This window comes from Micromonospora sp. NPDC006766, from assembly GCF_040636055.1.
GTDB lineage: Bacteria > Actinomycetota > Actinomycetes > Mycobacteriales > Micromonosporaceae > Micromonospora.
In genome coordinates this window covers 1-47,788 of sequence record NZ_JBEYIX010000046.1, presented here as the reverse complement: position 1 = coordinate 47,788, position 47,788 = coordinate 1, and the positions used below count along the sequence as shown (strand labels likewise).

The 47,788-nt window shown below is 74.0% G+C and carries 49 protein-coding genes and 1 pseudogene; 10 read left to right on the top strand and 40 right to left on the bottom strand.

From position 1 onward, the window contains the following. Positions 1-26: 26 nt before the first annotated feature. The 5 genes from ABZ671_RS26350 to trpC all read right to left on the bottom strand — a co-directional run bounded on the left by ABZ671_RS26350 (position 27) and on the right by trpC (position 5,705). Positions 27-1,214: an NAD(P)/FAD-dependent oxidoreductase gene (locus tag ABZ671_RS26350; RefSeq protein WP_357862927.1), complete on the bottom strand. Its 1,188-nt coding sequence runs from the start codon at positions 1,212-1,214 to the stop codon at positions 27-29. Positions 1,215-1,225: 11 nt separating this feature from the next. Then, positions 1,226-2,329 carry a prolipoprotein diacylglyceryl transferase gene (gene lgt / locus ABZ671_RS26345; RefSeq protein WP_357862925.1) on the bottom strand — a complete coding sequence of 368 codons (1,104 nt, stop codon included), beginning with the start codon at positions 2,327-2,329 and terminating at the stop codon, positions 1,226-1,228. A gap of 438 nt (positions 2,330-2,767) precedes the next feature. Further along, positions 2,768-3,571 (bottom strand): tryptophan synthase subunit alpha, encoded by an 804-nt coding sequence (trpA, locus tag ABZ671_RS26340; protein WP_357862923.1) that lies wholly within the window; start codon positions 3,569-3,571, stop codon positions 2,768-2,770. Positions 3,572-3,576: 5 nt separating this feature from the next. Further along, positions 3,577-4,803 carry a tryptophan synthase subunit beta gene (gene trpB / locus ABZ671_RS26335; protein WP_357862921.1) on the bottom strand — a complete coding sequence of 409 codons (1,227 nt, stop codon included), beginning with the start codon at positions 4,801-4,803 and terminating at the stop codon, positions 3,577-3,579. A gap of 38 nt (positions 4,804-4,841) precedes the next feature. After that, positions 4,842-5,705, bottom strand: coding sequence for an indole-3-glycerol phosphate synthase TrpC (gene trpC / locus ABZ671_RS26330; protein ID WP_357862919.1), 864 nt, complete (start codon positions 5,703-5,705; stop codon positions 4,842-4,844). 255 nt (positions 5,706-5,960) lie between these two features. Between trpC and ABZ671_RS26325 the strand changes: the two genes are divergently transcribed. Further along, positions 5,961-6,233: a hypothetical protein gene (locus ABZ671_RS26325; protein ID WP_357862917.1), complete on the top strand. Its 273-nt coding sequence runs from the start codon at positions 5,961-5,963 to the stop codon at positions 6,231-6,233. Here ABZ671_RS26325 and ABZ671_RS26320 read toward each other — a convergent pair. The 4 genes and pseudogenes from ABZ671_RS26320 to ABZ671_RS26305 all read right to left on the bottom strand — a co-directional run. After that, a complete protein-coding gene (locus ABZ671_RS26320; protein WP_357862915.1) occupies positions 6,226-6,783 on the bottom strand; it encodes a Trp biosynthesis-associated membrane protein in 558 nt (185 codons plus the stop codon). The genes ABZ671_RS26325 and ABZ671_RS26320 overlap by 8 nt on opposite strands. Continuing rightward, a complete protein-coding gene (locus ABZ671_RS26315) occupies positions 6,780-8,333 on the bottom strand; it encodes an anthranilate synthase component I (protein WP_357862913.1) in 1,554 nt (517 codons plus the stop codon). Before ABZ671_RS26315 ends, ABZ671_RS26320 begins: the two co-directional genes overlap by 4 nt. Continuing rightward, positions 8,330-8,764 (bottom strand): phosphoribosyl-AMP cyclohydrolase, encoded by a 435-nt coding sequence (gene hisI, locus ABZ671_RS26310; RefSeq protein WP_357862931.1) that lies wholly within the window; start codon positions 8,762-8,764, stop codon positions 8,330-8,332. Before hisI ends, ABZ671_RS26315 begins: the two co-directional genes overlap by 4 nt. Positions 8,765-8,947: 183 nt before the next feature. Further along, positions 8,948-9,589: pseudogene (locus ABZ671_RS26305) on the bottom strand (phosphoribosyl-AMP cyclohydrolase); the annotation flags it as partial. 248 nt (positions 9,590-9,837) lie between these two features. Here ABZ671_RS26305 and ABZ671_RS26300 point away from each other — a divergent pair. From ABZ671_RS26300 to ABZ671_RS26290, 3 genes are read left to right on the top strand one after another with little or no spacing between them, the layout of a single operon-like run. Continuing rightward, positions 9,838-10,581 (top strand): ABC transporter ATP-binding protein, encoded by a 744-nt coding sequence (locus ABZ671_RS26300; protein WP_357862911.1) that lies wholly within the window; start codon positions 9,838-9,840, stop codon positions 10,579-10,581. Next, positions 10,578-11,333: an ABC transporter permease gene (locus ABZ671_RS26295; RefSeq protein WP_357862909.1), complete on the top strand. Its 756-nt coding sequence runs from the start codon at positions 10,578-10,580 to the stop codon at positions 11,331-11,333. Before ABZ671_RS26300 ends, ABZ671_RS26295 begins: the two co-directional genes overlap by 4 nt. Continuing rightward, positions 11,333-11,929 carry a TetR family transcriptional regulator gene (locus tag ABZ671_RS26290; RefSeq protein ID WP_357862907.1) on the top strand — a complete coding sequence of 199 codons (597 nt, stop codon included), beginning with the start codon at positions 11,333-11,335 and terminating at the stop codon, positions 11,927-11,929. Before ABZ671_RS26295 ends, ABZ671_RS26290 begins: the two co-directional genes overlap by 1 nt. A gap of 52 nt (positions 11,930-11,981) precedes the next feature. Here the strand turns inward: ABZ671_RS26290 and ABZ671_RS26285 are convergent, their stop codons facing one another. Together ABZ671_RS26285 and ABZ671_RS26280 are read right to left on the bottom strand one after the other, a co-directional pair. Further along, positions 11,982-13,778: an ABC transporter ATP-binding protein gene (locus tag ABZ671_RS26285; RefSeq protein ID WP_357862905.1), complete on the bottom strand. Its 1,797-nt coding sequence runs from the start codon at positions 13,776-13,778 to the stop codon at positions 11,982-11,984. Further along, positions 13,775-15,649, bottom strand: coding sequence for an ABC transporter ATP-binding protein (locus ABZ671_RS26280; protein WP_357862903.1), 1,875 nt, complete (start codon positions 15,647-15,649; stop codon positions 13,775-13,777). The genes ABZ671_RS26285 and ABZ671_RS26280 overlap by 4 nt, the downstream gene beginning before the upstream one ends. A 132-nt stretch (positions 15,650-15,781) precedes the next feature. Here ABZ671_RS26280 and ABZ671_RS26275 point away from each other — a divergent pair, with 132 nt between their 5' ends. The 3 genes from ABZ671_RS26275 (at position 15,782) to ABZ671_RS26265 (ending at position 19,428) form a co-directional block, all read left to right on the top strand. After that, positions 15,782-16,411: a TIGR03085 family metal-binding protein gene (locus ABZ671_RS26275; RefSeq protein WP_357862901.1), complete on the top strand. Its 630-nt coding sequence runs from the start codon at positions 15,782-15,784 to the stop codon at positions 16,409-16,411. Between the two features lie 131 nt (positions 16,412-16,542). Continuing rightward, a complete protein-coding gene (locus ABZ671_RS26270; RefSeq protein ID WP_357862899.1) occupies positions 16,543-17,493 on the top strand; it encodes a terpene synthase in 951 nt (316 codons plus the stop codon). A gap of 108 nt (positions 17,494-17,601) precedes the next feature. Continuing rightward, positions 17,602-19,428, top strand: coding sequence for a long-chain fatty acid--CoA ligase (locus tag ABZ671_RS26265; protein WP_357862897.1), 1,827 nt, complete (start codon positions 17,602-17,604; stop codon positions 19,426-19,428). A gap of 69 nt (positions 19,429-19,497) precedes the next feature. Here ABZ671_RS26265 and ABZ671_RS26260 read toward each other — a convergent pair whose 3' ends face one another. Both ABZ671_RS26260 and ABZ671_RS26255 read right to left on the bottom strand, forming a co-directional pair. After that, positions 19,498-20,811, bottom strand: a complete 1,314-nt coding sequence (locus ABZ671_RS26260; RefSeq protein ID WP_357862895.1) for a low temperature requirement protein A — start codon at positions 20,809-20,811, stop codon at positions 19,498-19,500. Between the two features lie 78 nt (positions 20,812-20,889). After that, complete coding sequence (locus ABZ671_RS26255) at positions 20,890-22,347, bottom strand: PLP-dependent aminotransferase family protein (protein WP_357862893.1); 1,458 nt, start codon at positions 22,345-22,347, stop codon at positions 20,890-20,892. 58 nt (positions 22,348-22,405) lie between these two features. On the opposite strand from ABZ671_RS26255, the gene ABZ671_RS26250 reads away from it, so the two are divergent. Continuing rightward, entirely contained in the window at positions 22,406-23,077 is a 672-nt protein-coding gene (locus ABZ671_RS26250) for a hypothetical protein (RefSeq protein ID WP_357862891.1), read from the top strand. 78 nt (positions 23,078-23,155) lie between these two features. Then, positions 23,156-23,623 carry a hypothetical protein gene (locus ABZ671_RS26245; protein WP_357862889.1) on the top strand — a complete coding sequence of 156 codons (468 nt, stop codon included), beginning with the start codon at positions 23,156-23,158 and terminating at the stop codon, positions 23,621-23,623. On the opposite strand, the gene hisF is transcribed toward ABZ671_RS26245, so the two are convergent. From hisF to hisD, 9 genes are read right to left on the bottom strand one after another with little or no spacing between them, the layout of a single operon-like run. Continuing rightward, on the bottom strand, positions 23,608-24,375 hold the full coding sequence (hisF, locus tag ABZ671_RS26240) for an imidazole glycerol phosphate synthase subunit HisF (protein WP_357862887.1): 768 nt from the start codon (positions 24,373-24,375) through the stop codon (positions 23,608-23,610). The genes ABZ671_RS26245 and hisF overlap by 16 nt on opposite strands. Next, positions 24,372-24,788: a RidA family protein gene (locus ABZ671_RS26235; protein WP_357862885.1), complete on the bottom strand. Its 417-nt coding sequence runs from the start codon at positions 24,786-24,788 to the stop codon at positions 24,372-24,374. The genes hisF and ABZ671_RS26235 overlap by 4 nt, the downstream gene beginning before the upstream one ends. After that, positions 24,788-25,516, bottom strand: coding sequence for a bifunctional 1-(5-phosphoribosyl)-5-((5-phosphoribosylamino)methylideneamino)imidazole-4-carboxamide isomerase/phosphoribosylanthranilate isomerase PriA (gene priA / locus ABZ671_RS26230; RefSeq protein WP_357862883.1), 729 nt, complete (start codon positions 25,514-25,516; stop codon positions 24,788-24,790). The genes ABZ671_RS26235 and priA overlap by 1 nt, the downstream gene beginning before the upstream one ends. A gap of 16 nt (positions 25,517-25,532) precedes the next feature. After that, a complete protein-coding gene (locus tag ABZ671_RS26225) occupies positions 25,533-25,856 on the bottom strand; it encodes a hypothetical protein (protein ID WP_357862881.1) in 324 nt (107 codons plus the stop codon). Next, positions 25,853-26,485, bottom strand: coding sequence for an imidazole glycerol phosphate synthase subunit HisH (hisH, locus tag ABZ671_RS26220; RefSeq protein ID WP_357862879.1), 633 nt, complete (start codon positions 26,483-26,485; stop codon positions 25,853-25,855). Before hisH ends, ABZ671_RS26225 begins: the two co-directional genes overlap by 4 nt. Then, on the bottom strand, positions 26,485-26,655 hold the full coding sequence (locus ABZ671_RS26215) for a hypothetical protein (protein WP_357862877.1): 171 nt from the start codon (positions 26,653-26,655) through the stop codon (positions 26,485-26,487). Before ABZ671_RS26215 ends, hisH begins: the two co-directional genes overlap by 1 nt. Further along, positions 26,655-27,266 (bottom strand): imidazoleglycerol-phosphate dehydratase HisB, encoded by a 612-nt coding sequence (gene hisB / locus ABZ671_RS26210; protein ID WP_357862875.1) that lies wholly within the window; start codon positions 27,264-27,266, stop codon positions 26,655-26,657. Before hisB ends, ABZ671_RS26215 begins: the two co-directional genes overlap by 1 nt. After that, positions 27,263-28,336, bottom strand: coding sequence for a histidinol-phosphate transaminase (locus ABZ671_RS26205; RefSeq protein ID WP_357862872.1), 1,074 nt, complete (start codon positions 28,334-28,336; stop codon positions 27,263-27,265). Before ABZ671_RS26205 ends, hisB begins: the two co-directional genes overlap by 4 nt. After that, on the bottom strand, positions 28,333-29,655 hold the full coding sequence (gene hisD / locus ABZ671_RS26200) for a histidinol dehydrogenase (RefSeq protein ID WP_357862870.1): 1,323 nt from the start codon (positions 29,653-29,655) through the stop codon (positions 28,333-28,335). Before hisD ends, ABZ671_RS26205 begins: the two co-directional genes overlap by 4 nt. Before the next feature lie 108 nt (positions 29,656-29,763). Here hisD and ABZ671_RS26195 point away from each other — a divergent pair, with 108 nt between their 5' ends. Continuing rightward, the gene (locus tag ABZ671_RS26195; protein ID WP_357862868.1) at positions 29,764-30,453 is read left to right on the top strand and encodes an LON peptidase substrate-binding domain-containing protein; all 690 of its coding nucleotides are present in this window, start codon (positions 29,764-29,766) and stop codon (positions 30,451-30,453) included. Here the strand turns inward: ABZ671_RS26195 and ABZ671_RS26190 are convergent. From ABZ671_RS26190 to ABZ671_RS26105, 18 genes are all read right to left on the bottom strand, one after another. Beyond that, positions 30,419-31,111: a DUF2567 domain-containing protein gene (locus ABZ671_RS26190; protein ID WP_357862866.1), complete on the bottom strand. Its 693-nt coding sequence runs from the start codon at positions 31,109-31,111 to the stop codon at positions 30,419-30,421. The two genes, ABZ671_RS26195 and ABZ671_RS26190, sit on opposite strands and share 35 nt — an antisense overlap. A gap of 41 nt (positions 31,112-31,152) precedes the next feature. Next, a complete protein-coding gene (locus tag ABZ671_RS26185) occupies positions 31,153-32,640 on the bottom strand; it encodes an AAA family ATPase (protein ID WP_357862864.1) in 1,488 nt (495 codons plus the stop codon). Between the two features lie 142 nt (positions 32,641-32,782). Further along, positions 32,783-33,682, bottom strand: coding sequence for a hypothetical protein (locus ABZ671_RS26180; protein WP_357862862.1), 900 nt, complete (start codon positions 33,680-33,682; stop codon positions 32,783-32,785). Positions 33,683-33,691: 9 nt separating this feature from the next. Continuing rightward, the gene (locus ABZ671_RS26175; RefSeq protein ID WP_357862860.1) at positions 33,692-34,636 is read right to left on the bottom strand and encodes an RluA family pseudouridine synthase; all 945 of its coding nucleotides are present in this window, start codon (positions 34,634-34,636) and stop codon (positions 33,692-33,694) included. After that, positions 34,633-35,256, bottom strand: coding sequence for a signal peptidase II (gene lspA, locus ABZ671_RS26170; protein WP_357862858.1), 624 nt, complete (start codon positions 35,254-35,256; stop codon positions 34,633-34,635). Before lspA ends, ABZ671_RS26175 begins: the two co-directional genes overlap by 4 nt. A gap of 67 nt (positions 35,257-35,323) precedes the next feature. Further along, positions 35,324-35,743 (bottom strand): TraR/DksA C4-type zinc finger protein, encoded by a 420-nt coding sequence (locus tag ABZ671_RS26165; protein WP_357862856.1) that lies wholly within the window; start codon positions 35,741-35,743, stop codon positions 35,324-35,326. Between the two features lie 224 nt (positions 35,744-35,967). After that, on the bottom strand, positions 35,968-37,470 hold the full coding sequence (locus ABZ671_RS26160; RefSeq protein ID WP_357862854.1) for a potassium/proton antiporter: 1,503 nt from the start codon (positions 37,468-37,470) through the stop codon (positions 35,968-35,970). A 22-nt stretch (positions 37,471-37,492) separates the two neighbouring features. Continuing rightward, positions 37,493-37,801 carry a DUF167 domain-containing protein gene (locus tag ABZ671_RS26155; RefSeq protein ID WP_357862852.1) on the bottom strand — a complete coding sequence of 103 codons (309 nt, stop codon included), beginning with the start codon at positions 37,799-37,801 and terminating at the stop codon, positions 37,493-37,495. Positions 37,802-37,803: 2 nt separating this feature from the next. Next, positions 37,804-38,394 (bottom strand): hypothetical protein, encoded by a 591-nt coding sequence (locus tag ABZ671_RS26150; protein WP_357862850.1) that lies wholly within the window; start codon positions 38,392-38,394, stop codon positions 37,804-37,806. 72 nt (positions 38,395-38,466) lie between these two features. Further along, on the bottom strand, positions 38,467-39,273 hold the full coding sequence (locus tag ABZ671_RS26145) for a DivIVA domain-containing protein (RefSeq protein ID WP_357862848.1): 807 nt from the start codon (positions 39,271-39,273) through the stop codon (positions 38,467-38,469). A 42-nt stretch (positions 39,274-39,315) separates the two neighbouring features. Next, the gene (locus tag ABZ671_RS26140) at positions 39,316-39,621 is read right to left on the bottom strand and encodes a YggT family protein (protein ID WP_357862846.1); all 306 of its coding nucleotides are present in this window, start codon (positions 39,619-39,621) and stop codon (positions 39,316-39,318) included. A 29-nt stretch (positions 39,622-39,650) separates the two neighbouring features. After that, positions 39,651-40,364 carry a cell division protein SepF gene (sepF, locus tag ABZ671_RS26135; RefSeq protein WP_357862844.1) on the bottom strand — a complete coding sequence of 238 codons (714 nt, stop codon included), beginning with the start codon at positions 40,362-40,364 and terminating at the stop codon, positions 39,651-39,653. Positions 40,365-40,557: 193 nt separating this feature from the next. Beyond that, positions 40,558-41,304 carry a YggS family pyridoxal phosphate-dependent enzyme gene (locus ABZ671_RS26130; protein ID WP_357862841.1) on the bottom strand — a complete coding sequence of 249 codons (747 nt, stop codon included), beginning with the start codon at positions 41,302-41,304 and terminating at the stop codon, positions 40,558-40,560. Between the two features lie 9 nt (positions 41,305-41,313). Further along, the gene (gene ftsZ, locus ABZ671_RS26125) at positions 41,314-42,426 is read right to left on the bottom strand and encodes a cell division protein FtsZ (protein WP_357862840.1); all 1,113 of its coding nucleotides are present in this window, start codon (positions 42,424-42,426) and stop codon (positions 41,314-41,316) included. A 240-nt stretch (positions 42,427-42,666) separates the two neighbouring features. Continuing rightward, a complete protein-coding gene (locus tag ABZ671_RS26120; protein WP_357862838.1) occupies positions 42,667-43,479 on the bottom strand; it encodes an FtsQ-type POTRA domain-containing protein in 813 nt (270 codons plus the stop codon). Further along, on the bottom strand, positions 43,476-44,993 hold the full coding sequence (gene murC / locus ABZ671_RS26115; RefSeq protein ID WP_357862836.1) for a UDP-N-acetylmuramate--L-alanine ligase: 1,518 nt from the start codon (positions 44,991-44,993) through the stop codon (positions 43,476-43,478). The genes ABZ671_RS26120 and murC overlap by 4 nt, the downstream gene beginning before the upstream one ends. A 31-nt stretch (positions 44,994-45,024) precedes the next feature. Beyond that, complete coding sequence (gene murG / locus ABZ671_RS26110) at positions 45,025-46,131, bottom strand: undecaprenyldiphospho-muramoylpentapeptide beta-N-acetylglucosaminyltransferase (protein WP_357862834.1); 1,107 nt, start codon at positions 46,129-46,131, stop codon at positions 45,025-45,027. Continuing rightward, positions 46,131-47,564 (bottom strand): putative peptidoglycan glycosyltransferase FtsW, encoded by a 1,434-nt coding sequence (locus ABZ671_RS26105; RefSeq protein WP_357862929.1) that lies wholly within the window; start codon positions 47,562-47,564, stop codon positions 46,131-46,133. Before ABZ671_RS26105 ends, murG begins: the two co-directional genes overlap by 1 nt. Between the last annotated feature and the right edge of the window lie 224 nt (positions 47,565-47,788).

The following is a 47,788-nucleotide window of genomic DNA, read 5'->3' as shown; positions in this document are numbered from 1 at the left end:
GGGTGGGGGTGGGGTGGGGTGGGGGGTCAGGTTGGGGGGTGCCAGGCGGCTGCGGCGGTGGCGGCGGTGTTGCGTAGGCGGGGGCTGATCGCGCCGAGGGTGGCATCGCGGGCGCGCAGCGCCAGCCGACCCCGCGTCTTCAGCACCGCGGACATCCGGCGGGTTTGGCGGACCATGGTCGCCGCGCGGGGGCGGCGCAGCCGGTCGTACGCGGCCACCGCGTCGGGCAGCCGGGACTCGCGCAGCAGCGAGGCGAGCGTGGCCGCGTCCTCGAAGGCGAGGCAGGCACCCTGCCCGAGGTACGGGGGCATGGCGTGCGCGGCGTCGCCGAGCAGCACCACCCCGCCCGGCCCGGCCGGGAAACCGTACGCCCGGGGCAGCGGCCGCAGTTCGCGGATCTCCTGCTGCACCAGGTCGGCCGGCTCGGTGGCGTCGAGCAGCTCGGTGATCGGCCCCGGCCAGCCCGCGTACCAGCGCTTGAGCAGGGCGAGCTGGGTCTCCGGGGGCTCCGGGCGGGGCGCGCCGGCGGCGGTGGCCACCCAGTAGATGCCACCCCGGCGGGAGGCGCCCGCGGTGCCCCGCTCGCCGAGCGAGGCGGACACGAAGCGGTAGCCCGCGCCCAGCGTCTCTCCGTACACCGGCTGGTCGTCGGGGAGCTTCGGGGCCCGGTACCAGGGGATCACCGCCCGCCACGCGGCGCAGCCGGAGCTGACCACCACCGCCTCCGGGGCCAGTTGCCGACGGATCTCGCTGTCGGCGCCGTCGGCCGCGACCACCAGGTCCGCCGGTACGGTGTGGCGGCCGTCGCCGACCGTCGGGCGCTCCCCGGGGACCGCCCGGACCGTGCGCACGGTCACCCCGGTACGCAGCTCCACCTGGTCGCCCAGGCCGGCGATGAGCGCGTCGTGCAGGTCCTCCCGGTGCACCACCACCGGCATCCGCTCGGCGGGGGTGGGGCGGGGCTGCACCAGCCAGTGCCCGTCGGGGCGGCGTACCCCGCCGTCAGGGAGCGGGGTGGCGATCGCGTCCAACCCGGCCCCGAGGCCGAGGGCGCGCAGCGCGCGTACCCCGTTGGGCCAGAGCACGACGGCGGTCGGGTCCGGGCGGACCCGGTCGGCCCGTTCGAGCAGGGTGACCCGCCACCCGGAGCGGGCCAGCGCGCCGGCCACCGCCAGGCCGCCGAGGCCGGCGCCGACCACCACCGCGGTACGCATGGCCGCTCCGCTCAGCTGTCCCGGTCGCTGACGGTCGCCGGGGCCTGGTCGGTCGCCGGGGCTTCGGCGTCGTCGGTCGCCGGGGCGCCGTTCGCCGCCGGCGGCTCCTCGTCGGGGACCGCGCCGGTCTCCTGGTACGCGTGGAACTGTTCCTCGCTCACCACCCGGTAGCCCTCCGGCGCGACTTGCCGCGGCCCGGCCTCCCCGGCGGCGAGGTCGACCTGCGACACGTCGCCATCGGCGGACGGGAGCGGGGCGGCCGGAACACCGATCGGGACCAGGTACTCGCGGGGCCCGCGGACCCGCACGAAGTAGGCCAGCGCGCCGAGGAAGACCAGCGCCGCGGTCCACACGTTGAGCCGCAGGCCGAGGAAGTGGTTGGCCTCGTCGGTGCGCATCATCTCGATCCAGAACCGGCCCACGGTGTAGCCCATCACGTACAGCGCGAACGCCCGGCCCCGGCCGAGCCGCAGCTTCCGGGCGAGGACGAAGACCAACGCGGCGACGCCGATGTTCCAGATCGCCTCGTAGAGGAACGTCGGGTGGTAGAGCCCCGGCTGGAGGACCGCCTGACCGGCGTCGTCGCGCAACGCGTGCCCTGGATTGTCCGGATCCATCACGTGCACCTGGAGGCCCCAGGGCAGGCTGGTGAGGCCGCCGTAGAGCTCGTTGTTGAACCAGTTGCCGAGCCGGCCGACCGCCTGGGCCAGCGGCAGGCCCGGTGCCAGCGCGTCGGCCACCACCGCGAACGGAATGCCGAGCTGCCGGGCGGCGATCAAGGCGCCGATCGCGCCGCCGGCGACCGCGCCCCAGATGCCGAGCCCGCCCTCCCAGATGGCGAACGCCTTGAGCGGCTGCCCCCCGGCGCCGAAGTATTTCTCCGGCGAGGTGATCACGTGGTAGATCCGCGCGCCGACGATGCCGGTGGGCACCGCCCAGACGGCGATGTCGAGCACCGCGCCGGGGGCGACACCACGCCGACGCAGCCGGTGCTCGGTCACCACGCCGGCCAGCACGATGCCGGCGATGATGCAGAGCGCGTACGCCCGGATCGGAACCGGGCCGAGCTGCCAGACGGCGGTGCTGGGGCTGGGCAGGGCCGCCAGTGAGGTCATCGGGACGAGGGTCACGGGTGAACACGCTACCCGTGCGGACCGCACTTCCGGCACCCCGGTCGCCCGCGTCACGGGTCGGCTGCCCTCCGCTTCGTCGCGCGCGACGCGTGACACAGTGTGATGACCCGCTCCGCTCGGGTAAACGGCCGGCAGACTTTGCTCTGCAGCCACCGACGCATCAGCCACTCAGCGTCACCGAAGGCGCTTCGGGCACCGCATGGCAGCCTGACAGATTCCGCAGCTCAAAAGGGTGCTGCGCCGATGGCTGCAGAGCAAAGGGGGAACGGAGAAGCTTCCTGAATCTGCCGGATCAGCCACGCAACGTCACATCTCGCCCTCGAACACCGAGTGTCACCATCAACTGGAAAATGTCGCGAAAGGGGCCGCCGGCCAACGGCTCCTCTCCTGACGGCGGAGATGGCGGGATGGCGGCGCGGCTCAGCGGACCGGGTTGCGGACGCCCTCGGCGAGTTCGGCGCTCAGGGCCCGCAGCGCGGCCAGCCCGGCGGCCTGGTCCGGCGCGTCGAGCACACAACGGACGAGCGCGCTGCCGACGATGACCGCGTCGGCGTACCCGGCGACGGCGGCGGCCTGCGCGCCGGTGCCCACCCCCAGACCGACGCCGACCGGCAGGTCGGTGACCGCCCGCGTCCGGGAGACCAGGACCGGCGCCGCCTCGGAGGTCTCCGCCCGGGCGCCGGTGACGCCCATGATCGCGGTGGCGTAGACGAAGCCGCGGCAGTGCTCGACCGTCATCTTCAGCCGGGCGTCGGTGGACGACGGGGAGACCAGGAACGTCCGGTCCAGCCCGTACGCCTCGGAGGCGGCCAGCCACTCGCCGGCCTCCTCGGGGATGATGTCCGGGGTGACCAGGCCGGTGCCGCCGGCGGCGGCCAGGTCGCGGGCGAACGCGTCGACGCCGTACTGCTCGACCGGGTTCCAGTAGGTCATGATGAACACGGACGCGCCGGTCGCCGCCACCTCCTCGACAACGCGCAGCGAGTCCCGGGTACGCACCCCGCCGGCCAGGGCGATGTCGCTGGCCCGCTGGATGACCGGGCCGTCCATCACCGGGTCGGTGTAGGGAATCTCCACCTCGATGGCGTCCACGCCCGCCTCGACCATGGCCTTCATCGCCGCGATGCTGCCCTCGACTGTCGGGAACCCGGCCGGCATGCAGCCGACCAGCACGGCCCGACCGTCCGCCTTGGCCTTGTCGAACGCCACCCCGATCCGGCTCATGATCTTTACTCCTTGTCGAGGATGCCGAAGTATTTGCCGGCGGTGTGCACGTCCTTGTCGCCCCGCCCGGAGAGGTTGACCACGATGACCGGCTCCCGACCCAGCTCGGCGGCGAGCTGCGGAGCGATCTTGCAGGCGCCCGCGAGGGCGTGCGAGCTCTCGATCGCCGGGATGATCCCCTCGGTGCGGCAGAGCAGCTCGAACGCGGCCATCGCCTCGTCGTCGTCGACCGGCAGGTACGTCGCCCGGCCGGTGTCGTGCAGCCAGGCGTGCTCCGGCCCGACGCCCGGGTAGTCCAGCCCGGCCGAGATCGAGTGCGACTCGATCGTCTGCCCGTCCTCATCCTGCAGCACGTACGTGCGGGTGCCGTGCAGCACGCCGGCGGTGCCGCCGGTGATGCTGGCCGCGTGCCGGCCGGTCGTCACGCCCGCGCCGCCGGCCTCGAAGCCGTAGAGCCGGACCCCGGCGTCGGGCACGAAGGCGTGGAAGATGCCCAGCGCGTTGGAGCCGCCGCCCACGCAGGCGGCGACCGCGTCCGGCAGGCCGCCGGTCAGGTCGAGGCACTGCTGACGGGCCTCCTCGCCGATGCCGCGGACGAAGTCCCGGACCATCTCGGGGAACGGGTGCGGGCCGGCGGCGGTGCCGATCAGGTAGTGGGTGCGGTCGACGTTGGCGACCCAGTCCCGCATCGCCTCGTTCATCGCGTCCTTGAGCGTCCGCGAGCCGGTGGTGACCGGGATCACGGTAGCGCCGAGCATCCGCATCCGGGCCACGTTGAGCGCCTGCCGCTGGGTGTCCACCTCACCCATGTAGACCACGCACTCGAGATCGAACAGGGCGGCGGCGGTGGCGGTGGCCACCCCGTGCTGCCCGGCGCCGGTCTCGGCGATCACCCGGGTCTTGCCCATCCGCTTGGTGAGCAGGGCCTGGCCGAGCACATTGCGGACCTTGTGCGCGCCGGTGTGGTTGAGGTCCTCCCGCTTGAGCAGGATCCGCGCGCCGGCCTGCTGCGAGAACCGCCGGGCCTCGTAGAGCCGAGAGGGCGTGCCGGCGTAGTCGCGCAGCAGGGCGTCGAACTCGGCGCGGAACTCCTCGTCGGCCATCGCCTTCCGGTACGCCGCGTCCAGCTCGTCGAGCGCCGCGACCAGCGCCTCCGGAACGAAGCGCCCGCCGAACCGGCCGAAATGACCGGCGGCGTCGGGAAGCTGGGCGGCCGGGGCGTCAGCGGTCATCGCGCTGTCCTCTCCAGACGTGTCGGTACCGGCGCGGCTCAGCGCACCGGACGGGGCGTGGCCGGGTGGTTGCCGGCGTTGACCAGCTCGGCGACCGCCTCACGAGGGCTCTTCTGGGTGACCAGGCCCTCGCCCACCAGGACCGCGTCGGCGCCCGCCGAGGCGTACCGGATGAGGTCGTGCGGACCGCGCACCCCGGACTCGGCGATCTTGACGACGCTGCTGGGCAGGCCGGGCGCGATCCGCTCGAACACCGAGCGGTCGACCTCCAGGGTACGCAGGTCACGGGCGTTGACCCCGATCACCTGCGCGCCGGCCTCCAGGGCCCGGTCGGCCTCTTCCTCGGTGTGCACCTCGACCAGCGCGGTCATCCCGAGCGACTCGATCCGTTCCAGCAGCCCGACCAGCGCGTTCTGCTCGAGCGCCGCGACGATCAGCAGCACCAGGTCGGCGCCGTGCGCCCGCGCCTCGTGCACCTGGTAGCTGGAGACCACGAAGTCCTTACGCAGCACCGGGATCTTGACCGCGGCCCGCACGGCCGCCAGGTCGTCCAGCGACCCGCCGAACCAGCGGCCCTCGGTCAGCACGCTGATCGCCCGGGCGCCGCCGGCCGCGTACTCGCCGGCCAGGTCGGCCGGGTCGGCGATCTCGGCCAGCCGCCCCTTGGACGGCGAGGCGCGCTTGACCTCGGCGATCACGGCCACACCGGGCCGGCGCAGGGCCGCGTACGCGTCCAGCGGTGGCGGCGCGGCGGCGGCCAACTCGCGGATCCGCTCCAGCGGCACCTGTTCCTGTCGCCGGGCCACGTCCTCACGCACGCCAGCCAGGATCTCGTCGAGTACGCCTGCGGAAGCCGTCGAACCGGCCTCGTCCCCCTCCGCGTGCGCATGCTCAGCAGTCACCAACGGACTCCCCTCTCCGGGTGTCATGCGCCGATGCTAGGGGTCGCTGCCTCGCGCCGGGTGCCGGGGGGTATGGCGCACCTCACCAGATGGGCTGTGGCATGATGGCCTGCCTCGGTGAACAGAATGTCACGCAGGGCCACCCCGCCTGTGACGTGCGCGTCACGGCGACGAAACGCGAGCCGGGCAGGATGCCGATCGGGCAGACTCGATGAGGCGACCGTTCGGGCGCCAACAATCTCGTGCGGGGTGACCATGAGCGCCAACGAGCCGAATTCCCTCGGGCTCACCACCATCTCCCGGACCGTGGCGTCGCTCGCCGTCGGTGTGGTGCACTCCTTCGAACGCGCCGTGGTCGGCGACAGCCGGATGCGAACCGCCCGCGGCAACGCCTGGGAGGCGGTCTGCGCCGACCGGGCCCGTGCCGCGCAGCGCCGCGAACTGGACCGCCGGGTGGCCGAACTGGTCGCCGCCCGCGACGCGCTGCCGGAGCGCCGCGACGCGCGAAACGACCGGCCGGTCAGCTGACCGTCGGGTCTTCGCCCCGGTCGAGCGCCTCCCAGGCGTCCCGGGTGCCCCGCTCCACCGCCGGTCGGTCGTCCGCCCGGCCCGCCGGGCGGGCCCGCCGCTCGTAGCGGGCGCCCATCGCCGGCCAGCCGTCGCCGCGCAGCCCGGTGAGCGCCCCGCCGGCCGTCGCGATCAGCCCGCCGACCAGCACCAGCGCCGGCCACTGCCGGCCGGCCCCGGCGAGGGCTGCGGCCAGGCCGTAGCCGCCACCGGCCGCCACGGCCAGCCCGACCAGGGTCAGCAGACCGCCCAGCAGACGCCGAACCCGGCCCCGGGTGGCCAGCACCGCGCCGCCGCCGGCCAGCCCGACCAGGGCGAGGGCGGAGACCCAGGGCAGCAGGTCCGTGCCGGTGCGCGCGTGCCGCGCCGCCGGCAGCGGCCCCCGGGCGGTCACCTCGACCGACCAGGTCCGGGTCACCGCCCACAGGGCCAGCCCCGCACCGGCCAGGCAGAGCAGCACCGCGTACGTCAGCTCACGCCGGCTGCGCGCGGTCGGAGTCGGCGTACTCATCGGGCCGGCCTCAGGGTCTCGGCGGCGGCGATCGCGGCGAGCACCGCGGCGGCCTTGTTCCGGGTCTCCTGCTCCTCGGCGGCGGGATCGGAGTCGGCCACCACCCCAGCCCCGGCCTGCACGTAGGCCCGGCCCTCGCGGATCAGCGCGGTACGGATGGCGATGGCCATGTCGAGGTCACCACCGAAGCCGAAGTAGCCGACCGTACCGCCGTAGAGGCCCCGACGGACCGGCTCCAACTCCTCGATGATCTCCATGGCCCGCACCTTCGGCGCCCCGGAGAGGGTGCCGGCGGGGAAGGTGGCGGCGAGCGCGTCGAAGGCGGTGCGGTCCTCGCGCAGCTCCCCCACCACGGTGGAGACGATGTGCATGACGTGGCTGTACCGCTCGACGGTGGCGAACTCCGGCACCTCGACCGTGCCCGGACGGCACACCCGCCCCAGGTCGTTGCGGCCCAGGTCGACCAGCATGACGTGCTCGGCCCGTTCCTTCGGGTCGGCGAGCAGCTCGGCGGCGAGCCGGGCGTCCGCCTGCGGGGAGCCGCCGCGCGGCCGGGTGCCGGCGATCGGATGCAGCAGCGCCCGCCGCCGACCGTCCGCGCCGACGCTGACCTTCAGGTGCGCCTCCGGGGAGGAGCCGACGATGTCGAAGCCGTCGAAACGCAGCAGGTACATGTACGGGCTGGGGTTGGTGGTGCGCAGCACCCGGTATACGTCGAGCGGGTCGGCGTGGGTGTCCCGCTCGAACCGCTGGCTGAGCACGATCTGGAAGCACTCGCCGGCCCGGATCGCCTCCTTGGCCGCCGCCACCGCCTTCGGGTAGCCGCCCTCGGGCGTACGGCTGGCCACCTCGCCGGCCGGGGGCCGGGCGACCGCCGAGATCATGGGCGGGATCGGCCGGGACAGCGCCGCGGTCATCGCGTCCAACCGCCCCACCGCGTGGTGGTACGCCGCCGCAACCAGCTCCGGACGGCCGGGCGCGTCCAGCGGCGGCAGGACCGCGTTGGCGACCAGGATCGCCGAGCCCTCGTAGTGGTCGAGCACCACCAGGTCGGTGGCGAGCATCAGGCCCAGCTCGGGCAGGTCGAGGTCGTCCTCGGTCAGCTCGGGCAGCCGCTCGAAGCGGCGGATCAGGTCGTAGCCGAGGTAGCCGACCATGCCCCCGGTGAGCGGCGGCATGCCGCTGGCCGGGTCCCAGGCCGGGCCGGCCAGGGCGGCGACGGTCTCCCGGAGCACCGCCACCGGGTCGCCGGTGGCCGGCACGCCGGCGGGCGGCTCGCCGGCCCAGACCGCCGCGCCGTCGCGTTCGGTGAGGGTGGCGCCGCTGCGCACGCCGACGAACGAGTAACGGGACCAGGCCGTCCCGGCCGAGCCGACGCCCTGCTCGGCGGACTCCAGCAGGAACGTGCCCGGGCCGCCGGCGAGCTTGCGGTAGACGCCGACCGGGGTCTCCGCGTCGGCCAGCAGCCGCCGGGTGACCGGCACGACCCGCCAGCGGGCTGCCAGGTCGGCGAAGGTGGCCAGCTCCGGGCTGACCGTGCCGTCGGTCATGGCGTCGCCTCCGGTGCGCCGAGGGGCAGCTCGGTGAAGAAGCAGCTCCGGTGCCCGGTGTGGCAGGCCGGGCCGACCTGGTCGACGCTGACCAGCAGGGCGTCACCGTCGCAGTCCAGCGCCACGGCACGGACGTACTGGTGGTGGCCGGAGGTGGCGCCCTTGACCCAGTATTCCTGGCGGCTGCGCGACCAGTAGGTGGCCCGACCGGTGGTCAGGGTGCGGTGCAGCGCCTCGTCGTCCATCCAGGCGACCATCAGCACCTCGCCCGAGTCGTGCTGGCGCACCACCGCGGCCACCAGGCCGTCGGGGGTACGGCGCAGCCGGGCCGCGATGGCCGGGTCGAGCCGGGACGGGCGGGCCGGGCCGGGAGCCACGGCACCGCCGGAGTTGGTGGGGGCGCCGGTCACCGGCGCGTCAGAGGCGGGCACGGTGAGCCATTCTCCCGCACGTGGGGCGGGCACCGACGACGTGTCCCGGGAGGTGTCCACGGGACGGTCGAGCGCGTGGGTCAGTTGGCTCAGGTAGCGGTCCAGCCGGCCGTCGGCCAGAGCGTCCGCCAGGTCGACGCCGGCCACCACGGCGATCTCCTCGGCGTACCGGCGGATGAGCGGGACGATCCCGGTGACCAGCCGGCCAGCGGCGGCGGCGACATCGCCGGTGTCGCCAGGGCGCAGCCCAAGGCAGCGCAGCATGTCGTCGCGGTAGCCGGGCGGGGCGACCGGAAGGTCCAGCGCGGCGGCGAGGGCGTCCCGGCGGGCGGCCACCCGAACCGAGGGGTTCACCAGCCGCAACACGGACGGGCAGAGCCGGGCCAGGTCGGCGGCGGCGAGCCGGACCCCCACCGGGTCGCCGGCCCACCAGGCCCCGGCGATCTTGCCCAGGATGGCGATGATCTCCTCCAGCCGGGGCTCGTCGGCGGGCTGGCAGAGCACCGGCAGGTCGATCCGGCGCCGCCACTCCGGCGCGGCCCAGATCAGCCGGGCGGGCGCGGTGACCGGCAGCCCGAACGCCCAGTCGGCCGGCCGGCCGAGTCGGCGCACCCAGGAGCGGACGTCCCGGGCGGCCACCGAGACGTGCACCAGGCGACCCGCGAACTCGACCAGGTACGCCCGGCGCGCGGCGTACGGGGCGGCGGGCCGGGCCGTCGTGCCGGGAGCCGGGGCGGCCGGCCGTTCCTCGTCGGTGACCAGCACGTCGACGTCGACGTCGCTGTGCTCGGTGGCGGCCTGCCGCGCGTGGCTGCCACGCAGCATGATGCCGACCACGGGACGGTCCGTGCCCTGGCGCAGGCGGGCGGCCCACTCGTCGAGGAATCCGGTGTCGGGCAGCGGAGCGGGACCCACCGCGACATGGTGCCGGAGTCCGATCTTCGGCGCAATGACCGTTGACGGACACGGTGTCCGTTGCGAAGCCTAGTGCCCGACTCGACATTGACCGTTGCGTGTCCGTGCACGATTCGACTAGCGTTGATTTCAACGGTTGATGAGTTCGGAGGCGGCCAATGGATGACGCGGTCGTGGTCCGTGACCTGATGGTCGACCGGGGCCGGCGGCGGGTGCTCCAGGGCATCTCCTGCGCGGTGCCCCGCGGCACGGTCACCGGGCTGCTCGGGCCGAGCGGCAGCGGCAAAACCACCCTGATGCGCGCGATCGTCGGGGTGCAGACGATCGGCTCAGGCACGGTGACCGTGCTCGGCCGGCCGGCCGGCACGGCACAGCTGCGGCACCGGGTGGGCTACCTGACCCAGGCGCCCAGCGTCTACGCCGACCTGACCGTCGGGGAGAACGCGCGCTACTTCGCCGTGCTCCAGGGACGCGGCCGGGCCGAGGCGGACCGCGCGGTGGCCGACGTCGGGCTGGCCGAGGCCGCCGACCAACTGGTCGGCACCCTCTCCGGCGGGCAGCGCAGCCGGGCCTCGCTGGCGTGCGCCCTGGTCGGCGACCCGGAGCTGGTCATCCTCGACGAGCCGACCGTCGGCCAGGACCCCGTGCTACGGGCCGACCTGTGGGCCCGGTTCCACGCCCTGGCCGCCGCCGGGACCACGCTGCTGGTGTCCAGCCACGTGATGGACGAGGCGGCCCGCTGCGACCGGCTGCTGCTCATCCGGGACGGCCGGCTCATCGCCGACGACACCCCGGACGCGATCCGCGCCACCACCGACACCGAGGACCTGGAGGAGGCGTTCCTGCGGCTGATCCGGGCGAGCGAGGCGGGCCGGACGCCCGCCGGAGGGGAAGGGTCGTGAACCCCCGCATCCTGGCCGCCACCACCGGGCGGATCCTGCGCCAGCTCCGGCACGACCGGCGGACCGTCGCGCTGCTCGTCGTGGTGCCCAACGTGCTGCTCGCGCTGGTCTACTACATGTACGTCGACCAGCCCCACCCGCCCGGGCAGCCGAGCGTCTTCGACCGGGTCGCGCTGATCATGCTGGGCTTCTTCCCGTTCACCATCATGTTCCTGGTGACCAGCATCGCCATGCTCCGGGAGCGCACCACCGGGACGCTGGAACGGCTTCTCACCACCCCGCTGGGCAAGCTCGACCTGCTCTTCGGCTACGGCATCGCGTTCGGACTGGCCGGCGTGGTGCAGGCGACCATCGCGTCGCTGGTGGCCTACCGGGTGTTCGGGCTGGACACCGCCGGCAGCCTGTGGCTGGTCGTCATGATCGCCGGGGTCAACGCGGTGCTCGCCGTGGCGCTCGGGCTGTTCTGCTCCGCCTTCGCCCGCACCGAGTTCCAGGCCGTGCAGTTCATGCCGGTGGTGGTGTTGCCGCAGGTGCTGCTCTGCGGACTGTTCGTGCCGCGGGGGCAGATGGCCGGCTGGCTCCACGCCGTCAGCGACGTGCTGCCCCTGTCGTACGCGGTCGAGGCGCTCCAGGAGGTCGGCGCGCATGCCGAGCCGACCGCGACAATGTGGCGGGACGTGGCGATCGTGGCCGGGGCGGCGGTGGCGGCCCTCGTGCTCGCCGCCGCGACGCTGCGCCGGCGCAGCGGTTGATGGCTCGACGCACCGGCCGGCGCCCCGGCAGGCCGGACACCCGGGCGGCCATCCTCGCGGCGGCCCGCGCGGCGTTCGCCGAGCGCGGCTTCGACGCCGCCTCGATCCGGACGATCGCCACCGCCGCGGCGGTGGACCCGGCGCTGGTGCACCACTACTTCGGCACCAAGGAGGAGCTGTTCCGGGCCACCGTGGCGATCCCGATCGACCCGGCCGAGCTGCTTCCGGCCGTGCTCGCCGCCGGCCCGGACGGGGTGGGCGAGCGGCTGGTCCGCACCTTCCTGACGATCTGGGACTCGCCGGTCGGCACGGCGGGGCTGGCCCTGCTGCGCTCCGCCGTGAACAACGAGTGGACCGCCCGGCTGCTGCGCGAGTTCCTGGTCACCCAGGTGCTGCGCCGGGTCGTCGAGCACCTCGACGTCGACCCCGCCGAGCGGGCCCTGCGCGGGGCGCTGGTGGCCAGCCAACTGGCCGGCCTGATCATGACGCGCTACGTCATCCGCATCGACCCGATCGCCACCGCCGATCCGGAACACCTGGTCACCGCGATCGGCCCGACCGTGCAGCGCTACCTCACCGGCGACCTGACGGGCTGAGGAGTTTTTCCGGCGCCCACCCCGCACCGTCGATGGTGGCGGGGCGCTCGGGCTAACGGGTCTGCTCCAGCCAGGAGGCGTAGAGCAGGGCGTAGACCGAGTCGGGATCCTTCACCAGTTCGTCGTGGGGGCCACGCTGGACGATCCGGCCCCGGTCCACCACGATCACCTCGTCGGCGGCCTGCGCGGTGGAGAGCCGGTGGGCGATGGCCAGCGTGGTCCGGCCCCGGGTGACCGCGTCCAGGGTGCGCTGCAGGCGTACCTCGGTGGCCGGGTCGACGGCGCTGGTCGCCTCGTCGAGCACCAGCAGGTCGGGGTCGGCCACGTACGCCCGGGCCAGCGCGACGAGCTGCCGTTCGCCGACGCTGAGCGCCTCGCCGCGCTCGCCGACCGGGGTGTCCAGCCCGGCCGGCAGCCCGTCCAGCCAGTCCGCCAGGCCCAGTTCGGTGAAGGCGGCGATGAGCTGCGCGTCGGTCAGCTCCGGGCGGCCGAAGCGGACGTTCTCCCCGACGGTGGCGTCGAAGAGGAAACCGTCCTGCGGCACCATCACCACCCGGGATCGCAGCGAGCCGAACCGCACCTGGCGCAGCGGTACGCCGGAGAGCAGCACCTCGCCCTCGGTGGGGTCCATCAGCCGGGTGAGCAGCTTGGCGAAGGTGGTCTTGCCGCTACCGGTCTCACCGACCACGGCCACCCGGCTCTTCGCCGGAATGTCCAGGGTCACGCCATGCAGCACCGGCGGCCCGCCCGGGTAGGCGAAGGTGACCCGCGCGAAGCGGATGTCCAGCGGGCCGGGCGGCAGCTCCCGTCCCCGCTCCCCCGGGTCGGCCACGTCCGGCGCGACGTCCAACACGTCGAGCACCCGTCGCCAGCCGGCGATCGCGTTCTGCGCCTCGTTGAGCACCTCGGTGGCGATCTGCACCGGCTGGATGAACAGGGTCACCAGGAACAGGAACGCGGTGAGCTGGCCGATGGACAGGGTCCGGTCGACACCGAGGTTGACCCCGACGACCACCACGCCGGCCAGGGCCAGGCCGGCGGCCAGTTCCCCCACCGAGCTGCCCAGGATGCTGATCCGGATGGCCCCCTGCTGGGCCCGCCGCTGCCCCTCGATCGCCGTGTCCAACCGCCGGGCGGTGCGCCCGGCGATCCCGTACGCCCGGATCACCGGGGCGCCCACCACGCTCTCGCCGATGGTGCCGAGCAGGGCGCCCGTCCGCTGACGGACCAGGCCGTACGCGCCGGCGAGGCGGCGCTGCAGCACCCGGATCACCAGCACCGCCGGCGTGAACGCGCCGACCACCACCAGGGTCAGCTGCCAGGAGTACGCCAGCATGACGGCCGTGGTCACCACGAGCTGGCCCAGGTTGACGATGAGGATCACGCCGCCCCACTGCAGGAACTGGGTGATCTGGTCGACGTCGCTGGTGACCCGGGAGACCAGCGAGCCGCGCCGCTCGGACTGCTGGTGCAGCATCGACAGGTCGTGCACGTGCCGGAAGGCCCGGGTGCGCACCCCGGCCAGGGCGGTCTCGCTGACGGTGAAGAGTCGGCGCATCATCAGATAGCCGCAGGCGGTGGTGACGACCAGCACGGCGGCGGTGGCGATCACGGTCAGCGAGATCACGTCCACGTCGAGCCCGCCCACGATGCCGTGGTCGATGCCGCGCTGGACGGCCACCGGCACGGCGACCCGGCCGATCATGTAGACCAGCGCCAGCCCGAGCGTGCCGGCCAGCCCGGTCTTCAGCTCCGGGGAGAGGGCCAGGCCACGCCGCAGCGTCCGCCAGGTCGACTCGGTCGCCGCCGCCGGCCGCTCGGCCTCCGCCGTCGTCGTACTCGCGCTCACCGGTCAACCTCGACTTCCAGGCCGGAGGTCAGCGGGCTGACCTCGTCGTACGGGCGGGGCTGTTCGCGTTCCTGTTCGGCCTGCTCGTACGCGGTGACCAGGTCGGTGTAGCCGGGCACGGTCGCGAGCAGATCGGCGTGGGTCCCGCGGGCGACCACCCGCCCGTGCTCCACGTAGATGACCTCGTCGGCGAGCGCGATGGTGGCCCGCCGGTAGGCGACCACCAGGATCGACGCGGGCGCCGCACCCTCGGTCGGGGTGCGCAGTCCGGCCAGGATGGCCGCCTCCACCCGCGGGTCGACGGCGCTGGTGGCGTCGTCGAGCACCAACAGCCGGGGGCGGCCGGCGAGCGCCCGAGCCAGGGTGAGCCGCTGCCGCTGGCCGCCGGAGAGCGAGGTGCCCCGCTCGCCGACCATGGTGTCCAGCCCGTCGGGCAGCGCGGCGACGAAGCCGTCCGCCTCGGCCAGCCGCAGCGCCGCCCAGACCTCCTCGTCGCCGATCCCGGGCCGGTCCAGGGTGATGTTGGCCCGGACGGTGTCGTCGAAGACGAACGGCACCTGGGCGACCAGGGCCACGTTCGCGGCGAGCGCGGCGGCGCTCAGCTCGCGGGCGTCGATGCCGTCCAGGGTGATCGTGCCGCTGCGGGGGTCGACCAGCCGGACGGCGAGCGAAGCGATGGTGGACTTGCCGGCGCCGGTCGACCCGACCAGGGCGATCGTCTTCCCGGCCGGCACGGTGAAGCTGACCGCGCCGAGCACCTCGGTGCCGGGCAGGTGCGCCTCGGCCGGTTCGTAACCGAAGTGAACGTCGCGGAAGGCGAGGGTGGCCGGCGTCGACGCGGCCGGGTCGAGGGTCGCCTCCCCGTACGGCATCTCGCCGGTGGCGTCGAGAACGTGCCGCACCCGGTCCCAGCCGGCGACGCTGCGCGGCAGCTCGGCCAGCACCCAGCCGATGGCCCGGACCGGGAAGGCCAGCACCGTGAACAGGAACGCGACGCTGACCAGCTCGGTGACGGTGATCGCGCCCTGCCCCAGGCGCAACGCGCCGACCACCAGCACGGCGAGGGTGCCGAGGCTGGGCAGGGTCTCCAGCATCGGGTCGAAGACACCGCGCAGCCGGCCGACGGAGATCAGCGCGTCGCGCAGCTCGCCGGCCCGGGCGGCGAACCGGGCGGTCTCCTGCGCCTCGCGGCCCATCGTCTTGACCACCAGCGCGCCGTCGAAGCTCTCGTGGGCGATGCCGCTGACCTCGGCCCGGAGCCGCTGGGCGCGGGCCTGGCGGGGGGCCATCCGGCGGGAGTAGACCACGTTGAGCGCGAACAGCGCCGGGAAGACCGCGAGACCGACCAGGGCGAGGGCCCAGTCGGTGAGGAAGAGCGAGACCACCGCGCCGACGAGCATCACCAGGGTGCCGACGGCGAACGGCAGCGGCGCGATCGGGTACCAGGCGGCCTCCACGTCCGAGTTGGCGTTGGAGAGCAGGGTGCCGGTGGCGTTGCGGTGGTGCCAGGACAGCGGCAGGTCGAGGTAGCGGCGGGTGACCCGGCGGCGGTAGTCGGCCTGCAGCGCGTACTGCATGTAGCCGGCGCCGAGGCGGCGGCCGAAGATGCCGACCACCCGCAGCACGCTGATCCCGAACAGGGCGGCCGCGGCGAGCGCGAGCGTGCCGCGGGCCACCGAACCACGGGCGATGGCCGGGGCGGCCACCTCGCCGACCACCCCGCCGACGACGAATGCGCTGCCGATCACCATGAGGCCGAAGAGCACGCTGCCGGTCACCGCGGCCGCGAAGATCCGTGGCTGCTCCCGGATGGCCCGCCCGAGCACCCGCAGCCCTCTGCCGAGGACGTCCCGACTTGTCTTGCTCGCCACGCTGTTCCCCCGCCGTAAGCGACAGTTTTCTCCCACATCCTTACCGGTCGAGGCCAGTTCCGCCGAACCGGATGGGACATGCCCGGCGACCGACCCACGCCACCGGGCCGCCGCGGGCCTACGATCGGGCCCATGCCGCGGTACGCCCGATCGGAGCGCGAGGCGCTCGCCGATCTGCTGCTGGATCTGGGGCCGGACGCCCCGACGGTCAACGAGGGTTGGACCACCCGCGACCTCGCGGCGCACCTGCTGGTGCGGGAGCGCCGGCCGGACGCGGCCGGCGGCATCCTGCTGCCGCCGCTGCGCCGGCACGGCGAGGCGGTGCGTCGGCGGGTGGCCGCCGGCCCGTACGCCGACCTGGTGGCCCGGGTCCGCCGGCCGCCGGTGTGGAGCCCGGTGAGCAACCCGCTCGCCGACGAGCTGACCAACACCATGGAGTTCTTCGTCCACCACGAGGACGTACGCCGGGCGCAGCCGGGTTGGCTGCCCCGGGACCTGCCGGCGGGCTTGGCCGCGGTGTTGTGGAAGCGGGCGGCCTTCCTGGCCCGGGTGGCGTTGCGCCGATTCCCGGCGGACCTGCTGATCCAGGCGCCCGGTCATGGCGAGCGCGCCGCCGGCCGGGGCGGCGCGCGGCTGCGGGTGGTGGGCAGCCCCGGTGAGCTGGTGCTCTTCCTGTCCGGTCGGCAGCGGGTGGCTCGGGTGCAGGTGGACGGCCCGGCCGCGGCGGCGAGCCGGTTGCGGGCGGCCCGCCTGGGCCGCTGAGCTGGGTGGGCGAAAACGGTCAAGACGAAAGATGAAAATTGCACCACCCGAGTGACCACGGCCGATACCCGCTGTCGTAGGCTCCTGTCCCGTCGGTTCACTGCTGAGCGGCGGCACAGGGGGAGACAGGGATGCGCAGCTTCGCGGTCTCGGCACTACGCGAACCTCCCTTCCCCGTGCGGCGGCACGACGGGGTCGAGCGGGTGGCCGCGGAGAGCGCCGGATGGGTACGCGAACTGGGCCTGATCGACACCTCGGCGGGCCTGCACCGGCTAACCGCCGCCAACCCGGCGGACCTGGCGGGCCGGGCCTGCCCGGAGGCGCCGGTGGAGGGGTTGCGCCTGCTCACCGACCTGATCTGCTGGCTGTTCGTGATGGACGACGCCTGCGACGAGGACGGCCTCGCCGCCAGCCCGACCCGGCTCGCCCCGACCGTGGCGGGGCTGCTGGCGGTGCTCGACCGGCACGGCGACCCGGCCTTCCCGGCGCCGGCCGGTCTGGGCCCGCTCGGGGTCGCGCTGGACGACCTGTGTCGGCGGGTCCGCGCCCGGCGGCGGCCGGCCCTGCTGATGCGCCTGGTCTACGAGCTGCGGGAATATCTGCTGGCGCTGCTCTGGGAGGCGGCGAACCGGGAGCACCGCCGGGTGCCCGGGGTGGCCGAGTATGTGCAGATGCGCCGGCACACCGGTGGCACCCGGCCCAGCTTCACCGTCACCGACCTGGCGTACGACGGGCCGCCCGAGGTGGGCCGGCGGGCGGATCCGGCGCTGGCCGCCCTGGACGCCATCGCCTCCGACCTGGTCTGCTGGTGCAACGACGTGTTCTCCTACGACAAGGAGCGCGCCGGCACGTCGGACGCGCACAACCTGGTCGCCACGATCCTCGGCGAGACCGGGCAGGGCGAGACGGCCGCGCTGGACGCGGCGGCCACCCGGTTCAACGAGGGCCTGGCCGAGTATGCGCGGCGGGAGGCGGCGCTGGCCAGCGGGGCGGATGCGTCGGTACAGGCCTTCCTCACGACCCGACGGAACTGGATCCGGGCCACCTACGACTGGTCACTGGCCGCTTCCCGGTACGCCTGAGGTAGGACACCGCACTAGCCGCTGCCCGGGAACAGGCCATACTCTTCGGTAACCGCAGATCGGCGTGACCCCCATCACGTCCTCCCATCCCCGAAGGCGGCTACCGCGATGGCTTTCGATGTACCGTACCGTTCCATCCCCGACATGTTCCTCAGGCGCGTGGCGGCGACCCCCGACCGGCCCGCGTTCGGCCATCCCGCCCCGGACGACTCCGGGCCGGTCTGGCTGAGCTGGGAGCAGGTCGGGCAGCGCGCCAAGGCGGTCGCCGCCGGCCTGCACGGGCTCGGCGTCGGCCTGGAGGACCCGGTGGCGATCCTGGCGAACACCCGGCTCGACTGGGTGGTCGCCGACTTCGGCATCATGTGCGCGGGCGGGGCCACCACCACCGTCTACCCGACCACGGAGCCGGAGGACGCGACCTACATCGTCGCCGACTCCGGGTCGAGGGTGCTCTTCGCCGAGAACCCGGCCCAGGCGGCGAAGATCGCCGGCGCGGAGCTGCCGGCGCTGACCCACGTGGTGCTCTTCGACGGCGAACCGGATCCGGCGGCGACCGTTCCGCAGCTCACCCTGACCGACCTCGAGGAGCGCGGCACCCGAACCCTGGCCAACGAGCCGGACCTGATCGATATGCTGGTCGCCGGCATCGGCCCGGACCACCTGGCCACCCTGATCTACACCTCGGGCACCACCGGCCGGCCCAAGGGCGTCGAGCTGCTGCACGGCGGCTGGTGCTGGGAGGGGGTGGCGCAGGAGAAGGTGAAGCTGCTCCGCGACGACGACCTCCAGTACCTCTGGCTGCCGCTGTCCCACTCATTCGGCAAGACGCTGCTCTGCGGCGCCACCCACGTCGGCCTGCCCACCTACGTCGACGGCCGGGTGGACAAGCTGGTCGAGCTGCTCGCCGTGGTCCGGCCGACGCTGATGTGCGGCGCGCCCCGGGTCTTCGAGAAGGTCTACAACAAGGCGGTCACCACCGCCCAGGACGCCGGCGGCGCGAAGGCGAAGATCTTCGCCTGGGCGGTCGCGGTGGGCAAGGAGAAGGTCGCCCTGGAGCAGGCCGGCAGGCCGCTGCCGGCCGGGCTCAAGCTGCGGTACGCGCTGGCCGAGAAGCTGGTCTTCAGCAAGCTCCAGGCCCGGCTCGGCGGCCGGATCCGGGTGCTGGTCTCCGGCGCGGCGCCGCTCAGCCAGGAGATCGCCACCTTCTTCGCCGCCGCCAACCTGCCCATCTCCGAGGGCTACGGCCTCACCGAGACCAGCGCGGGCAGCTTCGTCAACCCGCCGGACGGGCTGCGCATCGGCACGGTGGGCCGGGCGATGGGCGACCTCGAATGCCGGATCGACACCGACGGCGAGATCCTGCTCCGCGGCCGGCCCGTGATGCGCGGCTACCACAACCTGCCCGAGGAGACCGCCGCCGCGTTAACCGACGACGGTTACTTCCGCACGGGGGACATCGGCAGCCTCGACGACGACGGCTACCTGCGGATCACCGACCGGAAGAAGGACCTGGTCAAGACCTCGGGCGGGAAGTACATCGCCCCGTCGCACATCGAGGGCATGTTCAAGGCGATCTGCCCGTACACCTCGCAGGCGATGGTCATCGGGCAGGCCCGCAACTACTGCACCATGCTGGTCACCCTCGACGCGGACGCGATCCGGGGCTGGACGGCCGGCGGCCCCCTCGACGGCCGCGACTACGCCGACATCGTCACCTCGCCCGAGGCGCAGGCCATGGTGGAGGGCTACCTGGCGGAGCTCAACGCCAAGCTCAACCGCTGGGAGACGGTCAAGAAGGTGACCGTTCTGCCCCGCGACCTCACCATCGAGCACGGCGAGATCACCCCGTCGCTGAAGATCAAGCGCCGGAGCGTGGAGAGCAACTTCGCCGCCGAGATCGAGAAGATGTACGCGGGCAGCCTCGCCGAGCTGTGACGTCCCCCACCCGGCGGCGGCCGTGCCCTTGCGTGCGAGAGGCAGGGCCGCCGCCGCGTTCGGGGCCGGTCACAGGTGCTGCCGGCGCCACCGGTTCTGCTCCTCCTCGACGGCGAACTGCTCGGCCAACGCGAGCTGCCGGATCTGCCGCCGCCGGCCGCCCTCGTTGAGCGTCTCGGCCACCATGGTGGCGACGCAGAGCACCGCCAGCACCGCCACCGCCACCAGCTCCGGCAGCCAGGCCGCCCCCAGTGCGACCAGGAGGATCACCGCCACCCCCACCAGCAGCGGCCAGCGCAGGGTGCGCAGCACCAGCAGCGCGCAGGCGGCGAGGCTGAGCAGATAGACGGCGACCCCGCCGTAGAGGACCGCCACCCAGAAGGAGCCGAGCTGCTCCCCCCAGGCCGGTGTGTGCGGCAACGCCGCCTCGTGGAGCAGGTCCTTGAGCCCGAGGGCGAAGAAGATGATCCCGGCGACCATCGGCAGGTGCAGATAGGTGTACGCGTTCCGGGCCAGCCGGGCCCGGGCGGCCGGCTCCCGGGTGCCGTGCATCCGCTGCTCGACCCCGTACACCAGGGTGTCGAAGTACGCCCACCAGAGCGCCGCGGCGATCGCGATGCCGAGCACCGCGGTCGTCATCACCGGCCCGGTCAGCGGCAACGTGCTGATGGCCTTCGGCCCGAGCCCGAGCGCGATGATCGACTCTCCGAGCGCGACCAGGATCATGAGGCCGTGGCGCTCCGCCCAGTGCCCGGCGGAAATCACCGCCCAGTATCCGCCGCCCAAGATGATGCCCGCCACGTACTCCACCAGCACCGCCGCCGTCCAGAGGCCGAGCTGCAGCCCGGTCGCCAGCGCACCGCTGGCGACCCGAGGCGGCACCTGCCCGGCGATGACCAGCAACGCGGTGGCGATCACCGGCAGGGCGGCGAGCTTCAGCCAGAGCCGCAACCGCACCGGATCCGGCCGGGCCACCCAGCCGAGGACCGCGAGTTGTGGGGCGCGGACCAGGAAATAGCAGATGGCGAAGACCAGCGGACCGTTCAGCCCGCCGGGCTCGGTGACGAACGCGCCCGGGATGCTCAGCACCAGCAGGAAGGTGGCGGCCACCATGACGAAGCCGACCTCCGGCAGCACGCCCTGGTCGGAGCGGACGATGTTGCCGAGCGCGGCGAAACCCTGCCAGGACCACCAGAGCAGCGCCAGCACGAGCAGGGCCCGGAACAGGTTGACCCAATTGGGCCGGCTCGCGGTCAGGCCGGTGACGGTGAGGAACGCGAAGGTGAAGACCAGGTCGTAGAAGAGCTCCAGCCGGGTCACCCGGGACCCCGGCGCGCCGAGCCGGATCAGGCTCGCCCACCGGGTGCCGCCGCTGTTCCCCACTCGCGCAGTCTCGCAGCCCGGGCGGCCCGGCGAGCGCGAACCGGGTAGCTCGGCGGCGGTCCGGCCGGGGCTGCGCGGTCAGGCGATGACGGACGGCTCCCGCCACTGCGAGCGGCCGGTCCGGTCCAGGTCGTAGCGGACCGCGGCGAGCCGGCCGACCGCCTCCACCAGGTCGGCGGCGGGCAGCGTGAAGGGTAGCCGCAGGAACCGTTCGAGGGTGCCGTCCAGGCCGAACCGGGGCCCGGGCGCCAGCCGTACGCCGACCTCTTCGGCTGCCCGGGCCAGCGCGCTGGAGATCGGCCCGTCCAGCTCGGCCCAGAGGGTGACGCCGCCGCGCGGCACCGCGACCCGCCAGTCGGGCAGCCGCTCGGCGAGCGCGCCGACCAGCGCGTCCCGCTGGGCGACGAGCTGGGTCCGCCGGGCGGTCACGATGCTCGCCGCCTCGGCCAGCAGGTGCACCGCGAGCAACTGGTCGAGCACCGGGCTGGCCATGTCGACGCCGACCCGCGCGGCGGCGAGCCGCTGCACCTGCGGGGCGGACGCCCGGACCCAGCCGATCCGCAGCCCACCCCAGTACGGCTTGCTCATCCCGCCGATGCTGATCACTCGGGAGTGCCGGTCGAACGTGGCGACCGGCGGCGGCATCAGGGTGCCGTCCAACGGCAGGTCCACGAAGGACTCATCGACGATCAGATCGGTCCCGGCGGCGTGTGCGGCCCCGACGAGTCGCTCACGCAGCCCGGTGTCCATCAGGTGACCGGTCGGGTTCTGAAACTCGGGGATCAGGTACGCCACCTTCGGCCGGGCCTGCCGGATGCTGCCCAGCAGCAGGTCGGCGTCCCAGCCGGCGCCGTCGGTGGCCAGGCCGTGGGTGGTGATCCGGGCCCGCCGGGCGGACAACGCGGCGAGGGCGTTGGGATAGGTCGGGGACTCCACCAGCACCCCGCCGCCGGGCGACAGGGCCAGCCGCAGCACCAGGTCCAGCGCGTGCTGGGTGCCGCTGGTGACCATGATCTGCTCCGGGCTGGTCGGCAGCCCCCGCTCGGTGTACGCGTGGGCCACCGCCTCGCGCAGCTCGATGATGCCGGTCGGGTGGTAGCCGGCGCCGCCGAGGTAGCGCGGCAGGTCCTCGGTGGCGGCCCGGGCGGCGGCCAGCAGCTGCGGCGGCGCGGCGAGCGCGGCCACCCCGAGGTCGATCATGTCTCGTTCGTCGATCGGGGTCCAGAGCCCGGTGCTGGCCACCCGGTGGGTGCCGGGCAGCATGGTCCAGCTCCCGGCGCCCCGGCGGCTGGCCAGGTGGCCGCTCTCCCGCAGCTCCCGGTACGCCGCGGTGACGGTGGTCCTACTGACCCGCAGCGCCTCCGCCAGCTCCCGCTCGGCGGGCAGGCGTACGCCCAGGGGAAGCCGGCCGTCGGCGAGCAGGCCGCGGACGGCGGCGGCGAGCGCGGCATAGTCGGGGCTGCGCCGCCGGCCAGGCAGAGCGTGCCACTGACCGAGCAACCGAGCCAATTGGACGCCACGCACCTGACTCGTCATGGCCACTCCTCCGTAATTGGCTCTATCCTAGCCAGAATTGGCCCCTAGAGTGGCATGCATGGCAGCGATCGGCAATCTCCGGTACCGGCCGGTTCGGCGACTGACCCAGCTCTACGTCGGGCTCACCCTCTACGGCGTCAGCGTGGCCCTCATGATCCGGTCCGGCCTCGGCCTCGACCCGTGGGGCGTGTTCCAGCAGGGCCTCGCCCGGCAGACCAGGCTCTCCTTCGGCACGGTCACCATCGCGGTCGGCGCCCTCGTGCTGCTGCTCTGGATCCCGCTGCGGCAGCGCCCCGGCCTCGGCACGGTCAGCAACGTGGTGGTGGTCGGCCTGATGGTGGACGCCACCCTGTCCCTCCTTCCACCCGGCGACGGCCTGCCGGCGCGGATCGCAATGCTGGTCACCGGAATCGTCGCCACCGGCGCGGCCACCGGGCTCTACCTCGGCGCGGCGCTCGGCCCCGGCCCGCGCGACGGGCTGATGACCGGGTACGTCGCCCGCCACCCCAACCGCTCGATCCGGCTGGTCCGCACCGTCATCGAAGTGGCCGTGCTGGCGCTCGGCTGGCTGCTCGGCGGCACGGTCGGCATCGGCACCGTCGCCTACGCGCTCGCCATCGGGCCGCTCGCCCAGGTCTTCATCCCGCTCTTCGCGGTGCCCGCGCAGCCGGCGCCGGCCGCCGTGGAGCCGATCGGCTGCCCGCCCCAACCAGCAGGCGAGACGGCCTGACCGACGCTGAGCTGCGGTGACACCCGAGGGGCAACGCCGGGTATTTCCTCAGCCGCCCGCGCCGGGCATCATTCGTGCATGGGGGAGAACGATTGGCGCCGGACCGACGCCTGGATCTTCGTTGCACTGGTGATCGCGAGCGGTGCCGGGCGGCACCGCCGGGCGGCCGCCACCCGTCGTCCGGAGGGAGTCCGCCTCGCTGACGTCCTCTCGACCGCCGACTACCTCAACCGGGCCATCCCCGAACGACACGAAGTGGAGGGCGCGGTCCGCCGGCTGGCCGGCGCGGGCCTGGTCAGCGTCTCCGACGGCTGGTTCCGGATCACCCCCGACGGCGAACGGCTGTGGCGCACCCGGCCGAGCGCCGGGCTGGGGACCACGGTGGACACGGTGCAGGGGGTGCTGAGCCGCCGGCACGCCCCGGGCGAATCCGACTGGCACCTCGCCGAGCACGACCACGCCGCCGCCGTTCAGGAATACGTGGTCCGCTCGATCCCGATGCCGCGCCGCTCCCCCGAAGACCACTCGGGTCAGCGCACGGGGTGACCGGCGCCGCGCAGGGCGTCCTTGACCTCGCCGACGGTCAACTCGCCGAAGTGGAAGACGCTCGCCGCCAGCACCGCGTCGGCGCCCGCGCCGATCGCCGGCGGAAAGTGCGCCACCGCGCCGGCGCCGCCACTGGCGATCACCGGCACGTCGACGGCCCCCCGGACCGCCCGGATCAACGACAGGTCGAAGCCGGCCTTGGTGCCGTCGGCGTCCATCGAGTTGAGCAGGATCTCCCCCGCGCCCAGCTCGGCACCGCGCCGGGCCCACTCGACCGCATCGAGGCCGGTGCCCCGGCGACCGCCGTGCGTCGTCACCTCGAAACCGCTCGGCGTGCCGCCGGCCGGTGCGCGCCGCACGTCGAGGGAGAGCACCAGCACCTGCCGGCCGAACCGGTCGGCGATCTCGGCGATCAGCTCCGGCCGGGCGATCGCCGCGGTGTTCACCCCGACCTTGTCCGCGCCCGCGCGCAGCAGGGTGTCGACGTCGGCGACCGCCCGCACCCCGCCGCCGACAGTGAGCGGGATGAAGACCGACTCGGCGGTGCGCCGCACCACGTCGAGCATGGTGCCCCGATCGCTGGACGAGGCGGTGACGTCAAGGAAGGTCAACTCGTCCGCGCCGGCCCGGTCGTACGCCGCAGCCAACTCCACCGGGTCACCGGCGTCCCGCAGGTCGCGGAAGTTGACCCCCTTCACCACCCGCCCGGCGTCCACGTCCAGACATGGGATCACCCGAACCGCCACCGTCATGGCAAAAGCTTATCCGCCGCTGGCGGCAGGTATGCCTCCAGCTCGACCTCGACCAGGAGGTCCGGGTCGATCAGCCCGGCCACGACCACCATGGTCGCCACCGGGCGGACCGCCCCGAACACCTCCTGGTGCGCCCGCCCGACCGCGTCGGCGTGGCTCCGGTCGGTCACGTACAGCCGGGTCCGGATCACGTCGACCGGCCCCGCGCCCACCTCGGCGAGCGCGGCCAGGCCGATCCGCAGCGCCTCGGCGGTCTGCCCCGCCGCGTCCCCGACGTGCGCCACCCGGCCGTCGACCGTCGCGGTGCAACCGGCGGTGATCGCCAGGTCGCCGGCCCGGACCACCCGCGAGTAGCCGTACCGGTCCTCCCACGGACCGCCCGAACCGAGCCGGGTGACGGCGGCGGCCGCCATCACCCGGCGGCCCGCAACGTGGCGAGGGCCTCGGCGACGCTGAACGCCCCCGCGTACAGCGCCTTGCCGGCGATCACGCCCTCCACGCCCAACCCTTCCAGGCTGGCCAGGGCACGCAGGTCGGCCAGGGTGGAGACGCCACCGGAGGCGATCACCGGGGCGTCGGTGCGGGCGCACACCTCACGGAGCAGGTCCAGGTTCGGCCCGCGCATGGTGCCGTCCTTGGTGATGTCGGTGACCACGTAACGGGAGGCACCGGCCTTGTCCAGCCGCTCCAGCACCTCGTACAGGTCACCGCCCTCGCGGGTCCAGCCCCGCGCGGCGAGGGTACGGCCGCGTACGTCCAGCCCGATCGCCACCCGGTCGCCGTACTCGCCGCAGATCCGGTCGCACCACTGCGGATCCTCCAGCGCGGCCGTGCCGATGTTGACCCGGGCCGCCCCGGTGCCCAGGGCGGCGGCCAGGGACTCGTCGTCCCGAATGCCGCCGGAAAGCTCGACCTTCACGTCGAGCTGCCGGACCACCTCGGCGAGCAGATGGGCGTTGGAACCCCGGCCGAAGGCGGCGTCCAGGTCCACCAGGTGGATCCACTCCGCGCCGTCGGCCTGCCAGGCGAGGGCCGCTTCGATCGGGTCGCCGTACGCGGTCTCGCTGCCGGCGGCGCCCTGCACGAGCCGGACGGCCTGGCCGTCGGCGACGTCCACGGCGGGCAACAGGGTGAGGCTCAACGCTTCTCTCCTCGCATCAGGTACGACGGTCCAGGGCGATCACCACGATCGCCGGCAGGACCAGCAGCAACAACCCGACCAGCGCCAGCCGCAGCGCCAGGTCGTCGACGAAAATCCAGATGCCGGCCATCGCCAACCCGGTGAGCAGCACGATCGCGGCGCGCTCGCCCCGGGTGTGCCGGGCCAGCCGGCCCGTCCGGCCGCGCCGCAGCGGCGGAGTCAGCCGGCGTACCAGGGCGCGGCGGCGCTCCCGGCGGGCCACCCGGCGGCGGCGGACGGCCCGCTCCCGCTCAAGCTCGGCCGCCCGGGCCTCCCGGCGGCGGGCCCGCTCCTTGCTCACCGAGCCATCCTCGTCAGCCAGTTGCGCAGCAGGGCAGCGCCGGTGTCGGCCGACTTCTCCGGGTGGAACTGGGCCGCCGACAGCACACCCCGTTCGACGGCGGCGACGAACTCCGCCCCGTGCTCGGCGGTGGTCACCGCCGCCCCGGTCGCGGCCAGCGCGGCGGGATCGGTCACCCCGTACGAGTGGACGAAGTAGAACCGGGCATCGGCCGGCAGGCCGGCGAAGAGCACCGAGCCCGCCGGGGCGTGCACGGTGTTCCAGCCCATGTGCGGCAGCCGCTGCGCCGGCAGCCGGGTCACCCCGCCGGGCAGCAGGCCGAGCCCCTTGGTGACCACGCCGTGCTCCTCGCCGTGCTCGAAGAGCACCTGCATGCCGACGCAGATGCCGAGCACCGGCCGGCCGGCGGCGACCCGCTCGGCGATGACCGGGCCGGCGCCCAGCGCCTCGATCCCGGCCATGCAGGCGGCGAACGCGCCGACCCCCGGCACCACCAGGCCCTCGGCCTCGGCGGCGGCGGACAGGTCATCGGTCACGGTGACTGCCGCGCCGGCCCGCGCCAGAGCGCGCTCGGCCGAACGCAGGTTGCCCGAGCCGTAGTCGAGCACCACCACCCGGCGCTTACCCATCACGCCTTCCCCGGCAGCAGCCACAGCAGCCCGCCGGCGGAGGCCAGCACGGCCAGCAGCCCGATGACCACCACCGTGCCGCGCGGCGCACCCTGCTTGTGCAGCGACCATGTCCCGCCGACCAGCACCCCGGCCAGGATCAGCAGCAGCGTCGGCAGCAGCCCGCCCATCACAGTGCCCCCTTGGTGCTGGGGATCGCGCCCCGCGCGCCCGGGTCGATCGCGGTGGCCTCGCGCAGCGCCCGGGAGACCGCCTTGAACTGGGCCTCGACCACGTGGTGGGCGTCCGGGTGGCCGCCGGGGCGGGCCGCCCGCAGCACGTCGATGTGCAGGGTGATCCGGGCGGCCTGGCCGAACGACTCCCAGATGTGCCGGGTCATGCTGGTCGGGTAGACCGGCCCGATGTACGGCGCGAGCGCCGGCTCGTCGTGCACCACATACGGCCGGCCCGACAGATCGACCGCGGCGCGGACCAGGACCTCGTCCATCGGGACGGTGGCCGAGCCGTACCGCCGGATGCCGGCCTTGTCGCCCAGCGCCCGGTCGAACGCGGCGCCCAGGGCCAGCGCGGTGTCCTCCATGGTGTGGTGCGCGTCGATCTCCAGGTCGCCGACGGTGTGCACGGTGAGGTCGAAGCCGCCGTGCCGGGCGATCTGGTGCAGCATGTGGTCGTAGAAGCCGACGCCGGTCTCGATGTCGGCCCGGCCGGTGCCGTCGAGGTCGAGCTCGACGAGCACCTTGGTTTCCTTGGTGACCCGCTCGATCCGGGCGATGCGACTCATCGAATTTTCTCCATGGCGGAAAGGAAGGCGTCGGTCTCGGCGGAAGTGCCGGCGGTGACCCGCAGCCAGCCCGGCAGGCCGACGTCGCGGACCAGCACACCCGCGTCCAGCAGGGTGCGCCAGGCGGCGGACTGGTCGCCGCCTACGGAGAAGAGGACGAAGTTGGCGTCGCTGTCGGCGACCCGGTGCCCCCGGGCGCGCAGCTCCGCCACGATCCGGTCGCGCTGCTCCATGATCGCGGCGACCGTGCCGAGCAGGGCGTCGCGGTGGGCCAGCGCCGCGCGGGCGGCGGCCTGGGTGAGCGCGGAGAGATGGTAGGGCAGCCGCACGAGCTGCACCGCCTGCACGACGGCCGGGTCGGCGGCCAGGTAGCCGAGCCGCCCGCCGGCGAAGCCGAACGCCTTGCTCATCGTGCGGGTGACCACCAGCCGGGGGTGGTCGGGCAGCACGGCGAGCGCGCTGACCGTCCCCCGCCGGGCGAACTCGGCGTACGCCTCGTCCACGATCACCATGCCGGGCGCCTCGTCCAGCACGGCGGCGACCACGGCCGGGTCGAGCGCGGTGCCGGTCGGATTGTTCGGCGAGCAGAGGAAGACCACGTCGGGCCGGTGTGCCCGGACCTGGGCGACCGCGTCGGCCGCGGTCAGGCCGAAGTCGACGCCGCGCTGCGCCGGGACCCAGCCGGTGCCGGTGCCGAGCGCCAGCAGCGGGTGCATCGAGTAGGCCGGGGTGAAGCCGAGCGCGGTGCGGCCGGGGCCGCCGAACGCCTGGAGCAGCTGCTGCTGGATCTCGTTGGAGCCGTTGGCCGCCCAGACCTGGTCGACGGTGAGCTCGTGGCCGAGGTAGGCCGCCAGGTCGGCGCGGAGCGCCACGGCGTCCCGGTCCGGGTAGCGGTTGAGGTCGCGCAGCTCCGCCGCGAGGGCCTTGGCGATCGCGTCCACCACCGGCTCGGGCAGCGGGTAGGAGTTCTCGTTGGTGTTCAGCCGGACCGGCACGTCGAGCTGCGGCGCCCCGTACGGGCTCAGGCCGCGCAGATCGTCCCGGATCGGCAGGTCGTCGAGGGTCGTCACGAGCCCTCCCCCGCGAACCGGACGCTGACCGCCTGGCCGTGCGCCGGCAGGTCCTCGACGCCGGCCAGGGTGACCACGTGCGGGGCGACCTCGCGCAGCGCGTCCTGGCTGTATTCCACGAGGTGGATGCCGCGCAGGAAGGACTGCACGGACAGCCCGGAGGAGTGCCGGGCGCAGCCGCCGGTGGGCAGCACGTGGTTGGAGCCGGCGCAGTAGTCGCCGAGCGACACCGGCGACCAGGCGCCGACGAAGATCGCCCCGGCGTTGCGCACCCGCATCGCCCAGTCGCGGGCGTGCTCGGTCTGGATCTCCAGGTGCTCGGCCGCGTACGCGTCGACCACCCGCAGGCCCGCCTCGAGGTCGTCGACGAGGACGACGCCGCTCTGCTCGCCATGCAGCGCGGTGGTGATCCGCTCGGCGTGCTTGGCGGCCGGCACCTGCCGGGCCAGCTCCGCGTCGACCGCGTCGGCGAGCGCCACCGACGGGGTGACCAGCACGCTCGCGGCGAGGGGGTCGTGCTCGGCCTGGCTGATCAGGTCGGCGGCGACGTGCGCCGGGTCGGCGGTGTCGTCGGCGAGGATGGCGATCTCGGTGGGGCCGGCCTCGGCGTCGATGCCGACCACCCCGCGCAGCAGCCGCTTGGCGGCGGTGACCCAGATGTTGCCCGGGCCGGTGATCAGATCGACCGGCACGCAGTGCTCAGTGCCGGCCGGGTCGACGGCGGACCCGTACGCCAGCATGGCCACCGCCTGGGCGCCGCCGACCGCGTAGACCTCGTCGACGCCGAGCAGCGCACAGGCCGCGAGAACCCGCTGGTCGGGCAGGCCGCCGTTGTCCTGCTGCGGCGGGCTGACCACCACCAGCGAGCGGACCCCGGCCGCCTGGGCGGGAACCACGTTCATCACCACGGTCGACGGGTACATGGCCAGGCCACCGGGGACGTAGAGGCCGACCCGGTCGACCGGCACCCAGCGCTCGGTCACCGTGCCACCCGGCACCACCTGGGTGGTGTGGTCGGAGCGGCGCTGGTCGGCGTGGACCCGGCGGGCCCGGCTGATCGACTCCAGCAGCGCGGCGCGGACCTGCGGGTCGAGCGTCCCCTCGGCCTCGCGGATCACCTCGACCGGCACCCGCAGCCGCTCCGGGGAGATGCCGTCGAACCGTTCGCTCGCCTCCCGGATCGCCCGGTAACCATGCTCATGGACCGCCTCCACCAGGGGACGGATCCTCTCGACGGCCACCGACACGTCGAGCTGGGCACGGGGCAGCAGGCGGCGCGGGTCGCGAGTCCCGCCGCGCAGGTCGATCCGAGTCAACACCCCTGCGAGTCTAGGCGGGCCGGCCCCGGACCGACCGGCGCCGCCCGCACGGCGGGACGGTGAGCCGGGACACGCCGGCCCGGGCGCGGTCGGGCTACCCTCGGACCCGTGACCGCACGGCTGCCGGTGTTTCCGCTCGGGACGGTCCTCTTCCCCGGGCTGGTTCTCCCGCTGCACATCTTCGAGGAACGCTACCGGGCGCTGGTGCGCCACCTGGTCGGGCTGCCGGAGGGCGCCTCCCGGGAGTTCGGGGTGGTGGCGATCCGGGCCGGCTGGGAGGCGGCCCTCGGCGCGGGCCGGGCCGACGGCGAGGTGACCCTGCACGAGGTGGGCTGCACCGCCGAGCTGCGGCAGGTCACCGAGCTGGACGACGGCGGCTTCGACATCGTCACGGTGGGCCGGCGGCGGTTCCGCATCGCCGAGGTCGACGAGAGCGCTGCGCCCTACCTGACCGCCGAGGTGGAGTGGCTGCCCGAGCCGGCCGGCGTCGACGAGGTCAACGACCTGCTCGCCGCCCGGGTGATCTCGGTCTTCCGGCAGTATCTGGGGCTGATCCGGCCCGATCAGCAGGAGATCTCCGAGCAGCTGCCGGAGGATCCCACCGTGCTGTCACACCTCGTGGCCGCCACCGCCGCGCTGACCGTCGCCGACCGTCAGCGGTTGCTCGCCATCGACGACACCGCCGCCCGGCTCCAGGCCGAGCTGCGGCTGCTCAACCGGGAGACGTCGCTGCTGCGCCACGTCCGGGCGGTCCCGGTTCCGCTCAATGAGCTGGCGGCTCCCCCGGCGCCGAACTGAGCTCGGGGCCGACCGGCGGCCCGTCGCCGTCGGGCTCCGGGCGCAGCGACGGCCACCGCGACCAGCCGGCCAGCAGGGTGTACGTCACGGCCACGCCGAACGCGGGCAGCAGCAGGTCGCCGTAGGGCACGGGCACGTGCAGAAACCAGTCCACGCCGCCGGCCCGCAGGTCGGCGGGCTTGGTGAAGGGCGTCCCGTCCGGCGCGGTGGCCAGCAGCCGGTGGTAGGTGCCCAGCCCGACCCGGCGGCCGAGCTGCCAGGCCACCAGCGCCGCGCCGAGGCCGCCCAGGGCCCCGGCGAACAGTTCCATCGGGCCGCGGCGGCGCAGCAGGAACCACAACGCGCACGCGGCGAGCACCCCGAAGCCGAGCCCGAGCAGGCTGAACCAGCCGTCGGCGGCGATCGGCTGCTCCGGCTGCGGCGTGGCGTAGATGGCGCCCCCGGCGGTCTTCAGCACGGGGGTGCCCGGCGCCACGGCAGCCCAGAGCAGCCCCAGCGGCGCACCCAACCCGGTCAGCACGAGCGCGGCGCCGAGGGCGATCCAGACCGGCCGCCCGCGACCGGCGGCGGCCGGGTGGTCGGCGGTCGGGTGGTCGGAACCACCGGGCGCGTCGGTACGGTCGGCGGCCCGCTCGGGGTCAGGGGTGTCCGGACTCACCCGGTGATCCTCTCAGGCGGCGGGCCGGCGTGGGGCGGCGGTCAGCGGGCGAACGGCTCCAGCATCACCGCGGCGGCCTTGAGCCAGGCCTGCCGGGTCTCCGCCTGAAGCTGGTGGTATTCGATCGAGGAGCCGGTCTCCAGCGCCGGATCGTAGGGCACCACCGCGACGGCCCGGGTGCGGGTGGCGAAGTGCCGCTCCAGGTCGTCCTGCAGGGCGCTGCGCCCCGGCGTCGGGCAGGAGATCAGCGTCACCGCGTTGTCAACCAGCTCGCCCATGCCCACCTCGTGCAGCAGGTCGAGCATCCAGTCGGCGCTGAACGCGGCGTCCTCGCGCGGCACGGTGGTCACCACGAGCTGGTCGGCGGCCTGCATGACGGTACGCCAGTTCGAACTCTCCACGTTGTTGCCGGTGTCCACGCAGACCACCTCGTGGGTACGCCGCAGCAGCTCCAGCACCCGCTTGACGGTGAACTGGTCCAGCCGCTGGGCGAACCGGGGGCTCTCCTCGCCGGCCAGCACGTCGTACGAGCCGTCGGAGGCGTGCCGCAGGTAGTCGTCGAGGTGCCCCAGCAGGGTGTTGCCCTCCAGGATCTCGATCTGGGCGAGGTCGTGGATCAGGTGCCGGATGGTACGGGCGTGCCGGGCGCTGCCGGCCCGCAGCCCGAGGGTGCCGCGCAGCTCGTTGTCGTCCCAGGCGAGCACCCCACGCCCGCGTACGCTGCCCACCGTCGCCGCGGCGAGCACGGTCGCGGTGGTCTTGTGCACCCCGCCCTTGGGGTTGGCGAAGGCGACCACCCGAGGGCCACCCAACTCGCGGCGGAGCACCCCGGTGGCCCGCTCCAGCTCGTGGTCCGGCGCCGGGGCGCGCCACTCGACCCGGGCCCGCTCGGCCCGCGGCGGGTAGCCGTCGGCGACCGGCGGGGCCGGGTAACTCGGGGCGGCCTGGGCCGGCTCCGGGGGCTGGTGATCCTCCGGGCGGTAGCGGCCCCGATCCAGCAGCGCGTACCGGGACTCCGGCGGCGACGGGTCGGGCCGGTAGCCGTTGTCGAGCAGCGCGTACCGGGACTCCACCGGGGCACTGCCCCGGCCGCGCGCCGGCTCCGGGTCGGCGCGGTACGTCGGCTCGGCCCGCCAGGACGGCTCGGCCGGCGGCTCCGGTTCGGTGCGGTACGCCGGCTCGCCCCGGTACGACGGCTCGGCGCCGTATCCCGGGTCGGCCCGGTAGGCCGGCTCCACCCGGTAGGTTGCCTCGGCCCGGTAGGGCGGCTCGGCGCCGTACGACGGCTCGGCGCCGTACGACGGCTCGGCGCCGTACGACGGCTCGGCGGGCGGCCCGACGGGCTGCGCCCGGCCGGTCCAGCCGGCGCCACGCCGCGGCGGTGCCTCGGCCGGTGGGTGCTCCTCGACGCGGCGGTCGGCCTCGGCCTGCTCCCCGCCGCGACCGCCGAGCCGGGCCCGGTCGAGCAGCGCCCGCCAACGCGGTGCCGGCTCAGCCTGCCGACCCCAGCCGGTCTCGCTGCCGTCCACGGCTCCGCCCTCCCAGCCCCATCGATCTCTGCCTGTGACTCAGGCTACGAAGGAAACCGTATCCGGACCACACCGTGCCTCGCACACTGCCCGGTGCCCTTCGTGCCACCGATCCGGCCGGCCGGCTGCCGGCGGGCATGTCTCAGGAGGTGGGGGCGGGGTTCGGTGGCGCCGCGCCCGTCACCGAGCGGCCGGGAGAGGGTGCGGAGCCGGGCGCCGTCGGTGCGGCTTCCGACGAATCGCCCAGGCCGGGGGCGGACGGGTCGGCCAGTTCGAGGTCGGCCGGTGGCCGGACGACATCCCGCTGCTCGGGCAGCGGCGGAGTGAACACCGTACGGTCCAGCCGCCGCACCTGCGGCGCGGCGTCGACCACCCGCACGTCGGGGCGGGTGGCCAGGGCCCGCAGCGCCTCCGGGGTGCCCCGGACCACGGCGGCGTACACACAGGCGCAGCCCGCCCGGTAGGCGGCCGCCTCCCGGGCGGAGACCGACGCGCCCGTGTCGTACACCCGACGCAGCTCGGCGTCGGCGGCGGCCGGCGGGGCGGCGGCGCGGGCCCGGTAGTCGGCGGCCTCCCGGTCCTTGCGGGCAGCCACCTCGGCCATCCCGCCGAGCACGTCGTCGGGCAGGCGCATCGCGGCGATCCGGACGATCTCGGTCTGCCGGCCGGGCAACGGCACCCGGGCGACCACCGCGGCGACCGGGGTGGCGCCCAGCGTGTCGGCCAGCCGGCCCGGCGTCAGGTAGGCCGCGAACGAGACCAGGGCGTAGTCGCCCGGGCCCGGGGTGGCCGGCGTGGGCAGGGCGGCCAGCCCGGCGGCGGCGGCCCGCTGGTAGTCCGGGATGGAGTCGCCGTCGACCACGCCGACCCGGGTGACCTCGCCGACCGTGCGGTCGCTCACCGGTTCGCGCCGGCGATCCCAGAGCGCGGCGGCCAGTACCGCCAGCGCGCAGATCAGCGCGATCCAGGTGAGCGGGCCGGACCGTCCCGGCCAACGCCGGGACGGGCTCGGCGGCGCGTCGGTATTCGTCAGACGGTCCATGGGCGGCGGTCAGTCGCGGAGGATCTCCAGCGCCCGGGCCAGGTCGTCCGGGTAGTCGCTGACGAAGGTGACCTCCTCACCCGTACGCGGGTGCAGGAAGCTCAACGAGCGAGCGTGCAGCCACTGCCGGGCCAGCCCGATCCGGGCCGACAGCGTCGGGTCCGCGCCGTAGGTGAGGTCGCCCACGCACGGGTGCCGCAGCGTGGAGAAGTGCACCCGGATCTGGTGGGTACGCCCGGTCTCCAGCCGCACGTCGAGCAGGCTCGCCGCCGGGAACGCCTCCATGGTGTCGTAGTGGGTGACGCTCGGCTTGCCACCGGAGACCACCGCCCAGCGGTAGTCGTGGTGCGGGTGCCGATCGATCGGCGCGTCGATGGTGCCGCGCAGCGGGTCCGGATGGCCCTGCACCACGGCGTGGTAGCGCTTCTCCACCTCGCGGTACTTGAAGGCCCGCTTCAACGCGGTGTACGCCACCTCGCTCTTGGCCACCGCCATGATCCCGGTGGTGCCGACGTCGAGCCGGTGCACCACGCCCTGCCGTTCGGCGGCGCCGCTGGTGGAGATCCGGTGGCCGATCGCGGCCAGCCCGCCGATGACGGTCGGGCCGGTCCAGCCGGGGCTCGGGTGGGCGGCCACCCCGACCGGCTTGTCCACCACGACGATGTCGTCGTCGGCATAGACCACGGTCAGGCCCGGCACCGCCTGTGGCACCACGGTGGGCGGCGCGGCCGGCGCGGGCAGGGTCACCTCCAGCCAGGAGCCGGCCTTGACCTTGTGTGAGTTGGCCCGCGCCACGCCGTCGACCAGCGCGTCCCCGGCGTCGACCAGGCCGGCGGCGGTGGTCCGGGAGAGCCCGAAGAGCCGGGCGACGGCCTGGTCGAGCCGCATCCCGTCGAGGCCGTCCGGCACCGGCAGGGACCGGTGGTCGCCACCTGCGGCGAAGACGGAGGTCATACCCGCCCCCGCTGCTCGCCGCCGGGGGCCGCCTCGGTGGCCGCGGAGCCGGCCGGCTCCGCCGGCTCGGCGCCGGCCCGGCCGCCGTCGCGCTGCCGGCCGGTCAGCTCGAGCAGCACGGCCAGGACCACCCCGCACACCAGGGAGCTGTCGGCCAGGTTGAACACCGGCCACACCTGCCCGTACGGGTCGAAGAGGCTGATCATGTCGACCACGTGCCCGACGAAGTGCCCGGGTGCCCGGAAGACCCGGTCGGTGAGGTTGCCCAGCGCCCCGCCGAGCACCAGCCCGAGCGAGACGGCCCACGGCAGCGAGCGCAGCCGCAGCGCCATCCAGCCGATCCAGGCGATGACCCCGAAGGTGATCAACGGGAAGACCCAGGTGTGGCCGGAGCCGATGCTCCAGGCCGCGCCGCTGTTGCGGGTCAGGGTGAGGTAGACGGTGCCACCGAGCAGCGAGACCGGGCCCCGGCCGCTGAGCGACGAGAGCGCGAGCTGCTTGGTGACCAGGTCGGCGACGAGCGAGAACAGGGCGAGGCCGAGGAGGACCCCGATCGCCCTGCGGCGGGGCGTGCCACGGCCCGACTCAACGGTGCCGGACCCGGGCGGTGCTGCGGTCATCTGCTCCCCATCGACGCTCGCGACGGTGGCCCTCACCGTCTGGCGGGTCAAGCCGGGGAAGCGTGCCTCAGCGTCGCTCCTCCAGCTGCTTGCAGGTCACGCAGAGGGTGGCCGACGGGAAGGCGGCAAGCCGCTCGACCGGGATCGGATTCCCGCACCGCTCACACCAGCCGTACCCACCCTCGTCGAGGCGCTCAAGGGCGCGCTCGACCTGCGTGATTCGTTCCTTGATGCTGTTGGCGAGAGAGATTTCCTGCTCCCGCTCGAACGTCTTGGTGCCGGTGTCGGCCTGGTCGTCCCCGGCCGAGTCGGTCAGCCGGTCGCGCTGCAGCTCGGTAATCTCGCTCAGCGTCTGATCGTACTCGGCGTTCAGCTCATCCCGCCGTGCCGCCAGCGCGGCCCGGATCTTCTCAGTCTCCGCCGCGCTGCGGGTGGCCTTCGTCACCGGCTTTCGGCCGGCGGTCCTGGTGTCAGCTGGCTTCGCCATCGTCAGCTCCCTCGGCCGCGTACCGCGGCGGTCGGCGGTGCCTGGGCAGGGTCCACGGGCCTCGTGTGTCCCCCATGTACGAAACGGCGCACGGCGACACGGGCCGCGCACTCCGGAGGGTGGCAAGAATACGGAACGTACAGGCGTCCGACAACGTGGCGCACCGTCGCACCGTGAAACAACCCCGAACAGCCACCAATCAGGGCAAAGGGAACGCTAGCAGATCAGTCCTCGCGATCCTCGCCGTACTCGCCGAACCAGCGCGCCAACCGGCCCCGGCGACTGACCGCGCGCAGCCGCCGCTCCACCTCGTCGCGGACCCCGGCGGTGGCGACGATGAGCAGGCTGTCCCCGACCTTGAGCCGGGTGTCCGGGCCGGGCACGAAGCCCGCCCCGTCGCGCAGCACCAGGGTCACCGAGGCGCCCACCGGCAGCCGCAACTCGTCCACGTGCACCCCACCCAGCCGGGAGCCCGGCGGCACCTCCACCTGGAGCAGGTCGGCCCGCATCCGTTCGAGCGGGGCCGTCTCGACCCGGATCTCGGCGGCCTCGGCCGGCGCGGTCACCCCCAGCCGCCGGGCCGCCGGCGCCAGGGTCCCCGCCTGGAGCAACGTGAAAATCACCACCAGCACGAAGACCGCGTCGAAGAGCCGGTTCGCCCCGGGCACCCGTTGCGACAGCGGAATGGTGGCCAACACGATTGGCACCGCGCCGCGCAGCCCGGCCCAGGACAGGAAGAGCTGCTCGCGCGGGCGGAACCGGAACGGCAGCGCCGAGACCATCACCGACAGCGGCCGGGCGAACAGCACCAGGGCCAGCCCGGTGACCACCGCCGGCAGCACCGCCGCGCCCAGCCGGCTCGGCGCGACCAGCAGGCCCAGCAGCACGAACAGGCCGATCTGGGCCAGCCAGGCCAGCCCGTCGGCGAACCCGAGGATGGCCTGCCGGTGCGGCAACCGGGCGTTGCCGAGCAGCACCCCCGCGACGTAGACGGCGAGGAAGCCCGAGGCGTGCAGCACCGCGCCCGCCGCGTACGCCAGCACGGTGAAGCCGACCACCGCGATCGGATAGAGGCCGGCCGCCGGCAGCGCGGCCCGGCGCAGCGTGTACCGGCCGGCGATGCCGGCGACCACCCCGACGGCGGCGCCGACGCCCAACTCGTAGCCGACCAGGAGAACCTCGAACCACCAGGGGTGGGCAGCCGCGACGTCGCGGGACAGCAGCAGCACCACGATCACCGCGGGGGCGTCGTTCATGCCCGACTCGGCCTCCAGGGTGGCCACCAGCCGGGGCGGCAGGCGCAGCCGCCGCAGGGTGGCGAAAACGGCCGCCGCGTCCGTGGAGGAGAGCACCGCGCCGTAGAGCAGCGCCAGCCGCCAGTCCAGCCCGAGCAGCAGGTGCACCACGGCCCCGACCGCCAGGATGCTGATCAGCACGCCGACCGTCGAGAGCGCGGCGGCCATCCCGAGCACCGGGCGCAGGGTGCTCCACCGTGCGCTCAGCCCACCCTCGGCGATGATCACGATGAGGGCGCAGAACCCGAGCACCCGGGTCAGTTCCACGTTGTGGAACCGGATGCCCAACCCCGCCTCGCCGATCGCCACCCCGAGCGCGAGGTAGACCAGCAGACTCGGCACGCCAAGCCGGGTGGAGAAGCGCACCGCGCCCACCGCGACCAGCAGAACGGCCGCGCCGAGCAGCAGGGCGAGGTCGAGCCCGGGGATCATCCGCGGCCGGCCCGGGCGACCCTCACTCGGCCGATCCGTCTCGCAGCCGACGCAGCACGTCGGGCAGCCCGGGGACGGGGCGCTCGACCAGGAAGAGCTTGTCCCGGCTGGCCGCGCCGGCGCGCAGCGAGACCACCGCCGGCCGGACGCCGAGCGCCGCGGCGAGGGCCCGCCGGGCCGCCTCGGTGGCGCGGCCGTCGACTGCGGGAGCGGTCACGGCGATGACCAGGGCCGGCCCGTGCGGGCCGTCGAACCGTCCGCCGACCCGGGCTCGGGAGGAGCCGGGCTTCACCCGTACGGCGACGGTGAGCGTGTCGTCCACGGTGGCCATGATCAACCAGACTGGGCGTCGGCGAGCAGAACGGTGGCGGGCGCGCAGCGGGCGCACGGGGTGAAGCCGAGCTCGACCGCCTCGGCGACGGGCAACTCCTCGTCGTCCCGCCCGGCCAGGTGGGAACAGCCGGGCAGGTGGAACCGGGGATGGCCATCGACCACCCGGACCGCGTCGTCGAGCCGGGCCAGCAGGGCGACGTCGGCCGGCGACAGGGCCTGCGCGGGCGGCTCACCGTCGAACGGGCCGTCGTCGAACGGGCCGCTCGGGTCGGTCACCGGGGACCCGGGTGGTTGCCGCCACTCGGGGCCACCGGTATCGACCGTCGGCGGAATGTGCTGAAACGGAATCCCCGGTTCACCGAGCCGGGACCCGTCAGGGATGCCGACCGGTTTGGTGCGGTTGCCCGGGCCGGTGGTCCGACCCGCCGCGGCCCGGTTGGCGGCCGCCTGGCGGGCGCCCGCAACGAGGGACACGGCGGCCAGGAGACTGGTCGCGATGGAGGCGATCAGCAGCGGGCTGGACCCACCGGCCAGCCCGGCCACCAGGAGGACGACCGCGACGAGGATGAGCAGGATGCTGGTGACTATCACGGCTCACCCCCGCCGCGTCGTTTCGGTCTGCGCGGTCGGCGGCCGTCGGGTCGACGGCCGCCGGCGGCGGCGTCAGCGGCCGGACTCGAGCGAGCCGGCGCGACCGCCGCCGTAGGAGCCGGCGAGGCCGGCGGTGGCGAGGCCGTTGCTGCCCCCGACGGCGCGGCTGCCCTCGGCACGGTCGATCTCGGCATCCAGGCCCTGGCCGCGACCGTCAAGGTCACGCAGCTGGCTCTCCAGGTATGCCTTGAGGCGGGTGCGGTACTCGCGCTCGAACTGCTTCAGCTCCTCGATGTGCTTCTGCAGCGCGGTGCGCTTGGCGTCCAGGCCGCCCATGGCCTCCTGGTGCCGCTGGCGGGCGTCCCGCTCGAGGGCATCCGCCTTGGCGCGTGCCTCGCGGGTGACCTCCTCGGCCTTGGAACGGGCCTCGGAGAGCACCTGGTCGGCCTCGCGGCGGGCGTCCGAGACGTGGTCGTCGGCGGTGCGCTGGGCCATCATCAGCACCCGCAGCGCCTGCTGCTCGCCGTCGGCGCCGGCAGCCGCCGGGCCGCCCTGGACACGGACCTGCTCCAGCTCGGCCTGCATCGCCCGGGCCGCCTGCTCGGCGGCCGCCTTGTCGCGCTGCACCCGGTCGAGCTGGGCCTTGACCTCGTTGAGCTCCGCCGCGAGCCGGGCGTCGCCGCCGGGGCCGGCGGGAGCGCCGCCCCGACCGCCGCGCTCCACCTGGGCGCGCAGCTCGTTGTTCTCCTCGATCAGACGGGCGAGCTCGCGCTCGACCTCGTCCAGGAAGGCGTCGACCTCCTCCTCGTCATACCCCCGCTTGCCGATCGGCGGCTTTTTGAAGGCGACGTTGTGGACGTCGGCCGGGGTCAGCGGCATCGAAACTCCTCGGGTCAGTTGCGGCCGCGAAAAGCGCGCTGGTCAGGCAAATGCCAGGATCAGCGGCGTTAACACAAACCTCATCAGCACGAACAGGATAACCAGGAGCACAAGCGAGGCCAGGTCGATGCTCACGGTACCAATTCGCAGTGGTGGGATCACACGCCTCAACGCGCGCAGGGGCGGATCAGTGACGCTCCACACGGATTCAAGTCCCGCCGCGGCTCCCCGCCCCGGTTGCCACCGGCGACCGTAGGCCAGGACAGCACCCAGAACAAATCGGGCCAAAAGCACGAGAAGGAACAGGTAGGTGATCAGGTAGAGCACCTGAAACAGGATCGACAACACAGCAGGCGACGTCCCTCGGTCGTGCGGGCCTAGCTCAGGCTGAAAAACCCGCCCTCAGCGATCTTGGCCTTGTCCTCCGCAGTGACCTGGACGTTGGCCGGTGAGAGCAGGAACACCCGGTTGGTCACGCGCTCGATCGTACCGCGCAGTCCGAACGCGAGCCCGGCGGCGAAGTCCACCAGCCGGCGGGCGTCCGCCTCGTCCATCTCGGTGAGGTTGATGATCACCGGCACGCCGTCCCGGAAGTGCTCGCCGATGGTGCGCGCCTCCCGGTAGGTGGTCGGGTGCAGAGTGGTGATCTGGTAGCGCTGCTCCTCCTCGGCCACCACCGCCCGCTCCCGGGAGTGCACCTGCGGCGCGAGGGCGAGGTTGTCCCGGGTGTGGTAGGCCAGCGCGCCGGAGGTCTCGCCGGCACCCGAGCGGGTGATCGACCGGACGCTGGCCCGCTCGGACCGCTCAGGGCGCTCGGGACGCTCGGACCGCTCGGCCTCGGCACGGTCGGTGTCCACGGCGCGGCTCGCGGCGCGCTCGGAGAGCCGGCCACGGTCGCCGATCCGGCTCCGGCTCGCCGGCGGCTCGTCGGACTCGTCGTCCTCGTCATCGGCGAACTCCTCGGTGTACCGGCTCGACCGGTAGCGCGAGTCCCGGTAGCCACCCTTGTCGTAGCCACCGTCCTCGTACGCCCGCTCGTCGTCCTCCTCGACGAGCCCGAGCCAGACCCCCGCCTTGCGCAGTGCGCCCATCCCCGCGCCCTTCCGTCCGCCGTGCGGCACGCGCCCCCGTGCCGTGTCGCTTGATCACGCGTGGACACCAGATGCCCACCGGACCGGATCGGCAATCCCCCGGTGCGCGGTTCGCGGTCCGCCCACCACGGCCCCTGGCTGCGGGAACGCCGTTCCTAACCACACTGATGTAATTTGCTTCTTCGCGGTCAGGCTACCCCAGAGGGGGGCGCATTCCGAGCAACGCGCTGCCGACGCGGACATGTGTCGCGCCATACTCGATCGCGGTTTCCAGGTCGCCGCTCATCCCGGCCGACAGCACGGTCGCCCCCGGGTGTCGATCACGGAACCGGTCCGCCACCTCGGCCAGCCGGGCGAAGGCGCGTTCCGGCTCCCAGCCCAGCGGCGCCACCGCCATCAGCCCGCCCAGTCGCAGCGCACCGGCGCCGGCCACCGCCGCGGCCACCGGACCGAGGCCCCGGTCGGGGTCCGCCGAGTCGGGCAGCGACCCGCCCCGGGCCGGGTCGCCGTCGATGCTCACCTGCACCAGCACCTCCAGCGGGCGGTCCCGGCCGGCGGCCGCGGCGGCGTCGAGGGCGGTGGCCAGGCGCACGCTGCCGACCGACTGGACGACGTCGGCGTACCCGACCACGGAGCGACACTTGTTGCGCTGCAACTGGCCGATGAAGTGCCAGCGGGGGGTCACCCCGGCCGCCGCCACCTCGATGGCCTTCGGCGCCGCCTCCTGATCGCGGTTCTCCCCCACGTCGGTCACGCCGAGCCGCGCGAGGGCCACCACGTCGCCGGCCGGGTAGGTCTTGGTCACCGCGACCAGCGTGACCGCGCCGCGGTCCCGGCCGGCGGCCGCGCAGGCGTCCGCGATACGGGTACGGATCCGGGCGAGCCCGGCCGCGAGCTCGGCGCGACGGTCGGGCCGCACCGGGGCAGGTATGTCGGTCATCGGTGCGGCTCAGGACCCGTTCTTGAGGAAGTCAGGCACATCGACGTCGTCGAAGAGCACCCGACGCGGCTGCTGCGGGGCCGGCATGGTGGTCGGCGGCGGAACCGGCGGATTCGGCTGGGTCGGCTGGTTCTGGTTGGTCTTGCGAGGCGGCTCGACCGCCTTGTACGCGGGCGCGCCCCCGTCGAAGCCCGCCGCGATCACGGTCACCCGCACCTCATCGCCGAGCGCGTCGTCGATGACCGCACCGAAGATGATGTTGGCGTCCGGGTGCGCCGCGTCGGTGACCAGCTGCGCGGCGTCGTTGATCTCGAACAGGCCCAGGTCGGAGCCACCGGCGATGGAGAGCAGCACGCCGCGCGCACCGTCCATGCTCTGCTCCAGCAACGGGCTGGAGATGGCCGCCTCGGCCGCCTCCACGGCCCGGTTCTCGCCCCGGGCGCTGCCGATGCCCATCAGCGCGCTGCCGGCACCGCTCATCACGCTCTTGACGTCGGCGAAGTCCAGGTTGATCAGACCCGGCGTGGTGATCAGGTCGGTGATGCCCTGGACACCGGAGAGGAGCACCTGATCGGCGGTCCGGAAGGCGTCCATCATGGAGATGTTGCGGTCGCCGAGCGCGAGCAGCCGGTCGTTCGGGATGACGATGAGCGTGTCGCACTGGTTGCGCAGCTCCTCGATGCCCGCCTCGGCCTGCACCTGGCGGCGCTTACCCTCGAACGAGAACGGCCGGGTGACCACACCGATGGTGAGCGCGCCGAGCTTGCGGGCGATGTTCGCCACCACCGGCGCGCCGCCGGTGCCGGTGCCGCCACCCTCACCGCAGGTCACGAAGACCATGTCGGCACCCTTGAGCACCTCCTCGATCTCGTCGCGGTGGTCCTCGGCGGCGTTCTTGCCGACGTCCGGGTTCGCGCCGGCGCCGAGGCCCCGGGTCAGCTCCCGACCCACGTCGAGCTTGACGTCTGCATCGCTCATCAGCAGCGCCTGGGCGTCGGTGTTGATCGCGATGAACTCGACGCCCTTGAGCCCAACCTCGATCATCCGGTTGACGGCGTTGACGCCGCCGCCCCCGATGCCGACGACCTTGATGACCGCCAGGTAGTTGTGCGGAGGTGTCATCTCCGGTCCTTTCCCTTCGAGATTGGCATGGGCCGACCCCACACGGCTTGGCCGGACCAGCGGTGGACCAGCACCCTGCGGAGGCCGACCAACCGAAACCCTCACCCTCTACTAGAGGCTTAGAGTAATGTCAACCACTGATCTCTTCGGGGCAACGTATGCGCCGCCGCGCGATGAGCCAAGGACCCTTTCGGCGTGTCGCCGGCCAGAGCGGGACGGCTCACGTTCCTGACCGACGAATCACCTGAACGTGACCACGTCCGGGGCGCTGACGTCGATCGTGTCGGTCTGCCGGTCGAGCAGGGCGGTGGCCACCCTGGACTTGTCCTCACCCCGGGTGGCGTCCCCCCAGAAGACCGTCCGGTCGGTACGCAGCCGCAGGGTGATCCGAGCCAGCCCGGCCACGTCCACCGAGACCAGCTCGGCGCGCAGCCGCGGGCTGAGTGTGGCGAGCACCGCCAGCCCGGCCCGGGTGCCCGGGTCGTCCGGCGCCGGCCGGTCCACCCTGATCACCGCCAGCCCGTCGGGCAGTGCGGGCGCGGTTTGGAAGACCACGCCGGTCCGGTCGATCACCGCGTAACCGTCGCCCTGCGGAACCGCGGCCGCCGGGGTCCGCTCCACCACCCGGATCACCAGGGCGTCCGGCCAGTCCCGCTCCACCGTGGCCCGTTCCACCGGGGCGAGCGCGCCGACCCGCGCGGCGGTCGCCGCCAGGTCCACCCGGGCCAGCGGCACATCGTCCGGGACAGCCGCGGCCTCGCGCACCTCGACCGGGGTGACCAGCCGCGCGCCGACCACCCGTACCTCGCGCACGCCGAACAGGCCGGTGCCGAGAATGGTCCAGGCGACCAGGCCGGCGACGGCGAACACGGCGGCGGTGACCGCCCAGGGCAACGCCGCGCGCATCCGGCGCCGCCGCGCCCGCGCCATGAACCGCCGCGTGGACGGCGGCACGGCGTCCGCGCCGGCCCGGACCAGCTGCCACCGCCGCACCGGATTGCGCCGGCCGGCCCCGCCGTCCTGCCCCGGGCCGCGGGCCGGGCCCGGGCTCATCCGGCCGTGGCAGCCGTGCCGTCCGAGCCGGCGCCGCTGCCGACCGCCGCCGCGTCGCCCGCCCCGGCGGCCGTACGGGCGTCGCCGGCCGCGGCGGTACGGGCCAGCAGGGCGTCGAGCAACTGGTCGCCCATCAGCGAGATCGGCGGCGCGCCCATGGTCACCACCACGTCGCCCGGTCGGGCCCGACGGGCCACCTCCGCCGGCACGTCGTCCCACGCCTCGACGAAGACCTTCCGATCGGCCGGCAGGGGCACCGCCTCGTTCAGCGCGACCGAGCCCTCGCCCGGCTGGCGCAGCTCCCCCGGGCCGAAGACCTCCAACAGCACCACCTCGTCGGCGATGCCGAGAGCCGCGGCGATCTCCGCCTGCAGGTCCCGGGTGCGATAGAGCCGGTACGGCTGGAAAACCACGACCAGCCGGCCCTCGCCGGCCACCTCGCGCAGCGTCTGCAGGGCCAACGTCATGGCGGTCGGGTGGTACGCGTACTCGTCGTAGACCAGCACGCCGTCCGCGACGCCCTTGCGCTCGAAGCGCCGCCGCACCCCGGGGAACGCGCCCAGCGCCGCCTCAGCCGCCTCGATCGGCAGCTCCAGCAGGTAGGCGGCGAGCACCGCGGAGGCGCTGTTGAGCCCCATGTGCCGCCCCGGCACCGGCAGCCGGATCTCGCCCAGCGACCGGCCGTCGACCTCGGCCAGGTAGCGCACGCCCTGGGCGGACGAGGCCATGTCGCTCAGCCGCAGGTCGGCGTCGGGCGACTCGCCGTACGTCCAGACCCGACGCCCCTCGGCCCGCAGCGTCTCGGCCAGCCGCCGGCCGCCCGGGTCGTCGGCGCAGGTGACGATGAACCCGTCCGGGTCGGTGAGCCGGGCAAACTCGGCGAACGCCGCCTCCAGAGTGGCCAGGTCGCCGTAGGTGTTGAGATGGTCCGCCTCGATGTTCGTAATGATCGAGACATACGGGCGGTAGATGAGGAACGAGCGGTCACTCTCGTCCGCCTCGACCACGAAATATTCCCCGGTGCCGTGGTGCGCGCCGGAGCCGACCTCGGAGATCTCCCCACCGATCACGAAGGACGGATCGGTGCCGGCCTGCTGGAGCACCATGGTGACCATCGAGGTGGTGGTGGTCTTGCCGTGCGTGCCGGCGACCGCCACCGTCCGCCGGCCGGTCATCGCCGCGGCCAAAGCCTCGGAGCGGTGCAGCACCCGCAGCCCGCGCCGGCGCGCCTCGACCATCTCCAAATGGTCCTGTGGGATCGCCGAGGAATAGACCACGGTGTCCACGCCGTCCAGGTTGGACGCCTCGTGGCTCATGTGCACGGTGCCGCCGAGCGCCCGCAGGCCGGCCAGGGACGGCCACTCCCGCAGCTCGCTGCCGGAGACCGGCAGGCCCCGGGTGAGGAAGAGCCGGGCCAGGCCACTCATGCCAACCCCGCCCACCCCGATCAGGTGGATCCGGCCCAGGTCCTCCGCGGTCATCGTGCCGGCGGGGGTGAACTGCGCGGTGTTCATGAGGGGTACCTTCCCGTCGCGGTGGTGACCGTCACCGGGCCACCGCCTCGTAGACGAAGTTCAGCAGGGCCGCGTCGCCGTCGCGCCGGCCGTACGCCGCCGCGGCGGCGCCCATCGCGGCGAGCCGCTGCGGATCCCGGACCAGCGGGATCACCGTACGTTCCAACCAGGCCGGGGTCAGCTCGGCGTCGTCGACGAGCAGCCCGCCACCGGCCTCCACCACGGGCAGCGCGTTGCGCTTCTGCTCCTGGTTGCTGTGCGGGTAGGGCACGTAGATGGCGGGCAGGCCGATCGCGGCCACCTCGGCGCAGGTCATCGCGCCGCCCCGGGCCAGCATCAGGTCGGCGGCGGCGTAGCCCAGCTCCATCTCGGACAGGTAGGGCAACGTCACGTACGGCACCGGCAGGTCGGTGGGGACGGAGACCGGCTCGTTGCGCGCGCCGATGACGTGCAGCACCTGCACGCCGTGGCGGGCCAGCTCCTTGGCCGCCCCGGAGACCGCCAGGTTGATCGAACGGGCGCCCTGCGAGCCGCCGGCGACGAAGAGCACCGGCAGGTCGGGGCGGAGCCCGAAACGGGCCCGGGCGGCGTTGCGCAGGGCGGCCCGGTCCAGGCCGGCGATGCCTCGGCGCAGCGGCACGCCGACCACCCGGGCGTCGCGCAGCGACTCCGCCTGCGACGGCTGGTGCGGGAAGCCCACCGCGACGTTCTTGGTGAATTTCATTCCGAGCCGGTTGGCCACGCCCGGCGGCACGTTCACCTCGTGGATCACGATGGGCAGCTCGCGCCGCCACGCGGCCAGGTAGCCGGGCACCGAGACGTACCCGCCGAAGCCGACCACGACGTCGGCGCGCACCTCGTCGATCACCTTGCCCGCCGCGCGGGCCGCCTTCCACATCCGGTCCGGGGTGCGGACCAGGCTCATGTTGATCGAGCGGGGCAGCTGGTAGGCCGGGATCTGGCGCAGGTCGTAGCCGGCCGGCGGGATCAGCTCGTTCTCCAGCCCCTTGGGTGTGCCGAGGCAGGTGATCCGGACGCTCGGGTCGTGTCGGCGCAGGCAGTCGGCGAACGCGAGCAACGGGTAGATGTGTCCCCCCGTACCCCCTCCGCAGAGCACCACCGAACGCAGCGGACCCATCAGCGTCTCCTCTCGCTCGCCGTGCCGGCGCGCGTCCGGCCCGGCCGGGGGCCGCGGGCTGCGGCCTGGTCGTCGGACCGCCGCGTCCGGGACCGGGGTACGGACCCACGGTCCGCCGGTGGCGTCGCCGCTCGGCGGCGCCGGCCGGGAAGCGGCGGCAACGGGGCCCACACTAGTCGGACCCACCGGGCCGGTGGACGGGCATGCAGGGCTCGGGCCGCGTCCGGCTCGGCGCGGGCGAAACTGGCGAGCAGTCCCACCGCCGCGAGGGTCACCACCAGGGCGCTGCCACCGTCGGAGATGAACGGCAGCGGTACGCCGGTCAGTGGCAGCAGCCCGACCACGCCGCCGACATTGATCACGGCCTGGCCGACCAGCCACGCGGTGACCCCGGCGGCGGCGAGCCGGCGGAACGGGTCCTCCACCCGCCGGGCGATCCGCAGCCCGGCGTAGGACAGCACGGCGAAGAGCACCAGCACCACCATGCAGCCGACCACGCCCAGCTCCTCGGCGATGATCGCGAAGATGAAGTCGTTGTGCGCCTCGGGCAGCCAGTCCCACTTGAAGGTGCTCTTGCCCAGCCCGACCCCGAACCAGCCGCCGTGGTCGATGGCGTTGCGGGCCTGGATGGTCTGATAGCACCAGCCCTCGAAGCACTTCTTCGGATCGGGCGGGCTGACGAACATGGTGAGCCGGGCCAGCCGGTAGTTTTCCGCGTCCCGCGCGCCGGAGCCCGCGCCGAGCGAGGCCGCGGCGACCAGCAGGCCGATGCCGAGCAGACCGACCGCGGAGAGGGTGGCGAAGACCTGGAGCCGGACGCCGGCCGCCCAGAGCATGCCGACCAGCAGCGCGAGGAGGCAGAGCATGCTGCCCAGGTCGTTGTAGCCGACCAGCACGAAGAGCAGGCCGACCACCGGGAAGAGCGGGGTGGCCAACTCCTTCCACCAGCCCAGTGCGGCCCCCTTGCGGGCCAGCACGCGCGCGGCCCAGAGCACCAGCGCGAACTTGGCCACCTCAACCGGCTGGATCGTGATCGGGCCGAGGAAGAGCCAGAGCAGCTCGGCCTTGAGCGGGCCGATCGACTTGACCTTGAACAGCGCCTCCAGGGCGACCAGCAGGTTGAGGATCAGCAGCAGCACCACCGCCACGCCGAGCACCGGTCGGGCCAGCGCCCGGAAGGTGCGGGCGGGCAGCCGCTGGCAGGCCCAGAACGCCACGATGCCGATCACCGCGAAGATCGTCTGCCGGACCAGCGACGCCGAGGCGTCCCCGCCCGTGGCGTAGTCCCGCACGCTCGTGGCCGAGAAGACCATGGTCAGGCCGATCAGCAGCAGCAGGCCGGCGCTGGAGAGCAGCAGGTAGTAGGAGGCCAGCGGCCGGGCCAGCAGCCCGCGCAGCGCGGCCAACCCGCCGACGGCGTCCCAGCCGAACAGCGGAGCCGGCGGGTCCGCCGTCCGGGTCGCGGCGGGTGGCCGGCGGGCCGGCGTGTCGGTGTTGCCCTCGGTGTCTCGTCCCTGCCCCACCCGCTCATCATCGCGGCTCGCCCCGCCCGCCCGTGGCCCAACCGCCCGGTCGGCGTGTCGGGAAGGAGGGGCCCCTTGTTAACAGACGGCGGGTGTAGCCGGGGCGCGCCGGCGACCACCGGGGGCCGCCGCGG

Coding starts and splice junctions, on each gene's coding strand:
- hisH (WP_357862879.1), bottom strand. CDS start 26,485: ATGGGTAAGCGCCGGGTGGTGGTGCTCGACTACGGCTCGGGCAACCTG.
- ABZ671_RS26165 (WP_357862856.1), bottom strand. CDS start 35,743: ATGGCGAAGCCAGCTGACACCAGGACCGCCGGCCGAAAGCCGGTGACG.
- ABZ671_RS26180 (WP_357862862.1), bottom strand. CDS start 33,682: ATGGACCGTCTGACGAATACCGACGCGCCGCCGAGCCCGTCCCGGCGT.
- hisF (WP_357862887.1), bottom strand. CDS start 24,375: ATGACGGTGGCGGTTCGGGTGATCCCATGTCTGGACGTGGACGCCGGG.
- murG (WP_357862834.1), bottom strand. CDS start 46,131: ATGGGTCCGCTGCGTTCGGTGGTGCTCTGCGGAGGGGGTACGGGGGGA.
- ABZ671_RS26350 (WP_357862927.1), bottom strand. CDS start 1,214: ATGCGTACCGCGGTGGTGGTCGGCGCCGGCCTCGGCGGCCTGGCGGTG.
- ABZ671_RS26300 (WP_357862911.1), top strand. CDS start 9,838: ATGGATGACGCGGTCGTGGTCCGTGACCTGATGGTCGACCGGGGCCGG.
- trpB (WP_357862921.1), bottom strand. CDS start 4,803: ATGACCGCTGACGCCCCGGCCGCCCAGCTTCCCGACGCCGCCGGTCAT.
- lspA (WP_357862858.1), bottom strand. CDS start 35,256: ATGACCGCAGCACCGCCCGGGTCCGGCACCGTTGAGTCGGGCCGTGGC.
- ABZ671_RS26245 (WP_357862889.1), top strand. CDS start 23,156: ATGGGGGAGAACGATTGGCGCCGGACCGACGCCTGGATCTTCGTTGCA.
- ABZ671_RS26325 (WP_357862917.1), top strand. CDS start 5,961: ATGAGCGCCAACGAGCCGAATTCCCTCGGGCTCACCACCATCTCCCGG.
- ABZ671_RS26160 (WP_357862854.1), bottom strand. CDS start 37,470: ATGATCCCCGGGCTCGACCTCGCCCTGCTGCTCGGCGCGGCCGTTCTG.
- ABZ671_RS26120 (WP_357862838.1), bottom strand. CDS start 43,479: ATGAGCCCGGGCCCGGCCCGCGGCCCGGGGCAGGACGGCGGGGCCGGC.
- ABZ671_RS26255 (WP_357862893.1), bottom strand. CDS start 22,347: ATGACGAGTCAGGTGCGTGGCGTCCAATTGGCTCGGTTGCTCGGTCAG.
- ftsZ (WP_357862840.1), bottom strand. CDS start 42,426: ATGACACCTCCGCACAACTACCTGGCGGTCATCAAGGTCGTCGGCATC.
- ABZ671_RS26130 (WP_357862841.1), bottom strand. CDS start 41,304: ATGACCGACATACCTGCCCCGGTGCGGCCCGACCGTCGCGCCGAGCTC.
- ABZ671_RS26320 (WP_357862915.1), bottom strand. CDS start 6,783: ATGAGTACGCCGACTCCGACCGCGCGCAGCCGGCGTGAGCTGACGTAC.
- trpA (WP_357862923.1), bottom strand. CDS start 3,571: ATGAGCCGGATCGGGGTGGCGTTCGACAAGGCCAAGGCGGACGGTCGG.
- lgt (WP_357862925.1), bottom strand. CDS start 2,329: ATGACCTCACTGGCGGCCCTGCCCAGCCCCAGCACCGCCGTCTGGCAG.
- ABZ671_RS26145 (WP_357862848.1), bottom strand. CDS start 39,273: ATGCCGCTGACCCCGGCCGACGTCCACAACGTCGCCTTCAAAAAGCCG.
- sepF (WP_357862844.1), bottom strand. CDS start 40,364: ATGGGCGCACTGCGCAAGGCGGGGGTCTGGCTCGGGCTCGTCGAGGAG.
- ABZ671_RS26270 (WP_357862899.1), top strand. CDS start 16,543: ATGCGCAGCTTCGCGGTCTCGGCACTACGCGAACCTCCCTTCCCCGTG.
- ABZ671_RS26175 (WP_357862860.1), bottom strand. CDS start 34,636: ATGACCTCCGTCTTCGCCGCAGGTGGCGACCACCGGTCCCTGCCGGTG.
- ABZ671_RS26215 (WP_357862877.1), bottom strand. CDS start 26,655: ATGGGCGGGCTGCTGCCGACGCTGCTGCTGATCCTGGCCGGGGTGCTG.
- ABZ671_RS26155 (WP_357862852.1), bottom strand. CDS start 37,801: ATGGCCACCGTGGACGACACGCTCACCGTCGCCGTACGGGTGAAGCCC.
- hisB (WP_357862875.1), bottom strand. CDS start 27,266: ATGAGTCGCATCGCCCGGATCGAGCGGGTCACCAAGGAAACCAAGGTG.
- ABZ671_RS26265 (WP_357862897.1), top strand. CDS start 17,602: ATGGCTTTCGATGTACCGTACCGTTCCATCCCCGACATGTTCCTCAGG.
- ABZ671_RS26235 (WP_357862885.1), bottom strand. CDS start 24,788: ATGGCGGCCGCCGCCGTCACCCGGCTCGGTTCGGGCGGTCCGTGGGAG.
- ABZ671_RS26315 (WP_357862913.1), bottom strand. CDS start 8,333: ATGACCGACGGCACGGTCAGCCCGGAGCTGGCCACCTTCGCCGACCTG.
- ABZ671_RS26275 (WP_357862901.1), top strand. CDS start 15,782: ATGCCGCGGTACGCCCGATCGGAGCGCGAGGCGCTCGCCGATCTGCTG.
- murC (WP_357862836.1), bottom strand. CDS start 44,993: ATGAACACCGCGCAGTTCACCCCCGCCGGCACGATGACCGCGGAGGAC.
- ABZ671_RS26250 (WP_357862891.1), top strand. CDS start 22,406: ATGGCAGCGATCGGCAATCTCCGGTACCGGCCGGTTCGGCGACTGACC.
- ABZ671_RS26290 (WP_357862907.1), top strand. CDS start 11,333: ATGGCTCGACGCACCGGCCGGCGCCCCGGCAGGCCGGACACCCGGGCG.